38 protein-coding genes and 1 pseudogene are annotated in these 48,433 nt (G+C 71.0%); 18 read left to right on the forward strand and 21 right to left on the reverse strand.

Going from position 1 to position 48,433, the window contains the following annotated elements:
- Positions 1-362: 362 nt before the first annotated feature.
- Complete coding sequence (locus ABT004_RS10305; RefSeq protein ID WP_351333741.1) at positions 363-740, forward strand: hypothetical protein; 378 nt, start codon at positions 363-365, stop codon at positions 738-740.
- Positions 741-804: 64 nt separating this feature from the next.
- Here the strand turns inward: ABT004_RS10305 and ABT004_RS10310 are convergent, their stop codons facing one another.
- The 4 genes from ABT004_RS10310 to ABT004_RS10325 all read right to left on the reverse strand — a co-directional run bounded on the left by ABT004_RS10310 (position 805) and on the right by ABT004_RS10325 (position 3,424).
- Positions 805-1,179, reverse strand: coding sequence for a hypothetical protein (locus ABT004_RS10310; protein WP_351333744.1), 375 nt, complete (start codon positions 1,177-1,179; stop codon positions 805-807).
- A 263-nt stretch (positions 1,180-1,442) separates the two neighbouring features.
- Positions 1,443-1,799: a hypothetical protein gene (locus tag ABT004_RS10315; RefSeq protein ID WP_351333747.1), complete on the reverse strand. Its 357-nt coding sequence runs from the start codon at positions 1,797-1,799 to the stop codon at positions 1,443-1,445.
- Positions 1,800-1,854: 55 nt separating this feature from the next.
- A complete protein-coding gene (locus ABT004_RS10320) occupies positions 1,855-2,988 on the reverse strand; it encodes a WXG100-like domain-containing protein (RefSeq protein WP_351333749.1) in 1,134 nt (377 codons plus the stop codon).
- Between the two features lie 94 nt (positions 2,989-3,082).
- Positions 3,083-3,424 carry a hypothetical protein gene (locus tag ABT004_RS10325; protein ID WP_351333751.1) on the reverse strand — a complete coding sequence of 114 codons (342 nt, stop codon included), beginning with the start codon at positions 3,422-3,424 and terminating at the stop codon, positions 3,083-3,085.
- Positions 3,425-3,613: 189 nt separating this feature from the next.
- Here ABT004_RS10325 and ABT004_RS10330 point away from each other — a divergent pair, with 189 nt between their 5' ends.
- Positions 3,614-4,354: a hypothetical protein gene (locus ABT004_RS10330; protein WP_351333753.1), complete on the forward strand. Its 741-nt coding sequence runs from the start codon at positions 3,614-3,616 to the stop codon at positions 4,352-4,354.
- A 113-nt stretch (positions 4,355-4,467) separates the two neighbouring features.
- Positions 4,468-5,211, forward strand: a complete 744-nt coding sequence (locus tag ABT004_RS10335) for a sporulation protein (protein WP_351333756.1) — start codon at positions 4,468-4,470, stop codon at positions 5,209-5,211.
- A gap of 102 nt (positions 5,212-5,313) precedes the next feature.
- Here ABT004_RS10335 and ABT004_RS10340 read toward each other — a convergent pair whose 3' ends face one another.
- The 3 genes from ABT004_RS10340 to eccE form a co-directional block, all read right to left on the reverse strand.
- Positions 5,314-7,818 carry an AAA family ATPase gene (locus ABT004_RS10340; protein ID WP_351333758.1) on the reverse strand — a complete coding sequence of 835 codons (2,505 nt, stop codon included), beginning with the start codon at positions 7,816-7,818 and terminating at the stop codon, positions 5,314-5,316.
- Positions 7,819-8,125: 307 nt separating this feature from the next.
- Entirely contained in the window at positions 8,126-9,724 is a 1,599-nt protein-coding gene (locus tag ABT004_RS10345; protein WP_351333760.1) for a hypothetical protein, read from the reverse strand.
- Positions 9,724-11,112 (reverse strand): type VII secretion protein EccE, encoded by a 1,389-nt coding sequence (gene eccE, locus ABT004_RS10350; protein WP_351333762.1) that lies wholly within the window; start codon positions 11,110-11,112, stop codon positions 9,724-9,726. The genes ABT004_RS10345 and eccE overlap by 1 nt, the downstream gene beginning before the upstream one ends.
- Before the next feature lie 255 nt (positions 11,113-11,367).
- Here eccE and eccB point away from each other — a divergent pair, with 255 nt between their 5' ends.
- From eccB to ABT004_RS10375, 5 genes are all read left to right on the forward strand, one after another.
- Complete coding sequence (eccB, locus tag ABT004_RS10355) at positions 11,368-12,864, forward strand: type VII secretion protein EccB (RefSeq protein WP_351333765.1); 1,497 nt, start codon at positions 11,368-11,370, stop codon at positions 12,862-12,864.
- Positions 12,865-12,920: 56 nt separating this feature from the next.
- The gene (mycP, locus tag ABT004_RS10360) at positions 12,921-14,183 is read left to right on the forward strand and encodes a type VII secretion-associated serine protease mycosin (RefSeq protein WP_351333767.1); all 1,263 of its coding nucleotides are present in this window, start codon (positions 12,921-12,923) and stop codon (positions 14,181-14,183) included.
- Between the two features lie 129 nt (positions 14,184-14,312).
- Positions 14,313-14,681, forward strand: coding sequence for a DUF2563 family protein (locus tag ABT004_RS10365; RefSeq protein ID WP_351333770.1), 369 nt, complete (start codon positions 14,313-14,315; stop codon positions 14,679-14,681).
- Positions 14,682-14,695: 14 nt separating this feature from the next.
- Positions 14,696-16,294, forward strand: coding sequence for a WXG100 family type VII secretion target (locus ABT004_RS10370; protein WP_351333772.1), 1,599 nt, complete (start codon positions 14,696-14,698; stop codon positions 16,292-16,294).
- An 86-nt stretch (positions 16,295-16,380) separates the two neighbouring features.
- Positions 16,381-17,760 (forward strand): S8 family serine peptidase, encoded by a 1,380-nt coding sequence (locus ABT004_RS10375; protein ID WP_351333775.1) that lies wholly within the window; start codon positions 16,381-16,383, stop codon positions 17,758-17,760.
- Positions 17,761-17,859: 99 nt separating this feature from the next.
- Here ABT004_RS10375 and ABT004_RS10380 read toward each other — a convergent pair whose 3' ends face one another.
- Positions 17,860-18,522, reverse strand: coding sequence for a hypothetical protein (locus tag ABT004_RS10380; RefSeq protein WP_351333778.1), 663 nt, complete (start codon positions 18,520-18,522; stop codon positions 17,860-17,862).
- 431 nt (positions 18,523-18,953) lie between these two features.
- On the opposite strand from ABT004_RS10380, the gene ABT004_RS10385 reads away from it, so the two are divergent.
- Positions 18,954-19,253 (forward strand): DUF397 domain-containing protein, encoded by a 300-nt coding sequence (locus tag ABT004_RS10385; protein ID WP_351333781.1) that lies wholly within the window; start codon positions 18,954-18,956, stop codon positions 19,251-19,253.
- On the opposite strand, the gene ABT004_RS10390 is transcribed toward ABT004_RS10385, so the two are convergent.
- Genes ABT004_RS10390 through ABT004_RS10400 form a run of 3 tightly spaced genes read right to left on the reverse strand, consistent with a single transcriptional unit; the run spans position 19,250 to position 24,517 of the window.
- Positions 19,250-20,143 carry a protein kinase family protein gene (locus tag ABT004_RS10390; protein ID WP_351333784.1) on the reverse strand — a complete coding sequence of 298 codons (894 nt, stop codon included), beginning with the start codon at positions 20,141-20,143 and terminating at the stop codon, positions 19,250-19,252. The two genes, ABT004_RS10385 and ABT004_RS10390, sit on opposite strands and share 4 nt — an antisense overlap.
- A 21-nt stretch (positions 20,144-20,164) precedes the next feature.
- The gene (locus ABT004_RS10395) at positions 20,165-22,261 is read right to left on the reverse strand and encodes a protein kinase domain-containing protein (protein ID WP_351333785.1); all 2,097 of its coding nucleotides are present in this window, start codon (positions 22,259-22,261) and stop codon (positions 20,165-20,167) included.
- 54 nt (positions 22,262-22,315) lie between these two features.
- Positions 22,316-24,517 carry a serine/threonine-protein kinase gene (locus tag ABT004_RS10400; RefSeq protein WP_351333788.1) on the reverse strand — a complete coding sequence of 734 codons (2,202 nt, stop codon included), beginning with the start codon at positions 24,515-24,517 and terminating at the stop codon, positions 22,316-22,318.
- Positions 24,518-24,813: 296 nt separating this feature from the next.
- On the opposite strand from ABT004_RS10400, the pseudogene ABT004_RS36375 reads away from it, so the two are divergent.
- The 6 genes and pseudogenes from ABT004_RS36375 to ABT004_RS10440 form a co-directional block, all read left to right on the forward strand.
- Positions 24,814-27,228, forward strand: a pseudogene (locus tag ABT004_RS36375) (SCO5717 family growth-regulating ATPase); the annotation flags it as partial.
- A gap of 285 nt (positions 27,229-27,513) precedes the next feature.
- Complete coding sequence (locus ABT004_RS10420) at positions 27,514-29,403, forward strand: ABC transporter substrate-binding protein (RefSeq protein ID WP_351333791.1); 1,890 nt, start codon at positions 27,514-27,516, stop codon at positions 29,401-29,403.
- 38 nt (positions 29,404-29,441) lie between these two features.
- The gene (locus ABT004_RS10425; protein ID WP_351333793.1) at positions 29,442-30,530 is read left to right on the forward strand and encodes an ABC transporter permease; all 1,089 of its coding nucleotides are present in this window, start codon (positions 29,442-29,444) and stop codon (positions 30,528-30,530) included.
- Positions 30,527-31,471 carry an ABC transporter permease gene (locus ABT004_RS10430; protein ID WP_351333796.1) on the forward strand — a complete coding sequence of 315 codons (945 nt, stop codon included), beginning with the start codon at positions 30,527-30,529 and terminating at the stop codon, positions 31,469-31,471. The genes ABT004_RS10425 and ABT004_RS10430 overlap by 4 nt, the downstream gene beginning before the upstream one ends.
- The gene (locus ABT004_RS10435; protein ID WP_351333799.1) at positions 31,468-32,463 is read left to right on the forward strand and encodes an ABC transporter ATP-binding protein; all 996 of its coding nucleotides are present in this window, start codon (positions 31,468-31,470) and stop codon (positions 32,461-32,463) included. The genes ABT004_RS10430 and ABT004_RS10435 overlap by 4 nt, the downstream gene beginning before the upstream one ends.
- Complete coding sequence (locus ABT004_RS10440) at positions 32,460-33,494, forward strand: oligopeptide/dipeptide ABC transporter ATP-binding protein (RefSeq protein ID WP_351333802.1); 1,035 nt, start codon at positions 32,460-32,462, stop codon at positions 33,492-33,494. The genes ABT004_RS10435 and ABT004_RS10440 overlap by 4 nt, the downstream gene beginning before the upstream one ends.
- Positions 33,495-33,575: 81 nt before the next feature.
- On the opposite strand, the gene ABT004_RS10445 is transcribed toward ABT004_RS10440, so the two are convergent.
- From ABT004_RS10445 to rimP, 10 genes are all read right to left on the reverse strand, one after another.
- Entirely contained in the window at positions 33,576-34,046 is a 471-nt protein-coding gene (locus ABT004_RS10445) for a carboxymuconolactone decarboxylase family protein (RefSeq protein ID WP_351333804.1), read from the reverse strand.
- 104 nt (positions 34,047-34,150) lie between these two features.
- Positions 34,151-35,101 (reverse strand): bifunctional riboflavin kinase/FAD synthetase, encoded by a 951-nt coding sequence (locus tag ABT004_RS10450; protein WP_351333807.1) that lies wholly within the window; start codon positions 35,099-35,101, stop codon positions 34,151-34,153.
- 120 nt (positions 35,102-35,221) lie between these two features.
- Positions 35,222-38,875 carry a trypsin-like peptidase domain-containing protein gene (locus ABT004_RS10455; RefSeq protein ID WP_351333809.1) on the reverse strand — a complete coding sequence of 1,218 codons (3,654 nt, stop codon included), beginning with the start codon at positions 38,873-38,875 and terminating at the stop codon, positions 35,222-35,224.
- Between the two features lie 240 nt (positions 38,876-39,115).
- Positions 39,116-40,021 (reverse strand): tRNA pseudouridine(55) synthase TruB, encoded by a 906-nt coding sequence (gene truB, locus ABT004_RS10460; RefSeq protein ID WP_351333811.1) that lies wholly within the window; start codon positions 40,019-40,021, stop codon positions 39,116-39,118.
- Positions 40,022-40,023: 2 nt separating this feature from the next.
- Positions 40,024-40,494 carry a 30S ribosome-binding factor RbfA gene (gene rbfA, locus ABT004_RS10465; protein ID WP_351333813.1) on the reverse strand — a complete coding sequence of 157 codons (471 nt, stop codon included), beginning with the start codon at positions 40,492-40,494 and terminating at the stop codon, positions 40,024-40,026.
- Between the two features lie 48 nt (positions 40,495-40,542).
- Positions 40,543-40,836: a DUF503 domain-containing protein gene (locus ABT004_RS10470; protein WP_351333816.1), complete on the reverse strand. Its 294-nt coding sequence runs from the start codon at positions 40,834-40,836 to the stop codon at positions 40,543-40,545.
- Positions 40,837-40,975: 139 nt separating this feature from the next.
- Positions 40,976-44,107 (reverse strand): translation initiation factor IF-2, encoded by a 3,132-nt coding sequence (gene infB / locus ABT004_RS10475; RefSeq protein ID WP_351333819.1) that lies wholly within the window; start codon positions 44,105-44,107, stop codon positions 40,976-40,978.
- A 146-nt stretch (positions 44,108-44,253) separates the two neighbouring features.
- Positions 44,254-44,532 carry a YlxR family protein gene (locus tag ABT004_RS10480; protein WP_266714798.1) on the reverse strand — a complete coding sequence of 93 codons (279 nt, stop codon included), beginning with the start codon at positions 44,530-44,532 and terminating at the stop codon, positions 44,254-44,256.
- Positions 44,533-44,633: 101 nt separating this feature from the next.
- Complete coding sequence (nusA, locus tag ABT004_RS10485) at positions 44,634-45,644, reverse strand: transcription termination factor NusA (protein ID WP_351333822.1); 1,011 nt, start codon at positions 45,642-45,644, stop codon at positions 44,634-44,636.
- Between the two features lie 2 nt (positions 45,645-45,646).
- On the reverse strand, positions 45,647-46,186 hold the full coding sequence (rimP, locus tag ABT004_RS10490) for a ribosome maturation factor RimP (protein ID WP_351333825.1): 540 nt from the start codon (positions 46,184-46,186) through the stop codon (positions 45,647-45,649).
- Between the two features lie 226 nt (positions 46,187-46,412).
- Here rimP and ABT004_RS10495 point away from each other — a divergent pair, with 226 nt between their 5' ends.
- Genes ABT004_RS10495 through ABT004_RS10505 form a run of 3 tightly spaced genes read left to right on the forward strand, consistent with a single transcriptional unit; the run spans position 46,413 to position 48,348 of the window.
- On the forward strand, positions 46,413-46,928 hold the full coding sequence (locus ABT004_RS10495) for a hypothetical protein (protein WP_351333828.1): 516 nt from the start codon (positions 46,413-46,415) through the stop codon (positions 46,926-46,928).
- Positions 46,925-47,404, forward strand: a complete 480-nt coding sequence (locus ABT004_RS10500; protein WP_351333830.1) for a ferritin-like domain-containing protein — start codon at positions 46,925-46,927, stop codon at positions 47,402-47,404. Before ABT004_RS10495 ends, ABT004_RS10500 begins: the two co-directional genes overlap by 4 nt.
- A gap of 41 nt (positions 47,405-47,445) precedes the next feature.
- Positions 47,446-48,348: an aminoglycoside phosphotransferase family protein gene (locus ABT004_RS10505; RefSeq protein WP_351333835.1), complete on the forward strand. Its 903-nt coding sequence runs from the start codon at positions 47,446-47,448 to the stop codon at positions 48,346-48,348.
- Positions 48,349-48,433: the final 85 nt, after the last annotated feature.

Here is a 48,433-nt window from a genome sequence, read left to right on the forward strand (position 1 = left end):
CTAACGGACCGGGCCGCCGGAGCCCGCGACCCCACCCCCACCCCACACCCCCACCGAAGGTCGGTAGTCGCGTGAGTCAGCCTGTGCAGGCGCAGCCGAGGACCCGCTTGCGGGATCGCGGCGTTCTCGGATTCATGTTCATTGCGATCTTCGTGGTGATGGCGGCCTGGTTCTCGCTCCAGGCCGTCTACTCCAGCGGAAATATCGGAACTAGCGGGACTTTCAAGGCGATTTCGTGCAAAGAGTCCTTCGGCAGGGCTCCCGGGGGCTCCCACAGAAACGGCTCCTCGCACGATCCGCAGGTGACGTGCAAAGGCGCGTTCCGTCCCGACGGGGGCGGCGCGGCCGCCGCATCCGTCCGTATGACACTGCTTCCCGGGGACGCCCCGGTCCCGGACGGCGACGACTACATCCGACGGCTGATGGACTCCGGAGGTAAGGGCACTGAGCTGCACACCGCCCGCCTGAACCCCGACTCGGTGATCGGAAACTTCCTCGGCGAGTTCAATACGTCGAATCCGGGGAAGACGGAGCGGTCCGCGCTCGCCGTGCTGTTCAGCCTCTTCTTCCTCGCGGCCGGGATCTTCTGCCTCCGGGCGGACTGGCCGCGAGGCGGCGGCGGGAGCGTCCCACTCAAGGTCGCCTGGAGTCAGAGCATCGGCCCGGGGACGCGCGGCACCGTGATCACGGTCGCCTCCATGGCGGTCGTCGGCATCATCCTGACGAAGATCTTCATCTGACCGGTCACGCACGTGGGCCCCGAGTCGAGTACGACTCGGGGCCCACGGCGTTGCCGGGCGTGCGTTACGCCAGGAACGTCAGCAGCGGTCCCGTCACCAGCAGCACAAGACCCAGGACGCAGAAGCCGACGATCGACCACAGGATCAGGGCTCGGGAGCGCACGATCTGCCACGCCTCCCCGAAGGAGACGCGACCCCACCGGGACCAGCTGCCGGACATCCGCGGCGGGCGCGGCGTGTATCCGGTCGCCAGGAAGAAGGTGCCTACGCCGACCATCAATGCGGCAGCACCGAACGCCATCGATGCCCCATCGAGCATCCCCGTGGTGACCTCGCCCGGGTTGTCGTACGAGTAGCCGCCGTCCGGCGCCCGGTACACGGCCGCGAGGCCGCCCTTGAACTGCTCGGTGGGCGCCACGAAGAGGGCGTCGTCGAACATCCGATGGTCCCCGGCGTCCTCTCGGAACGCGCCGGTAGTCGTCCCCGGCGGGCGCACACGCGGCGAACCCGAACAGTCCGGGCGTGCCGGCGCCGTCCTGGGGAGTGACGTGCCGGCCGACCCAACCGCCCGCGGAGATCAGGATCTTGATGGCGAACACGACGAGCACGGCGCCGATGATCCAGCCCGTACCGCGCCGCGGTACACGAACGAGCGACGGGTCCGATGGCGCTGCCATGCCTCGCTGTTGGTGGCCATGGACACTAGCGGACCCTGCCGTCGCGCCCGGGAGCGTTCTTCGGATCCTCGTCCGGGTCGTACTCCCGGACCTTCTGCCGCTCCTGCGGCGACATGTTCCGCCACTGCTCCCGCATGCCGGACAGCCCCTCACCCAGGGCACGGTGACCGGACTGCGAGTCCAGTACGTCCGTCAACTCCATACGTCCACCGAGGAGTTGACGCGCGAGATCCTGCAACGCGGGCGGAGCGCCCTTCATGTCGCGGACCTTGCGCAGGGACGCCGTCAGGTGCTCGTTCTGCTCTTCGGTGAGGTTCTTGTCCTCGATGGGGTACTCGCGCTCACCGAGGGCGTCGTAACCATTGCGCTTGTCAGCGGTCATGGGATGGGTCTCCTTCGGCTGGAACGGTGACGGGCGGGCGAACAGGTGTGAGCGGTCAGCCGAACGCGGCGCGCACGTCCGCATCGGCCTGCGAGCCACCGGAGGCGCCACCGCCTTCCGAGGAGCCGGTGTCTCCAGCGGCTCCGCCCGACTCTGCGGAAGGGGACTCACCCGAGCCGCCGTTACCGGACGAGCCCGTCGGCTCCGAACCACCGCTGCCGCCCGACGAGCCGTTCTCGGAAGTGCCGCCACCGCCCTGGTCCGTGCTGGGCGTGGAATCTCCGGTACCCCCGGACGTCCCTGACGACGCCGACGGCTTCTCCGTACCGTTGTTGAAGAGCTCGCCCGCCCCCTGCACGGCAGTCCGCAACCCGCCCGGGTCGCCTGAATCCGCGGCCGCCAAGCCTTGGACGACCTTTCCGCCGGCCTTGGCCTCGAAGTCGTAACCGGTGCCCTCGTCGTTCACCTCGACCTCGCCGGCCACCTTGCCCATGGCCGGATTGACGACCGAGGCACCGAATCCCAGAGCAGACTCCGCCAGGCTGCCCTGCGCACCGAACCCCACCTTGATGCTCTGCGTCGCCGCCTCCGAGGCGACGGACTTCAGGGTGTCCTTGGCCAGGTCCTCAAGGATGGTCTTCGCCTCCTTGACGACCCGCTCCTTGAGGGCGTCCTGGATCGCCTGCCAGACCTTCTGCGCCGCCTCCTTGAGCAGGCGCGCCACGAGCTGCCTGATCATGACGACCCGGGCCGCGAACGCCGCCTCGGAAGCCCCGAGGGTCTCGATCGCGGCCGCCTGCGCGACGGCGAACTCGATGGCCAGATCGATGAGTTGGACGATGATGGCGATCTTCATCTCGGCCACGATGGCCGCACATGCGGTGAGCGCCCCGGCGAGCGCCCCCGAGGACACACTGATCACATCGAGGTAACCGACCCCGAGCGCAGCGTTGGCGAACTTTCCCCACTCCTCGGAAAACCCCTCGACTGCTTCACCCGAGAAATTCTCGGCCGGCCGAGCGGCCATGCCGCCCTGCGACTGCGCGTCGGCCGCGGCCTGTCCGAGCTGGAGCCACTCGTTGGCTGCCTCGACCATCTTGATCTCGTTCAGGTTCGGCCAGTCGAACCCGAGAAGGTCCAGGACGAAGTCCAGTTCAGGCGGCAGTACGGTGATCTCGTCCAAAGCCACGTGCTTGCTCCTCAGCAGTACATCAACGACAGCGGTACATCTACGAAGGCGTGCAGGTGTGCACTCGACCTTCCATCGCGGGTGCCGTCAGCGACTAGGACCCGCGGTTCTGAGACGCCTGCATCAGCGTCCGGAAGTGGTCCTGCTCCGTCGTGTCGTACTGCTCGGCCATGGAATCGAGCTTCTCCCCGACGCCCTTCAGGCCCTCCGTGAGGTGCTCCAAAGAGTCGCGGATACCCGCGCTGATCGGCTTGTAGAAGTCGAGGATCGCAGTGGCGATCCCTGCATCGTCATCGCCGAAGCCCTCTTCGTGGTCCTCGATCGCGTCGCCCGACTTCTTCGCCGCCGAACCGAACGCCTCAGCGAGCCGCGCGAATTCTTGCCCCATCGACTTCAGGACATCCGGATCGATATCGAATCCACTGCCGCCCGCCATGAGCCTTCCCCCTGCCGATCACATACCAGTCCCGGCTCCACTGAGCCGGTGTCGTACTGTAGTCGACCGAATTCACAAGAGCGCACAATGCACCCTCTCTTCACGTACCTGCCGTACTGCCTCCACGGGAGCCCGCTACGGTGCGAAACCTCCCTTACCCACCGCCCAGGGCCCAACAGGACTTTCCACATGACTTCCGCTGCCTTCCCCTCCCCTCCCTCGCCCTCCGATCCTGCGACCGAAGCAGGCAAGGCCACCCCTGTTCCTCCTTCACCGATCGGGCGGTGGTTCGGTGTCGCGCTGTTGATCGCCGCACTCGCTGTCGTGTGGTACGGCTTCTCCACTGCCGCGATGTCGACCGGCGTCGTCGGCACACGCGGCGACCTGTCGCTCAGCCAATGCGACACGACGTACGGCTCGGGCGGCTCAACGCGCTCGCACAGCAGCCGTCCGAGCCACCGGGTCACGGAGCTCAGCTGCACCGGGACGTTCCGCTCCTCGGACGGTGACGTCGTGGACAGGTCGGCGCGGCTCGTGCTGGATGGAGACTCGGGAAGCGGTGACGGCGAGGCCATCGACAAGATCCGGGAGCAGAACTACGACCAGGGATACAAAAAGGGCTACGAGGTCCCGGTCAACCAATCGTCGGACGGCAGCCTGTACGTCACGAGTTGGCTGTCCGTCGCGAACTGCCTCTGCCTCGGCTTCCTCGCCTTGATCTTCCTCGGCTACAGCTTCACGTGCATCGCCGCCGGGCACTTCCCGAAGAAGGGCATCGGCCCCTCGTACTCCGAGGGCACCGCCACTCTGCCCAAGTGGCTGTCCACCACGGAGTCCTGGCTGTGGGTGATCGGCGGCATCGGTCTCGTGCTCGCCGTCGTCTTTCGCGTACTGCTCATGTTCGGCGGCTTCGCGAGCCTGTTCTTCTGAGGCTTCTGATCCAGTTCTGACGCTCTCCCTCACGTTAGGGTGCCCCGGCGGGCCCGGGGCGGGCACCTGGAAGGCCCAGGCGAGGGATCCGGTGGCCCGGGGAGTGGGTATTCATGGCTTTTCGGAAGTTCCTCAGTTCGCTCGGTGTCGGTGCGCCCGAGGTCGAGACCACGCTCAGTGCGAGCGCCGTACGGCCGGGGGATCAACTGCACTGCAATGTGCGGCTGCAGGGCGGGTCCGTGGACATCGAGGTGGAGCGGGTCCGGATCGAGATCGTCACCCGGTTCGAGGACCGGGAGGAGACCGAGGTCCTGTGGAGCAACCCGGGTGTCGTCAGGTCGCTGGTGCTCGGTGAGAAGTTCGAGCTCAAGGCCGGGGAGACGAAGGACGGGCAGGTCTCGTTCGAGGTGCCGTGGGAGACCCCGTTGACGCACGTACTCGGCGGGCGGCCGCTCAAGGGGGCGCGGGTCGCGGTGCGTACGGAGTTGACCGTCGACAATGCCGTGGACCGCGGTGACTTCGACGAGATCCAGGTGCACGCACTGCCGGCGCAGGACGCGCTGCTACAGGCGTACGCCAACCTCGGTTTCCGCTTCGACGAGGCGGAGGTGAAGAAGGGGACCCCGAGCGGCGGCCGGAACTCGCAGACCGATTACTGGCAGGAGATCGAGATGTGGTTCCCGTCGGACTACCGGCGTCCGGGCGGGCAGTTGGAGACGGTGTTCGTGGCGCGCCACGACTCGCTCGACCTGATCACCGGCCCGCACGGGCCGTACCCCTTCTCGTACAGCAACATCGACCTGCCCGCGTGGACGGCCTGGCTCGACCAGCATCTGCGGGCGACCTTCCAGCGATAACGCGTCATCCGAGTACGAGCACTCATACGCACTCATACGAGGGAGGGGGCCGCGTCCGTATCGGACGTGGCCCCCTCCCTCGTATGAGTTGCTCGTACTCGCCTACTGCGGCGGCTGCTGCTGCGTCCAACCGGACGGCAGGCCGCCGCCACCCGGCTGCTGCGGCGGCTGCTGTTGCTGCGGCGCCTGGGGCGGCTGCTGTTGCTGTTGCTGTTGCTGCGGGTAGCCGTAGCCCTGCTGGCCCGGCGGCTGCTGCCCGTAACCCTGCTGCTGCGGCGGGAAGCCGGCCGGGGGCATGCCCGGCTGCTGGCCGCCGTACATGCCGCCCGCCTGCATCTGGGCCTCGGCGCGCTGCGCGAAGTCCTCGGCGATCAGCGACGCGATCTCGAAGTACGCCTCACGCGTCTTCGGACGCATCATGTCGAGGTCGACCTCGGCGCCCGCCGCCAGGTGCTCGTCGAACGGGACGACGACCACGCCGCGGCAGCGCGTCTCGAAGTGGCTGACGATGTCGTCCACCTTGATCATCTTGCCGGTCTCGCGGACACCGGAGATGACCGTGAGGGAACGCTGGACGAGGTCCGCGTAGCCGTGCGCCGACAGCCAGTCGAGGGTGGTGCTGGCGCTGCTCGCGCCGTCCACCGACGGCGTCGAGATGATGACCAACTGGTCGGCCAGGTCCAGGACTCCGCGCATCGCCGAGTAGAGGAGACCGGTACCCGAGTCGGTGAGGATGATCGGGTACTGCTTGCCGAGGACGTCGAGCGCGGAACGGTAGTCGGCGTCGTTGAAGGACGTCGAGACGGCCGGGTCCACGTCGTTGGCGATGATCTCCAGGCCGGAGGGGGCCTGCGAGGTGAACCGGCGGATGTCCATGTACGAGTGCAGGTGCGGGATGTTCTGCACCAGGTCGCGGATGGTCGCGCCGGTCTCACGGCGCACGCGGCGGCCGAGCGTGCCGGCGTCCGGGTTGGCGTCGATCGCCAGGATCTTGTCCTGGCGTTCCGAGGCGAGGGTCGCGCCGATCGACATCGTCGTGGTCGTCTTGCCGACGCCGCCCTTGAGGCTGATCACGGCGATCCGGTAGCAGGACATGACCGGCGTGCGCATCATCTGGAGCTTGCGCTGCCGCTCGGCCTCCGCCGCCTTGGCGCCCAGCTTGAACTTGCTGGGGCCCTTGTTGTTGTTCTTGCGCTTCGGCTGGTTGCGCAGGAGGCGGTCCGAGCTGAGCTCGACCTGCGCGTTGTAGCCGAGGGGCGCACCCGGCGCCGAACGCTGCTGGCCGGCGCCCGGGTCCCAGCCCGCGCGCGGGTCGACGGCCGGCTGCGGGTACGCGTTCGGGGCGGGGGCCCCGGGAGCGGCCTGCTGACCTGGGGGCGGCTGCTGACCGGGAGCCGGTTGCCCCGGAGCCGGTTGACCCTGCTGAGGCGGCTGGCCGTACGGGGTCTGCGGTGCGGGCGGTGCCGCCTGGCCCGGCTCCTGACCGGGGGCGGGCTGCGGCTGCGGCTGGCCCGGCTGCTGCGGCGGGTAGCCGTAACCGGGGGCCGGGGGCTGCGGGTAGCCGTAACCGGGGGCGGGCGGCTGCGGGGCGGGCTGGCCGGGAGCCGGCTGCTGCGGCGCAGGCTGCCCGTAGGGACCCGGCTGCTGCGGGGCGGCGGGCTGGCCGTAGGGGCCCGGCTGTTGAGGAGCGGGCTGGCCGTACGGGCCCGGCTGCTGCGGCGGCATCGGCTGACCCGGCTGACCGGGAGCGGGCTGCGCCTGGGGCTGGGGTTGCGCCGGAGGCTGCGGCTGGGGCTGGGGTTGCGCCGGAGGCTGCGGCTGGCCCGGCTGCTGCTGCGGCGGGTAGCCGTAACCCGGAGCCGGGGGCTGCGGGTAGCCGTAACCGGGGGCGGGCGGCTGCGGGGCGGGCTGGCCGGGAGCCGGCTGCTGCTGCGGCGCGGGCTGCGGGTAGCCGTACCCACCGGCGGCCGGGGCCGGCTGACCGGGAGCGGGCTGCTGCTGCTGCGGCGGGTAGCCGTAACCAGCGGCGGGCGGCTGCGGCGCCGCCGGAGCGGCACCAGCCGCGGCCGAACCGGCCGCGGCAGCCGCCTGGTTCACATCGGGAGCGTCCCCGGACGTCGTGGCCTCGGCCGCCGCCGTCCCGGATTCCGCTCCGTCAGCGGCGTCGTCGTCATCGTCATCGTCGTCGTCCCCCCACAGGCCACCCGTGGGATCGACGGCCCCGGAGCGGCGGCTCGACGCGGCGGGATCGGCGGCGGCAGCGGGCGGGGCGGCAGGAGGAGCAGCCGGCGGCGCGGCGGGAGCGGCCGGTGCCGCCTCCCCCGCGCCCGTACTCGTACCCCCGAACGTCGGGAACCCGGGCGCGGCCGGCGGCGGCGCGGACCCCTCGGACGAGGGAACCGGCGCGGGCGGCGGCGGAGTCGCGCTCCCCCCTGCCGTGTCGGACGAGGGGGTCGCAGGCGTGCCGGACGGCGGCGTAGTACTCGATTCGCTTGGCTGCGCGTACCAGGACGGCGCGTCGAAATCGAGCCGGAACTCTCCCGTCAGCTCCGTCTCGATCGAACCGTCGCCGGGTTCCGGGTTCCGCTGGTCCCGGTCACTGGTCACTGTGCCTCCTGGTCTCTGCTGTGCACCTGAACGACCGGATCCGGCGGGACCTGGTGGGTCGCTCGTCGTCGCCCCCGACCGTCGCGGCGGCCCCGCGTCACTTGCGTCTCAGCCGTTCGTCCGGACAGCGTAAACGGTTCGGGGCGGCCCCCGTAAAGGCGGTACGTGTCACGTACCCGTCGGTACACGTCACGTACCCGCTCTCCACGGGGCCACCCCACGCCTCTTCGGGACCACCCGCCGCACGCCGGAACCCGCCGGGTGTCGATCCACCCGGCGGGCCGACAGGCGGACAGGCCGCCGCGCGTCAGTCCATCCGGCGCGGGCCGCCGAGCAGCCCGGTCTCCGGTTCCGTCGGCTGCACCATCACGAACTGGCGCTTGTCGCCCGCGATCCACAGCATCGTCGCGTCGCTGAGCGTCGGCAGCGTCTGGGTGAGCTGCTCGGGAAGGCGCAGCACCCGGCCGATGACCTCGGCCTCCTGCGGGGAGAGGTTCTGCAGTCCGATGACGTCGGCGCGGGCGAGCAGCCGCGGCGCGCGCGGGCCGAGGAACGGCACGACGGTGAGCGTCGACTGCCAGGGCGTCGGCGCGATCTGGGAGCGTCCGGGCTGCGCGCCCAGGTCCCGTACGACGAGGACCGGGCTCGCCACCGACGCGCCCTGCGCGGCCATCTGGCGCGGCTCGTACACGGAGACGCACTGCAGTCCGCCGCCCGCGGCCTGCGCCATCGGCGCCCACGCGGCGGGCCGCACGGACTCGACGGCGATCCGGGCGCCGATGGCCGCGGTGCGCAGCGCGATGATCTGCGCGGTCCACATCGAGCCGACGACGAGGATCTCGCGCGGCTTGGGCCGCAGCATGTCGAGGACGGCGGGGCTGCCCTGCGGGTCGACGCCGATGACGACACCGTCGTCTCCGACGCTCACGCCGAGCGAGCCGAGCGACTTCTTCGACATGACGTGCCGACGGCGGCGCGGGCCGCGAAGCCCGTAGCCGGGGCTGGTGAAATCCTCCTCGAACTCCGCGAAGTCGTCCTCGTTCGCCGGGTCGTCGGGGAGGGCCCGGTGCGTGGGCCGGCCGGAGCCGACCTCCGGCGCGGGCGCGTACGTCATGGTGGTGCCGGTGGCCACGGGGGCCGCCTGCTGCGGCACCTGGGCGATGCCGCCGACGACACCCTGGGACGGGTCCTGCGGCTGCGCGTACTGCGGCTGGGCGACCGCCTGCTGCTGGGCCGCCCGCTGCTGCGCCATCTGCTGCTGCCGCTGCTGGTCCTCCCACTCGCGGCGGCGCGCCTCGGCCTCCTCGGCGCGGCGCTGCTCCTCCTGGTAGCGGGCGCGCAACTGCCGCTGCTCTTCGGCGTGTTGGGACGCCGTGGCCTGCTGCTGGGCGGCGGCCTGCTGCTGCTGTTGCTGTTGCGGGTAGCCGTAGCCGCTCTGGTCCGGGGTCGGGTGTTGCTGTTGCTGCTGCGGATACCCGTAGCCGCCTGCCTCGGGCGTCGGCTGCTGCTGCGGGTAGCCGTAGCCACCCGCTTCGGGCGTCGGCTGCTGCTGCGGGTAGCCGTAGCCACCCGCTTCGGGCGTCGGCTGCTGCTGCGGGTAGCCGTAGCCACCCGCCTCCGGCGCCGGCTGCTGCTGGGCGGCGGCCTGCTGCGCCTCCCACTGCCTGCGCCGCTCCGCCGCCTCCGCGGCCCGTTGCTGCTCGGCGTGCTGTTCGGGCGTCAACTGCTGCTGTTGTTGCGGGTAGCCGTAGCCACCCGCCTCCGGCGCCGGCTGCTGCTGGGCGGCGGCCTGCTGCGCCTCCCACTGCCTGCGTCGCTCCGCCGCCTCCGCGGCGCGGCGCTCCTGCTCGGCGTGCTGTTCGGGCGTCATCTGCTCGCGGGGGTCCTGGTTGCCGGGGGTACTCATCAGCGCGTGCCTCCGAGGGGAAGGGTGGCGAGGAGGCCGGGCAGCTGTTCCCGGTCGAGACGGACGAGGCCGGCCTTGAGGCCGGAGGCGGCGCGCTCGAGTTCGCGCTTTGCCTGACCGAGTTCGTTCTCGCTGCGCGCCGAGAGGCGCACGTGCCCGCTCACCGCGACGTCCTCGCGGCCCGCGCGTGCGAGGGCGATGCTGAACGTCGTCGCGAGCGTACGGGTCGTGGACAGGCCGGACGCGAGCGCGCCGAGCGGCGTGCCACCGCGGCCGAGCTGCGGCCACGTACCGATCCAGTACGAGGCGTGCCAGCGGTCGTCGCACCGCCAGGCGCGCACGCTCTCCTCGGTACGCGGACCCGAACGGCCTTGCTGCGACTGGGCGTTGAGGTTGGCACGCGGGTTGACGCAGGTCGCGACGGAGAGCGCGGAGAGGACGGCGTTCTCGTCGAGGACCTCGGCGACGAAGCCCCGCCCGTTGAGGCGGCTGATCAGCTGGTCGGCGGCGCGCAGCAGGGCACGCTGGGCGCCGCGCAGGTCGCCGCCGCGCGCCTCCACGGCCTCCGGGCACAGCTCGGGGTCGAGCTTGAGCGCGACCCATGTCATCCGCACCGCGGGCGTTCCGGCCTGCGCCTGGAGCGCGGCGTACGCCTGCGCGGCGAGGGCCTGCGGCGGCAGGTGCGGGGCGGGCGCGGGCTGGGTGTACTGCACCAACTGCACCGATTCGAGGTGGATGTCCTCGACGTCCAGGGCGTCGGCGAGCAGCTCGACGGGCAGCGGTCGCGCGTCACCCTGCGGGCGCAGCGGGCCGGGCGCGGAGTCCACCTGAACGAGTGCCGTCAGGAACGAGCCATCGCCGACGAAGCCGACGAGCCGCCGGTCCCGGGCCTCGTACTCGAACGTGCGCAGGCTCGGGTCCGCCTCGAGGAGCGGCGCGAAGCCGCTGTCGATGTCGGCGGGCGGCGGCCCGCTGAAGGCGCGGCGGCGGCGCTTGAGGGCGCGGCCGATCGCCATCCACTCGGGAAGCGGGTGGCGGCGGCGCCGGCCGAGCTGGAGGAAGACGAGCAGTCCGCCGATGATGGCGGCGGGCAGCATGAGCACCGCCTTGATCGCGGCGGCCGCGACGACGAGCGCCAGCGCGATCTCGATGATGATCAAGTGGTGCGTGCTGATCGGCCCGAAGCTGCCGATCTTGCGAGGCAGCTTCGGCCTGGCCGGTCCCGCGGCCTGCTGCTGTACGGGCGGCGGGGCGACCTGCCCGGTACGCCCACCTCGTCCGCCCTGCCCGCCGGTGGGGCGGCCGCCGGAACGGCCCCCTCCGCGGCGCCCGTTCGGGGCTGGTCGCCCCTGATTGCCACGCTGTCGGGTCCTGCTGGCGCTGGACATCCCCCGCCCCGCTCCTTCGCTCGCTGCTGTACTGAATCGTGATGGCCGGCTGGGTTGAATCGGTCGGAATCGGACCGCCCGGGGCCATCGGGACCCAACGTCGGCTGGCGCGTGGAAAAACCGTACCCGTACGCTACGGCCCGATCACCACACGGCATAGTAGAGGCCCGTGCGGCGCACGCGCCGGGGGTGGTCGGGAAGTGGACCCAGCAATAGTCCAGCACGGTCCAGCGAGAACGGGGAGAATACGTAACGATGGCATCACGCCGCGACGAACTGAATGCCTACAATTTCGCACGCAAGCGGACCGTTGCCGCTTTTCTCAAGCCGCTCCCCAATGGCTCGGTCGACAGCGCACCGAGGCCGCTCAAGCGTGTGGTGCCCAGCATCGCCATGGCGGTGGTGGTCCTGGCGGGCTTCGGGGCGTGCGGAATGATGAGCCCGGTTGCCCCGAAGGGCTGGGACACCCCCGAGGCGGGGATCATCGTCACGGATCCGTCGGCGACGCGGTACGTGGTGCTCAAGTCGGGCGACAAGGACAAGAGCGGCAAGGACGTCCCCGTCCTGCACCCGGTGCTCAACCTCGCATCGGCGAAACTTCTGTTGGACCCGAAAAACAGCGGTGACGGTTCCGTGAAGACCGTCAAGGAAAAGTTCCTCGACGAATCGGATATCGCCCAGGGTTCGATGGTCGGAATTCCGTACGCCCCCGACCGAATGCCGAGCGACAAGGACGCGGGAGCGGCCAAGGTGTGGGCGCTCTGCCAGCAGGCGAGCGGCGGCACGGATGCGACGTCGGTGCAGCAGACCGTCTTCGTGCTCGACAAGAAGGACGCGCAGAAGGTCACGGCGAAGTCCTCGGGCAAGCTGGCGGGCGACCAGGCCCTGTACGTTCAGGACAAGAGCGGCACGCCGTATCTGGTGAGCAGCAAGGGTGTCGCGTACAAGCTCGCGGGGAGCTCCGCCCTCAGCCTCGACCAGCTCGTCCGCACGCTCTTCGGCGATCACGCCCAGCCGCGCACCGTCACGGACGACTGGCTCGGCACGCTCACCCAGAGCCCGGAGCCGATCTCGGTGCCGTCCGTGCCGGGCGCCGGCGGCCCCTCCAGCGCGAGCGGCGTACCGTCCAAGTACCGCACCACAGGCACACTCCTGCAGACCAACGGCGGCCAGCACTACCTGGTCGAGCAGAACCGGGTCATCTCCATCACCGACTTCCAGACGGCTCTGCTCAGGGAAACGCTCGGCGGCAACGCTCGGATCGCCACGATCACGCAGGGCGAACTGACCCTGGGCCAGGGAAGCCTGACGGGTGGTGACACCTGGCCCACCCAGGCCGTCTCCCTCGCCAACGGCGGGTCGAAGGACACCTCCTGCTCCGTCTACCACGGCGGCAAGTCGACCGACCTGACCACCTGGGCAGGCTCGTCCCTGCCCATCGGCTCGATCGCGTCGAGCGCGTCCTCGTACGTCAGTCCGGGCAGCGGCCTGCTCTACCAGGAGCAGGAGGGCAAGTCGTCCAGCGGCTTCAACTACCTGGCCACCGACACGGGCCTGCGCTACTACCTCCCTGTCAACAACGACTCGGGCAAGGACACTTCGGGCTCCGAGAAGCAGGAGGTCAGCCAGGCGAAGATCCGCCTCGGCTACGAGAAGACGCCCAAGGTGTCGGTCCCCACCCAGTGGTCCAAGCTCCTGCCGTCCGGCCCCGACCTGACGACCAATGCCGCCAAGCAGACGCAGAACTCCTGACGCGGAACTCCTGACGCCGAATCCCTGGCGCAGAACTCATAGGGGGAACAGAGACCGTGGCACCCACCATGGCACCCATCGTCGCCGCCCACCGTGTCGCCGCCCGACGCACGGCCGCGGCGCTCGCGACGACGGCCGTACTCGCCTGCCTGACCGCGACGCCCGCCGTCGCCGACGACGGCACCCAACTGGCCTCCACCGACTGCCAGTTCGGCGGCAACGTCATCAAGGGCACGCCGTGGTCGTTGCAGCGCGTCATCCCGGAGCAGCTGTGGGAGGGCAAGTCCCTCAAGGGTGACGGCGTGACCGTGGCCGTCATCGACACGGGCGTCGACACGAAGAACGCGCAGCTGACGGGGAAGGTCCTCGGCGGCAAGTCGTTCGCGAAGGGCTCCAAGCCCACGACCGACGGTGTCGGCCACGGCACGAAGGTGGCCGGCATCATCGCGGCCTCGCCGATCGACGGCTCGGGTTTCCACGGTCTCGCCCCCCACGCCAAGATCCTGCCCCTCCAGACGAGTACGGCGGAGGAGGGCGGCAACCTGGCGACCATGATCGACGCCATCAACGCCGCGGTCTCGGCCGGCGTCGACGTCATCAACATCTCGCAGGGCACCACGGCGAACGTGTCCAAGCTCGCCCCCTTGCAGGCCGCGGTGAACAGGGCCGAGGCCAAGGGCATCCTCATCGTCGCCTCGGCCGGCAACAGCGGCTCGTCGGGCAACGACTCCGACACCTACCCGGCGGCCCTCGACAACCCCAACGTGCTGTCCGTCGCCGCCTCCGACCGCAACAACGAACGCGCCCCGTTCTCCACGCCGAACGAGCACGTGGACATCGCGGCCCCCGGCGTCGACATGGTCTCGACCGTGCCCCAGGGCGGCCAATGCGTCGACCAGGGAACGTCGTTCGCCGCCCCGTACGCGGCCGGGGTGGCCGCCCTCCTCAAGCAGAAGCACTCCGGGTGGTCCCCCGAGCAGATCATCTGGCACCTCGAGGACACGGCGTCCCGCTCGCACGCGTACCGCGACAACAACATCGGCTGGGGCGTCATCGACCCCGTGGCCGCCGTCAAGGACGCGACCGCGCCCACGGAGCAGATCACCAACGAGGACCTCCAGGGAGCGGCGGGCGCGAACGCGGGCAGCGGCGAGAAGATCACCGCCGCGAAGCTGACCCTGGGCGAAACCCCGGCGGAGCGCGATTCCCGCTACGGGACGTACCTGGTAATCGGCGGCGGCCTCGCCTTCGCCATCATCGCGGCGGGCGCGATGGCGCGGCGGGACTGGTTGCGGCGGCGGGGCGAGGACGTTCTGTGAGGGAACCTGTGTTGAACTTGTGAGTTCGGCGCGTCTCAGGCGATTCTTGAGGTAGTCACTGCGCGTCCAACTGCACGCGGCACAACAGAACTTCAGAGTTACAGAAGAAAACGGGGAAGGCGGCCTGCGATGGCTGACGGGTACGAGGTCGATCTCGATGCCCTTGACCAGGTGGTCAAGGAACTGAACCAGGTCCTGAAAGACATGGGCGGGCCCAAGCGGAAAGCGGCGTACTCGACGTATGTCCCGAAGGACGCGCTGGGGGACTTCGACGAGGCGCGGAAGCTGGCGAACGCGCACGACGCGATGAAGACCCGCATCGAAGACGACATGATCGCCAAGATCGAGAAGCTGATCGACAAGTTCGGGCAGAAGACGCGTAAGGCCCACGGTAAGTATCAGGACGCTGAAGCCGACAACTCAGTCAAGGCCCAGGGCACGTACCAGGACGCCGAGGCCGACACGGGCGGCTCGAACGTCGCCAACCGGAACGCCTGAAGGGGGACAGCAAGATGGTGGCAAACGCACCAACGGGCGGCCGGGGTGAGGGCGCCTCGGGCAGGGGCTTCGACACCCCGTTCAATACGAAGGACCTTGACAGCCTGAAGAACATGGTGGCCAACACCAACCCTGGGCTCCTCAGGGAAGTTTCGCAGGCCTGGAAGGAAGTCCACGAAGAGCTTGTCGGCCCGGACGGGGACGGCGGCGTACTGGCGCAGTTCAACAAGGCCGTGCAGAAGGTCCTCGAGAGCTGGAAGGGCGGCTCCGCCGACAAGTTCGCGGAGGAGGCTGGCAAGATCAGCCAGGAGATCGCCAACGGTGGCAGCTCCGCGAAGCTCACGTCGGACGGCATGTTCGACTCGGCGGACAAACTTGACGAGGTCAAGACCGCGCTTGACGACATCGACGTCAGCTGGTGGGACGAGGCGTGCGACTCCGTCAGCGACTACTTCAGCACCATGGATGCCGCGGATTTTGCCGCAGTGCTGGCTGCTCCTTCCACCTTCGGCGCCTCTGCGGCGGTCTCGCAGTACAGGCACATGCAGGCGGCCGATGCTGCCCAGAGCAGCATCGACGGGGACATCGCTAGCGGAATGGAGACCCAGCAAGTCATTAAGACGTGGGGCGACAGCATGGGCGCCAAGCGGGAAGCGTCACTGCAGGCTGCCACGCATCTGGAGGGGTTGGCAGCCTCCTACTCGTCGACGTCGGACCAGTTCGATAACGCGACCCCCGGAAACAACACCTTCAAGCCCCACACCCCCGACACCGGTGGCGGCCCCGGCAACGTGAACGTCCCCGGCTCCGGCGGCGCCAACCCGAATATTCCGGGCGGCTCCGGTATCGGTACAGGCCCGGCGGGCAAGGGTATTCCACACTTCGACAGCAACGGCCTGAAGTCGCCGACCGCATCGGGCGGCGGCATTCCGGATGCGTCCCAGATCGGTACGGGTCTCGAGAGCGCCGCCCCCAGCATCGGTACCGGCCCGGGCTCCGGCCCCGGGGCAGGTGGCGGTCTCGGGGCCGGTGGCGGCATCGGCGGCGGCGCAGGAGCCGGTGCGGGCGGCGGTATCGGCGGTGGTATGGCCGGCGGCCTCGCCGGTGGTATGGCCGGCGGTGCGGCTGCTCTGGGGCGTGGAGCCGGTGGCGGCGCGGCCGGACGTACAGGTTCGGGAGCAGTTGGCCGAGGAACGGGCGCGGGTACCGGCCGAGGAACGGGCACAGGCGCCGGCCGCGGCATGGGCGGCATGGGCGGTGGCGCCCATGGTGCAGGCGGAGCCGCCGGCAAGGGCGGCGCGGGCAGGATGGGCGCTGCCGCACGCGCGAAGGGTGGAGTCGTCGGCGGAGCGAAGGGCAAGACCGGCGGGGCGTTCACCCCTGGCGGTACGGGGCTGCGCAACCGCGGATCCGGCACGGGTGGCACAGGCGCCGGCGGCAAGGGCCAGAACGGCCGCAGCGGCTTCGGCCCCGCTGGAGCCGCCGGCGGACGTGGCGCCGGAAAGCAGCGCGGCGAAGGCGGTAACAACAGTCGTCTCCCTGACTACCTCACCGAGGACAAGGAGACCTGGACACCCAAGGACCGCAAAGCCAACCCGCCCGTCATCGAGTAACCAGATACCGTTCGTGGGGCCCACGACCACCCGGTCGCGGGCCCCACTTACGACAGCACGGAACCAACCCAGAAAGGTGTCAGAGCATGCGCTTCGCGCACAGGACGCTCCGCGCGATCGGTGGTGCGGCCATGGTGGGAGCCCTCGTGCTCGGCACCGCATCCACCGCTTCGGCGGACACCACCAGAAACAGCCAGTGGCAGAACAAGGCGTTCGACATCAACGCCATCCACAAGGTCGCCACGGGCAAGGGCGTCACCGTCGCGGTACTCGACGACGGAGTGGACGGAACACACTCCGACCTCACGGGCAATGTGCTTCCAGGCAAGCGCTGTTCGGACAGCAAACCTGCCAACGAGGAGAAGCTGGACGATCACGGCTCGGGCATGGCCTCTCTGATTGCGGGCCACGGCCACGGGACTGGGAACAGCGCAGGCGTGCTGGGACTGGCACCAGACGCCAAGATCCTTCCCGTTGACATCTGGGCGACCGAGGGTGGCGCTATCGACAGATCGCGGAAGGCCGCCTGCGAGTGGGACGAGGCGATCCGCTACGCCGTCGATCAAGGCGCCGATGTCATCAGCATCTCTGTCTCTCAGGGCTACACAGACGAGACGAACAAGGCGGCCATCGCCTACGCCTTGGCCCACAACGTCGTAGTTGTCCAGGCATCAGGCAACGACGGCACCGAAGAGAAGCACGGCCTCGGATCCGTCCCCGGCGTCACCCAAGTCGGCGGTTCCGTCCAGAACGGCACCCCTTGGGAGGACGAGAACTACTCCAAGCAACTCATGTTCACCGCCCCGGCCAAGGACATCATCGTCGCCACCAGCCAAGGCGGCTACGAGACCGAGGACGGGCAGTTCATCAAGGGCGACTACGTCACCGGCGATGGCACCTCCATGTCCGCCGCCATCGCCTCCGGCACCTTCGCCCTCCTCAAGCAGAAGTACCCGGACTACACCCCCGGTCAACTGGTCAACCGCGTCATCAAGTCGACGTACATCGCCAAGGGCGTCGACAAGTCGAAGCTGCCCGACGCGTACCACGGTTACGGCGACCTGAGCCCGCTCAAGGCGCTCACCGCGAACATCCCCAAGGGGGGTGCGAACGGTCCGTGGGATCTGTCCGCGCTTCCGAAGGCCTCGGGTGACTCGGGCGACAAGGCCGGTACGTCCCCCTCCCCCGCCACCGGAAATGCCTCCGACTCCTCGGACAGCGGCAGCTCGAACACGCTGCTCTACGTCGGCATCGGCATCGCCGCGCTCGTCATCATCGTGGTGATCGTCGTCATCGTGGTCGTCTCCCGCAACAAGAACAACCGTGGCGGACCTGGCGGACCCGGTGCCCCCGGCACCATGCCCCCGCCCGCCTACCACCAGGGCGGCTACCCGCCCCAGGCCCCGCAACAGCCCGGCCCCTACGGCCAGCAGCAGCAACCGCCGTGGGGTCCTCCGCGCCAGTAGGTGGTCGGCCGACCGGACGCTGAGCAGTACCCGCGACGAATGAGGCCCGTGACCATTCACCTGGTCACGGGCCTCACGCCTGCGCGTGCGTCCGCGTGCCTAGTTCTCAACGCGCATTTCACTGCGAACGTGCCCCGTGAGCTCCGCCGCCTCCTCGGTCGTCAGGCCGAACGTGCCGTCGTACGGAGTGACCACCCCGACCGTCGCGTAGTCGGCCCAGCCGCACACTGTCGTCTCCGTGGCCGGGTTGTCGTCGTCCCAGTTGTCCACCCTGAGGTCCGCGCACCTCATCACCGCGTCGCCGCCGAGCGAGTCCGCCTCCGTGTCCTCCTCCACGCCCAGCGACGAGACGACGTGTCCGGGGGCCTTGTCCGTGGCCTCGGTGAGCTTGTCCCCCACGAGTTCGAAGTAGTAGGCCAGGGCCAGTTCGGGGTTGTCGAACCTGCCGTAGCCACCCGTGATCGAGAACCTCTTGCTGTTCCCCGCACGCTGCAACGCGTCCTGGGCCACGCCCGTGTCGGAGGTGTCGACGTTGTCGACGAGCTCGTCGGAGTAACTGACGGCGATCTCCGTCGGTTTCTCCATCTCGTGCCACTCGAGCTTCTTGGGATCCTCCGTCGCGAGGTCGGGATCCGCCGGGTCGCCGGCGCGGTAGTACGTGGCGAACGACATCGTCGACGGTGCGGTCAGCTTGTGCGGGCCGTCGTCGTCCGGGCCCTGCGCGTCGCGGATCCAGAACATGCCGAAGCCGACCAACGTCATCAGCGCCGCCCCACACGCGACGAACGCCAAGGTCTTCCCCAGGCCGCCACGGCGTGGTGGCGGGGGATATCCACCCTGCTGCTGCGGGAACCCGTAACCGCCGTACTGCGGCTGCGCTGGTTGCCCATACGGCTGGCCCGGTTGCCCATACGGCGGCGGCGGGCCCTGTTGTCCGTACGGTCCCGGCTGCGCGCCGTACGGTCCCGGCTGTTGGGGTTGGCCGGCGTACGGGCCCGGATGGTTGCTGCTCACTGCTGGAGTCCTCCCCGTGCTGATGCGTCAGGACATCCTCCCGGACGCACCGGACCCATACGTCCATCGGACCGCTTCCTCCACCAAAGAGTCCCGTTTCATCGGGTCACGGTGGTCGCCGGTCAACCCCCACTAAACTGACGGTGATTGTCACAGGACGACGAAGGGGCTGATGCGGCGTGGGGACTTCAGGCGAGACGCCGGAGGAGATCGAGGCCCGTAAGGAGCGCGAGAAGAACGAGTTGTACGCGCTCGACATCTCCGGCGTCGAGTGGGAGAGCGCGCCCGGTACCGAGCAGGACGAGGAGCGCGTCGAGATCGCGAAGCTGCCGGACGGCGCCGTGGCGATGCGTTCGTCGCTGGAGCCGGAGACGGTGCTGCGGTACACCGAGGCGGAGTGGACGGCGTTCGTACTCGGCGCCAGGGACGGGGAGTTCGACCTGGAGCCGTCCCCCCGCAATGGCGGCCCGGAAGCTTAGTAGCCGTACGTGCCCGGCGTCGTCGGCAGGTCCGCGTCCAGTACCGACGCCGCCTGGTGCGCCAGTGCCGCGACGAGGCGGGCCGGCAGCCAGCCGGGGGTCAGCAGGCCCGAGGCGTGGTTCGTGGCGCCGAAGCCGGCAGGCTGCCGCGCGGCAGCCGTGCCCGCGCTCAACTCGGCTACCACATCCGCCAGTTGTGGTCTCTGCGCCGGGTCCCGGGACAGGCACCGGCTCACCAGCGGGCGCAGCGGCGCCGGGAGTTCCTCCCGTTCGGGCACCGTGTGGCCCGTCGCGGCGTACGCGAGGGTCGCGCCCAACGCGTAGACGTCGCCGAGGGGGCGGGGGTGTCCACCCGCCGCCTGCTCCGGGGCGAGGGCCGTGGCGTCGACGCCCGGCAGGTCGCGACGTACCGCTCCGTCGGGTGCCGCCGCCCGTACCGCGCCGAAGCAGTCGAGGCGCGGGCCGTCGAAGGAGAGCAGGACGGCCGCCGGGGAGAGGCCCGCGTGGACGAGGCTCTGGCCGTGGATGACGGACAACGTCTCGGCGAGCGCGACACCGAGGGCGCGGACGGTGTGCTCCGGCAGCGGGCCGCCGTGGAGGGCGAGCGCGGTGGGCAGTGGCAGTACGGGGGTGTACGGGCGCGCGTGCCAGGGCGCTCCGCCGGGCGGCGCCAGTTCGACGGTCGGGAGCGTCCAACTGCCCAACAAGTAGCGCGCGGCGTCCGCTTCGGCCATGAAGCGGTTCGGGTCGACGCCGGGGGCGGGGGCGCTGAGGAGGACGGTGCGGTCACCGCCGGGGGTGCGGGCGATGTGGCGGACGACGGCGTGGTCGGTGGGGTCGATGGAGGTGAGCAGGAGGTAGGGGCCCACCTGCTGCGCGGCGCTCTGCATGTGTCGTCGGTCCCTTCGGCCTCAGAAGGTGCTCAGCGCGTGCACGGCGCTGTCCATCAGCAGGAAGACCCGGTTGCCCGCGGCGGCGAGCTGTGTGTAGTGAGGCCGCGGGTAGCGCGTCGTCCAAGGGTTCTTGCCGTCCTTCCGCGGGATGCCCTTCAGTTGGAGTTCGCCGATTCCGTCGCCGTCGTCGACCGACCAGATCGAGGTGCCCTGCGCCAGCACACGGCTGGTCGTGGACGGGCCGACCGCGAACCACTCCTGGTTGCCGTCGGCCCGCTTGTGGCAGCGGGTGACGTCGACGGCGTTGGCGTACACGTGGTTTCCCCGTACCTCGGGCGGGCCCCACTTGCTGTAGACGGAGTCGGCGCCGCCCAGCGGGAACGTGCTCCACTCCCGGTTTCCGTCGCGGAGCCGGTAGGCCTCCAGCGTCTTGCCGTTGAGGTAGACCATGCCGTCGGCGATGGCGGGGCGGACGACCGATTCGGACTCCTCGGGCTGCGTCCAGGCCTTGCGGCCGTCGCTGGTGCGCACCGCGAGCACGGTGCCGTCGGTGGACGGGACGACGAGGACGCCTCCGCCGACGGCGGCCGGGCCGTGCAGCTTCTTGCGGAACTTCGCGGGCACGGTGACCGTCCACCGCACCTCGGCGTCCTCGCTGTTGACGCAGCGCAGCCGGTCGTCCTTCGTGATCATGTAGACCGCGTCGGGGCCGGCGGCGAGCAGCGTCTCGGCCTCCGCCTGCTCGCACGTCCATTTCGCGGCGCCGGTGGAGGGCACGAAGGTGTGCAGCGTCCCGTGTTCGTCCGCGCCCACGACGAGCCGGTCGGCCAGCGATACGTAGCCGGACCTGGCCCGCAGGCCGTCGGCGGACCATCGCCGCTTGCCGGCCTTGACGCCGTACGCGCCGATGCCGCCGGAGCCGAGCGCGAAGACCAACACGTCGCGTACGGGCAGGAGTTCGGGTGTGGTGGCGTCGGCGGTGGTGACGGACCACAGTTTCATGGGGCCGCCGTTCTCGGCGTAGTCCTCGGCGGGCTTGGACTTCAGTGCCTGTACGGGAGTCCTGGCCGCGGCCGGGATGTCGAACAGGGCGCTGTCGGGGCGCGAGCCGTACCACCACGCGGCCGTGCCACCGCCGGCCGCGGCGACGGTGCCGCCGACGGCGAGCGTCGTCAGCAGGCGTCTTCGCGACATGGCGGGCTTCTGCGGCGGCTGCGTTCCGCCCACGATGGTGGTCGCCAGGTGCCGGGCCCCGGTCTCCCGCTCGGTGATCGCTTCGGCGATGGAGCCGCGCCGCCAGGCCTTCTCCGCTCCCTTGGGCGGGCGCATCGCCTCGGCGATCTGGGCGGGCGTGGGGCGGTGGGCGGGGTCCTTGGCGAGGCAGGGTGCGATCAGTGCCAGCAACTCCGGGTTGATTCCCTGGAGTTGGGGCTCGCCGTGCACCACTTCGTACTGCACGGCTGCCACGTGTCCGCCGTCGAACGCGCGCCGTCCGCTGGCCGCGTACACGAGCACCGCGCCCAGCGAGAAGACGTCGGCGGCCGGTGTGACGCGGTGGCCGAGCACCTGCTCGGGGGCCCCGTATCCGGGGGTGACCGGTACCTCCCCGGTCGTGGTGAGGGTCAGTCCGTGCTCGGGGCGGGCGATGCCGAAGTCGATGACGCGCGGGCCCGTCGACGTCAGCACGATGTTCGGCGGCTTGAGGTCGCGGTGGATGAAGCCCGCCGCCTGGATGTCGGCGAGGGTGTGCGCGAGGGAGGCGGCGAGGGCGCGCAGGGCGGGTTCGGGCAGCGGCCCGTGCGCCTCGACGGCCTGGTCGAGGGTGAGGCCCGCCAGGAACTCGGTGGCCATCCACGGGCGGCCGCCCTCGGTCCACGCGCCGAGGACGTTCGCAACTCCCTTGCTGCGCACGGCCTGTGCGGCCTGCGCCTCGCGCACGAAGCGCTGGGCGAGGTTCGTGTCGTGGGCGAGTTCGGGCTTGAGCACCTTGACCGCGGCGAGCGTCCCGGCGCCGTCCTGACCGACGTACACCTTGCCCATGCCGCCTTCGCCGAGCACGCCGAGGACGCGGTAGGGACCGAGGCGGAGGGGGTCGCCGATGCCGAGGGGTTTCATGTGGGGCCTTCTGCCGGGGGGCGGTCGCGGAACGTATGTACAGGTATGTGGGGGTCACTTCATGGGGTACGCGGCGAGCTTCGCGGTGTCGCTCATCGCGAAGATCCGCGTGCGCTCCGGGTTCGCGTAGAAGCGGTCGCCGTCCGTCTTGTACGTCCAGGAGATCTCGTGGCTGTCGAGGTCGACGGCGCGCAACTGGGCGCCGTTGCGGTAGTACGCGCACTGTTTGCCGACGAGCGGCCGCCAGGCCCTGGACTGCTCGTCGGCGCTGCCGTCCTTCTCCGTCCACAGCCGCTCGCCGCTGCCCGCCTTGTACGCGGCGAGCCCGACGCCCTCACCCACGGCGTACACGACACCGCCGTTCAGCGTCGGCGGCCCGAACGCGCGGCTTTCGGGTGTCTGCCACTGCGCCTTGCCGTCCTTGAGGCGCACCGCGCGGAGCCGGGTGCCGCCGATGTAGAGGTGCGTGTCGTCGGCCGCCATCGCGGCCCACAGCGTGGCGACGTCTTCGACGAGGTACGGGACGTTCCACAGGATGCCGCCGGTCTTCAAGTCCCGTACGACGATGTGGGGTTCGTCCTCCTTCAGCTGCTGGTACGTGACGAGGCGCCCGCCGGCCACCGTCGCGCCGAGGAAGTACATCGACTGGTCGAGCTCGTCCCGGCTGGGCAGCGGCCGCGACCACAGGGCCTTTCCGGTCCGGCAGTCGACGGCGCGCAGCGTCCACTTCTGCGCGGGTGCGTAGCCGATCTTGTCTCCCTTGCCCTTGCCCACAGCCACGTAGGCGATGTCGTCGGCGACGCAGAGGAGTTGGTTGCCCTCCAGGTGGTCGGTGGTGTCGGCGAGGCGGGCGAGGGTATTGACCTTCTTGCCGGTGCGCGGGGCGATCGTTTCGAGGGTGACGGGCCCGCCGGCCTTGTCGTCCTCGGCCACGTTGTAGGTCAGGTGGTAGAGCTTGCCGTCCGCTGCGGTCCACTGCCATCCGCTGCTGATGTGGTCGTCCCACTTCTTCGCGCCGTCGGACACGGCGAAGCCGCGGGCGTACCCGCGCATGGCGATGGCCACCCCGTCGACGATGGCCGGGATCATCGACTTTCCGCCGTCGACGACGCTGGTCTCGAAGTAGCCCTCGTCCTTCCAGAGGGGGTCGAGGTCGCGCCGGCCCCGGGTGTCTGGGGCCTTGGGGTCCGCGGTCTTCTTCTCCTGTGAGGAACGGCCGGTCCACCACCAGGCGCCGCCTGCCGCGACCGCGCCGACGCCGAGGACACCCCCGGCGGCGAGGAAGCGGCGCCGCGACACGGGGCTGCTCCCGGTGGCGTCCACGGCGGTGGTCTGCGGGAGCGTGTGGGTCAGGGGTGCGGGCAGCCGCTGCGGGACGGTCTGCCATACGTCGGTGGCCCGGCGCCCGATGTCACCGAGCAGCGCGGCGGACAGGTGGTCGGCGAACTCCCCTGCCCCGGTGTGCAGTTGGGCCGACAGTTCGTGCGTGGCGGGGCGCCGCGCCGGGTCCTTGTCGAGGCACCGCGCCAGTACGGGGGCGAGCACGGCGGACACCCCCGTGAGGTCCGGCTCGCCGTACCGGACCCGGTACAGCAGGTCGGCGGCCTGCCCGTTCCCGAACGCGCCGCTGCCGCGGGCCGCGAACACCAGCACCCCGGCGAGCGCGAACACGTCGCCGGCCGGGCCGTGTTCCTGGCCGGTGGCCTGCTCCGGCGACATGAACGCGGGCGTGCCCACGGCGGATCCGACGCGGGTCAGGCGGTCGTCACCGATGGCCCGCGCGATACCGAAGTCGATGACCTTCGGACCGTATGCCGTGAGAAGGATGTTGGACGGCTTGAGGTCGCGGTGCACGACGTCGCTGCGGTGCAGCTGCCCAAGTGCTCCGCACAGGGCGGCTCCCAGCGCGCGTACGGTCGCCTCGGGCATCGGCCCGCCCGCCTCTACCGCTTCGTCGAGCGGTGGACCAAGTACGTATTCGGTGGCCAGCCACGGCGTCTCGGCGAGCGGGTCCGCGTCCACGACCTTCGCCCCGAACCGTCCGCCGATGACGCGGGCGGCGTCGATCTCGAGCCGGAACCGGGTCCGAGCGGCGTGGTCGGCGGCGAGCCGGGCGTGCATCGTCTTCAGGGCGACGGTTCGCCCGCCGGCGGTCCGCGCGACGTACACCGTGCCCATCCCGCCGCTGCCGAGGCGTCCGACGAGGCGGAACGGGCCGAGGTGTACGGGGTCGTCGTGGGTGAGCGCGGTAGGCATGAGGTGAGTTCTCGTCGTGGTCGGGTGCGGGGCGGTCAGTTGGGGTGCGCTGCGCGCACGGGCGGGGCGCCGCCCCTGATCCGATTCCGCACGCCACGTCCTCCCCGCCGCCGTCCGAGCCACGACCTCCCCGATCACGGCGCGGCGAGTCTAGTCGACGGGGTGTGGGCGGGCCTGCCGTGCGGGCGGTTTTGGTGATTAGGCTGGGCCGGGACGTGCCCTGTGCTCCCGCTGAATCCGTGCGCGTCCGGAGAGCGGGGAGGCACGCCGGGTGCTCGACCACACCAGGAGGCATTGTGAGCAGCGATCGGGACGATGTCCGCGGGGGCGGCGGGTCACCTGCCGGTGAACCGTCCGGCGCGGGGTCCGGTGCCGGGCAGACGGGCGAGTTCACGATCGACTACGCGCCTCCGCCCTGGTACGAGCAGGCGAGCGGTGACCTGCGGGACGGCGGGCCGCACAACGGTGACCTGGACAGCGGGTCCACGCTGCGTTTCTCCGCGCCCTCGCTGAAGCGGAACTTCGAGGAACTCGCCGCGCTCGGGGAGCCGCCCGCGCCCCCGGAGAACCCCGAGGAGCGGGCCCGCGCGTGGGTCGACGCCCACCGCGTACACGTCGACATCGACACGGGAAGCGCCCGCGCGACGCCGCCCGAAGCCACCCCACCGGACACCGACTTCCCCCTCGCAGCACCGGCCACCACCGCGACGCCCCCGCACGAGACGACGACGCCCGCTACGGTGACCACCCCCGGCCCCCCGGACGCCCCGGCGGCACCACAGCCCACCCCGGCGAACCCGCCCCACGGCAATCCGGCACCACAGCCCGCCCCGGCGGAACCGGCCCACGGCAACACCCTCAGCCCTCCGGCTGCACCAGCCACCCCAGCCCCCACCGAGCCCCCGGCCGAGCCGACGGCGCCCACCCCCTGGCCCGCCCCCAACACCCCAGCGGCTGCCGCCCCCACGCCACCACAGGCGGCTCCGGCACCCCCGGCCCCCAGTGACACTCCGGCCACCTCGGCCCCCGGCGACACCCCGGACATCCCCGCCGCCCCGGCCCCCGAAGCACCACAAGCTGCACCGGTACCGCCAAACCCCGGCGTCACTCCGGCTGTTGCCGGCACCCCCGCCACCCCGGCCCCCGGCTACGCACCCCACGCCCCCGCAGGCTGGGCTCCACCGCCCCCTCCGGCAGGTGGAGTTCCCCCGTTGCCGCCGTCGTTCCAGCCCGCCGCGCCGCCCACGGCCCCGCAGGAGTGTGACCCCGCGCCCGGCCAACCGCCCGTGGCCGCCCCGTACACCCCGCCCGCCGCGGTTCCACCACAGGCCCCGGGCGCTTACGGCTTCCCGCAGCCACCCGGCCAACCGGCACCCCCGGCTACAGGCCAACCCATGCCGCCACAGGGTGAATACAGCCCTCCGCAGCCCCATCCCCACAGCCAGGCCGCCCCACCGGCTCCCCCCGCCACCGGCCAACCCACGCCACCACACGGTGAATACGTCCCTCCGCAGCCTCACCACCCCCACAGCCAGCCCGCTCCACCCACACCAAACGCACAACCCTCCTACGGCTTCCCGCAGCCTCCGGCCCAACCACAGCCACCGACCCACCCCGGCCAGCCGCTGCCCGCCCTCCAACCACAGGGCCACCCTCAGCCGCTCCCCCAACCGGCACTCGCGCCCAACGCCCAGCCCCCACAGGCCTACCCCAGCCCCGCCCCCGCCTGGCAGCAATCCGCACCACCCGGCCTGCACCACCAACCCTCGCCCCCGCACGCCCCCGGCGACAACGCCCCCCTCGGCTACACCGCCGCCGTCGAGTTGTCCGCCGAGCGGCTCGTCAACAGCAAGCGGCAGAAGCAGCGGAGCAAGGCGCCCGGCGCGGGTGGCGGACGGTTCAAGTTCGGGGGGAGGAAGGAAGAGGAGGAGCGGCAGCGGAAGCTGGACCTCATCCGCACCCCGGTCTCGTCCTGCTACCGGATCGCCGTGATCAGCCTCAAGGGCGGCGTCGGCAAGACGACCACGACGACGGCCCTCGGCTCGACCCTCGCCTCGCAGCGCCAGGACAAGATCCTCGCGATCGACGCCAACCCGGACGCCGGCACCCTCGGCCGCCGCGTACGCCGCGAAACCGGCGCCACCATCCGCGACCTGGTGCAGAACATCCCGCACCTGCACTCGTACGCCGACATCCGGCAGTACACCTCCCAGACCCCCTCCGGCCTGGAGATCATCGCCAACGACGTGGACCCAGCCGTCTCGTCGACGTTCGACGACGCCGACTACCGCCGCGCGATCGACGTACTCGGCCGGCACTACCCGGTCGTCCTGACCGACTCCGGAACCGGCCTGCTGTACTCCGCGATGCGCGGAGTCCTCGACCTGGCCGACCAGTTGATCATCATCTCGACCCCGTCCGTGGACGGCGCGAGCAGCGCCAGCACCACCCTCGACTGGCTCTCCGCGCACGGCTACACCGAACTCGTCCGGCACTCCCTCACCGTTATCTCCGGTGTCCGCGACACCGGCAAGATGATCAAGGTGGACGACATCGTCGGCCACTTCGAGACCCGCTGCCGCGGCGTGATCGTCATCCCCTTCGACGAGCACCTGGCGGCCGGCGCGGAGGTCGACCTCGACATGATGCGCCCCAAGGTGCGGGAGGCGTACTTCGACCTGTCCGCGATGGTCGCCGAGGGCTTCGGCCGCACCCCGCCGCCGCCTCCGCCGCAGCGGTAGCCCTCCAGCTGCACCCATCCGGGTGCCATCCCCTGGCCTGCAAAGCATCAGAGGTCTCGACCAATGTGCGTGAAATGCAGGTCAACTCGTTATTTCCGCAGGCCACATGGGGTTCACCCGCCGTTGACGTTCCTCAACTGCCGCTGATAAACCAACACTTCAGTCGACCTGAAAACTCACGAAGTCCCAGATCCAGCCCAGCTGTGCGAGCGATGCGCGAGGTCACCGCCGATGGACACACCAGCTCAGCAAGACATGGACCACAGAACGGCCCGCCCCCAGCGGCGCGGAGTGCTGATACTCCTCGCGGCCGGCGCCGCGGCGTTCACCCTGACGGCAGGCCTCGCCACGCCACTCAACCCGGCGCCGCAACAGGCCAACGCCATGCCCCAGGCCGCCGCCAAGGCCAACGCCGACAGCGGCAAGAAGAAGACCCTCACCGTGGCCGTCGCGCAGAGCGTCGACTCGCTGAGCCCGTTCCTGGCGACGCGCCTGGTCAGTACGAGCATCCTCCGCCTGATGTACGAGTACCCGACCAACTACGACCCGAAGGACAACCACGTCATCCAGGGTTTCGCCACCAAGTGGAAGCCCTCGGCCGACAAGCTGACGTGGACGTACACCATCCGCTCCGATTCGAAGTGGTCGGACGGCAAGCAGGCCACCGCGCACGACGCCGCCTTCACCTTCAACAAGATGATGACGGACGACGCGGCGGCGACCGCCAACGGCTCGTTCGTCGGCAACTTCAAGAAGGTCACGGCGCCCAGCGACACCAAGCTCGTCGTCGAGCTGAAGAAGCCGCAGGCGACGATGACGTCCCTCGACATCCCGATCGTGCCCGAGCACATCTGGAAGGACGTCAAGGACTACTCGAAGTTCAACAACGACGACAAGTTCCCGATCGTCGGGAACGGTCCGTACATCGTGACCGGCTACAAGACCGACCAGTACGTGAAGCTGAAGCGCAACCCGGAGTTCTGGCGCAAGACGAAGACGCCGCAGTTCGACAACATCGTCTTCAAGGCATACAAGGACCAGGACGCCGCGGTCGCCGCCCTGCGCAAGGGCGAGGTCTCCTTCGTGGCCGGCTCCCCCGCCCTGACGCCCGCCCAGGCGGCGTCCCTCAAGGGCGAGAAGAACATCAAGGTCAACGAGGGGCCCGGCCGCCGCTTCTACGCGATCGCGGTGAACCCCGGCTGGAAGACCAAGGGCGGCAAGAAGTTCGGCGACGGCAACCCGGCCCTGCTCGACGAGAAGGTGCGCCAGGCGCTGTTCAAGGCCGTCGACACGAAGGCGATCGTCGACAAGGTCTTCCAGGGCCACGCCGTGCGCGGCCAGGGCTACATCCCGCCGCGCTTCCAGGACTACTACTGGCAGCCCTCGGGTGATCAGCAGCTGGGCTACGACCCGCAGGCCGCGGGCAAGATGCTCGACGACGCGGGCTACAAGATGAAGGACGGCAAGCGCGTCGGCAAGGACGGCAAGCCGATCAACCTGCGGATGCTGTGCCACGCCACCGACCCCAACGACAAGGCGGTCGGCAAGTACCTCAAGGAGTGGTGGGGCAAGATCGGCATCGGCCTCAAGCTCAACTGCGTCGACGACGTCTCCGTGCCCTGGTACGCCGGTGAGTACGACCTCGCCTTCGACGGCTGGTCGGTCAACCCGGACCCGGACTTCGTCCTCGGCATCCACACCTGCGCCGCCCTGCCGAGCAAGCCGAAGGAGGTCGCGCAGACCGACAACGGCATCTGCGACAAGACCTACGACAAGCTCTACAACCAGCAGCTCGCCGAGTACGACCCGGCCAAGCGCGCGGACACCGTGAAGAAGATGGAGTCCTGGCTCTACGACTCCGGCTACATGAACGTCATGGCGTACCCGAACGCGGTCGAGGCCTACCGCACCGACGAGATCAAGTCCATCCAGACGATGCCCACCGCGGCCGGCAACATCTACGGCCAGGACGGGTATTGGAGCTGGTGGTCGGCCGAACCCGCTTCCGCGTCCGACAGTGAGGACAGTGATTCGTCCAGCTCCACCGGCATCGTGATCGGCATCGTGATCGCGGCGCTCCTCGTCATCGGCGGCGGAGTGTTCGTGGCCAGGCGGCGCCGGACCACGGCGGACGAGCGCGAGTAAGCGAAGCGCGGCTACGCGAGTAAGAAGACATGTGAACCATGACAGCTGACAGCACTCCGGCGCTCGCGCGGTCCGCGGATGCGCAACCCGACGGCGACCCGGCTTCGGCCGGGCCGCCGTCGGCCGCCCGCGGCCCCCGGGCCCGCAACACCAAGGCGTACGTCCAGTACGCGCTCACGAAGATCGGCGGCGCGATCGTCTCGCTCTTCGCCGTCCTCGTCACGAGCTTCTTCCTGTTCCGGCTCATCCCCTCCGACCCGGTCAAGCAGATGACCGGCGGCCGCAAGGTCTCATCGGAGCAACTGCAGAACCTGCGCCACCAGTACGGCCTCGACCAGCCGATGTGGAAGCAGTTCACGTCGTACATCGGGGACGCGCTCTCCGGTGACTTCGGGATCTCGTTCCAGTTCCACACCCCGGTCATGGACAAGATCCTCGACGCGCTCCCGGCGACGCTGCTGCTCACGGGCACGGCGTACGTGCTGTACTCGGCGCTCGGCATCTGGCTCGGCACGCGTACGGCGTGGCGCAACGGGTCGCGCAGCGACCGCTTCAACACGGCCTTCGCGCTGACCCTGTACTCGGTCCCGGCGTTCTGGCTCGGCCTGCTCCTCATCATCGTCTTCGCCGTCGGCATCGGGCCGATCCCCGGCATGTTCCCGACGGGCGGCCTCGAATCGGGCGGCGAGACCGGGATCGCGTACGTCCTCGACGTCGCGCACCATCTGATCCTGCCGGTGATCACCCTGGTCGCGGTCGGCTACGCGCAGACGCTCCTCGTCATGCGCTCCTCGCTGCTCGACGAGATGGGCAGCGACTATCTGACGACCGCGCGCGCCAAGGGCCTCAGGGACGACCTGGTGCGCCGCAGGCACGCGGTGCCGAACGCGATGCTGCCGACGTTCACGCTGATGTTCGTGAACCTGGGGCATGTCGTCGCGGGGCAGATTCTCGTCGAGACGGTCTTCTCGTGGCCGGGTCTCGGCGGGCTGTTCTACTCGGCGCTCTCCGTACCCGATCTGCCGCTCGTCCAGGGCCTGTTCTTCGTCTTCGCCACCGCGGTGATCCTCGCGAACACCCTCGCCGACATCCTCTATCCGCTGCTCGACCCGAGGGTGGGCCGATGACGACGACCGACACAGACACCGGGACCACGCCCGCGAAGACACCGAAGGCGCCCAGCGCCCGCTCCCTCGCGCGCGCCCGCAAACGCCAGTCCCTGGCCCGCTTCTGGAAGTCCTACCGCGCGCACCGCAGCGGCCTGTGGGGCCTCGGACTGCTGATCCTGATCGCGCTGATCGCGGTCCTCGCGCCGGTCCTGGTCGGCTCGGACGCGCAGAGCGTCACCGACGCGCCCGGCGGCCCGCTGGAGGGGCCGAGCGGCGAATTCCCGCTGGGCACCGACCAGTTCGGCCGCAGCGTGCTCGCCCTCCTGGTGTACGGGGCGCGCATCTCGCTCACCGTGGGCCTGCTCGCGGCGTTCCTGTGCGTGGCCATCGGCACCGTCATCGGCATCGTCGCGGGCCACTTCCGCGGCTGGTACTCGACGGTCCTGATGCGCGTCACCGACTGGTTCCTGGTCATGCCGACGCTGGTCCTGGCCATCGCGCTCGCGACCGTCATGGACCGCTCTATGTGGACGGTGATCATCGCGATCGGCGTGACGACCTGGCCGACGACCGCGCGCCTGGTGCGCGCCCAGACCCTCTCGGTCGAGGCGCGCCCGTACATCGAGCGGGCGCGCGCGCTCGGCGGCAGCCACAGCCACGTCATGACCCGGCACGTGCTGCCGAACGTGATGCCGCTGGTCCTCGCCCAGACCACGATGATCATTTCCTCGGCGATCCTGACCGAGGCGACCCTCGCGTTCCTCGGCCTGTCCGACCCGACGGTCACCTCCTGGGGCGGCATGCTCCAGGACGCGCGCGAGGCGGGCGCGGTCAGCGCGGGCGACTGGTGGTACCTGGCACCGCCCGGCATCGCCATCGCCATCGTCGCGCTGTCCTTCACCCTGTGCGGCCGCGCGGTCGAATCCGTCCTCAACCCGAAGCTGGGGGTGCGCTCATGACGCTTCTTGAGGTACGGGACCTGACGGTGACGTACGCCGGCGGGGCGCAGGCCGTCCGCGGCGTGAACCTCACCGTCGAGGCCGGGCAGAAGCTCGGCATCGCGGGCGAGTCCGGCTGCGGGAAGTCCACACTGGCGCTCGCGCTCCTGCGGCTGCTCCCCAAGGACGCCAAGGTCACCGGCGAGATCCTGCTGAACGGCGAGGACGTCCTCGCCATGAAGTGGGGCCGGGTGCGGGCCGTCCGCTGGGCGGGCGCCTCGATCGTCTTCCAGGGCGCGATGCACTCGCTCAACGCCGTGCACCGCGTCGGTGACCAGATCGCCGAACCGATCCTCCTGCACAAGAAGGCGACGCAGGAGGGCGCGAAGAAGAAGGTCGGCGAACTGCTCGAACACGTGGGCCTCCCGGCGGCGCGCGCGAACGCCTACCCGCACGAGCTCTCCGGCGGCCAGCGCCAGCGCGTCATGATCGCGATGGCCCTCGCCTGCGATCCCGAACTGATCATCGCCGACGAGCCGACGACGGCCCTGGACGTGATGATCCAGGCCCAGATCCTGCGCCTGATCGAGCAGTTGGTGGCGGAGGAGAACCTCGGCCTCGTCATGATCAGCCACGACCTGGCGGTCCTCTCCGACACCTGCGACCGGCTCGCGGTGATGTACGCGGGCCGCGTCGTCGAGGAGGGCCCCGCCCTCCAGGTCTACGAGGACGCCGTGCACCCCTACGCGAAGGCGCTGTCGGGAGCGTTCCCGACGATCGGCGACCCGGCGTCCCGGTTCGCGCCGCGCGGCCTGCCCGGTGACCCGCCGGACCCGTCGGCGCTGCCGTCCGGCTGCACGTTCCACCCGCGCTGCCCGGTGGCGCTCGACGTGTGCGCGAGCGAGGACCAGGAGCTGCGGGTGGCGGGCCCGGAACGGCGTGCGGCGTGCGTGCACGTGGGCTCAAGTGACGCCTTGGGCACGGAAGTCGAAGCAAGGAGCACCACGGCATGACAGAAACGCTGCAGACGCCCGAGGTGTCGAAGGACGCGCGGCCGCTGCTCAGCGCCGATCGGCTGCACGTCACGTTCCCCGGCCGGCGCGGCGCCGCCGAGGCGCGGGCCGTGGACGGCGTCGACCTGGACATCGCGCCGGGCGAGATCGTGGCGCTCGTCGGCGAGTCCGGCTGCGGCAAGACGAGCCTGGCGCGCACCCTGCTCGGCCTGGAGAGGCCGACGTCCGGCAGGGTCACGTTCGCGGGCGAGCCGCTGGGTTACGCCTCGAAGGCCCTCAAGTCGTACCGCAAGCGCGTCCAGTTGGTCCTCCAGGACCCGAGCGGCTCCCTGAACCCGCGACACACGGTGTACGACGCGGTCGCCGAGGGCCTGCGCATCCACGGGTACGCGGGCGACGAACGCGAGGCGGTCGCCAGTGCGCTGTCGCGCGCGGGGCTTCGCCCTCCGGAGCGCTTCTTCCTGCGCTACCCGCACGAGCTGTCGGGTGGCCAGCGCCAGCGCGTGGTCATCGCGGGCGCGCTGGTCCTCGACCCTGAGCTGATCGTCGCGGACGAGCCGGTGGCGTCCCTGGACGCTTCCGTACGGGGTGAGATCCTCGCCCTGCTGCTGCGCCTGCGGGACGAGTTGGGCCTGTCCGCGCTCGTGGTCACGCACGACCTCGGCCTCGCGTGGAACATCGCGGACCGGGTGGCGGTGATGTACCTGGGCCGCATCGTGGAGACGGGCCGGGTGGAGGACGTGCTGACCTCGCCTCAACACCCGTACACGCAGGCCCTGTTGTCGGTTCTCCCGGAGGCACCGGGCGAACCGGTGGTCCTGACGGGCGAGCCTCCGGACCCGTCCCGCATCCCGGGCGGCTGCCGCTTCCACGCGCGCTGCCAGGTCCTGGTGGACGGCCGGGCGGAGGCGGCGGGGGTCGCCGACGCGTGCCGGACGGTGGACCTTCCGGTGCTCACGGGGGCGACCACGTCGCAGGTGGCGTGCCATTGGGCGACGGCCGGGACGGCGGACTCCGACCGCGACCGCTGAGTGAGGTGCCTGCTCGGAAAAGTGTCGCAGTTATACGTACAACTGCGACACTTTTCCGAGCACAGCACCTCCCCCGACCACTCAGCCGAACATGCCCGGCACGTAGTCGCCCGCCGGCTGCTGGGTCATCACGTTGAACCGGTTGAAGGTGTTGATCATGGCGATGCAGCCGACCAGCGCGCCGAGCTGCGCCTCGTCGTAGTGCTTGGCGGCCTTCTCCCACACCTCGTCGGAGACGCCGGCGCTGTCCGCGATGCGGGTGCCCGCCTCGGCCAGCTCCAGGGCCGCCTTCTCGGCCTCGGTGAAGACCTTGGCCTCGCGCCAGGCGGCGACCAGGGCGAGCCGGACCGCCGTCTCACCGGCCTCGGCGGCGTCCTTGACGTGCATGTCCAGACAGCCCGAGCAGCCGTTGATCTGACTGGCCCTGATCATGACCAGGTTCAGCGTCGGCGTCGGCACGCCGGAACCCTCGGCGGCCCTGCCCGCCGCGATGACATGCTTGAGCATCTTGCCGAGGACCGGATTCTTGAAGAGGTCGAGTCGCGGTTCCATGAGGGGCTCCTTCGCACTCCGTCATAAGTGGTGACACCACTACGACGGAGCGCCCCGCCCCGATGTGACACACCCGGACGTGACCTGGGTCACGTCGGTGCGGTTCAGGCCCTGGTCGCCTCGATGAGCTCACGCGCCTGCTTCACGTCGTCCGCGATCGCGGCAACCAGCTCGTCGAGCGACTCGAACTTGGCCATCCCGCGCACGAACGCCACGAACTCCACGGCGACGTGCAGACCGTAGAGATCGAGCCCGACCCGGTCGATGGCGTACGCCTCGACCGTGCGCTCCGTCCCGTCGAACTGCGGGTTCGTGCCTACGGAGATCGCCGCGGGCATCGCCTCTTCGTTCACGTACAGCCACCCCGCGTAGACCCCGTCGGCCGGGATCGCGGTGTGCGGAAGCGTCTCGACGTTGGCGGTCGGGAAGCCGAGCTCGCGCCCGCGCTGCGCACCGCGCACGACGACGCCCTCGACGCGGTGCGGACGGCCGAGGATCTCGGCGGCGCCCAGCACGTCGCCCTCGGCGACGAGCCGCCGGGTCAGCGTGGACGAGAACGGCTGACCGTCACCGGCCGAGCCGCTGACGTACAGATCCACGACCTCGACCGCGAAGTCGTACGTCGGTCCCTGCTCGGCCAGGAAGTCGACATTGCCCGCGGCCTTGTGCCCGAAGCGGAAGTTGGGGCCCTCGACGACCACCCGCGCGTGCAGCTTGTCGACGAGCACCTTCGCCACGAATTCGGCGGGCGACAGCTTCGAGAACTCGGTGGTGAACGGGAGGATCAGCACCGCGTCCACGCCGAGCTCGGCCATCAGTTCGGCGCGCCGGTGGTGCGGGGCGAGCAGCGGCGGGTGCGAGCCCGGGCGCACGACCTCGCTGGGGTGCGGGTCGAAGGTGACCACGACCGCCGGGATGCCGAGCTCACGCGCCCGCTCCACGGCCCGCCCGATGATCAACTGGTGCCCGCGATGCACCCCGTCGTAGGAGCCGATGGTGACGACGCTGCGCCCCCAGTCCTGGGGGATGTCCTCCAAGCCACGCCAGCGCTGCACGGTGATTGCCCCTCGCAAACCTGAGTCCGACCGTTTCGACCGTTGCGTCTCTCTACCGGATACGCAGGTCTAAGAGTGCCATGCCGCCCGCCCGCGCTTCGCATCGGGCGGGCCGCGACGCTATGCGGGTACCCGCACCCCTGCGAGGCGCTCGATCATGCGCCGGGAGCTCGGGCCGAGGAGCTCCGCCCACTCGCGGGGCGCCTCCGCCAGCCACCCCGCCACCAGGCCCGCGAACCCCGGCACGGACCGCGCGAGCTCCACGAGCAGCCGGTCGAACCCGGACGGCCCTTCCGGCGTACGCACCCGCAGCATGCCCGTGCGGTGCACCAGGTCCCGCGTCCTGGCCTGCCCGCGCCGCGCCGCGTCCCGCGCGGCGGCGCACAGCAGCGCGTCGAGCACGGCGGGGTCCCGCTCGTCCTCCAGCAGTACGTCGAGCAGCTCGGCCCGCAGCGCGCGCGACGCGGTCGTTCCGGGCGCGGCGAGCACCCGCGCCAGGGCGCCGCGCACGACCGGGGGCCGCTCCGACACCAGGCCCACGACCAGCGGGTACATCACGGCCCGCGCACCGTCCTCGTGCTCGAGGCACCGGTCGACGAACGCCGCCACGTGCCCGGCCGCGGCGTCCGGCCAGTCCTCGGCGAGCTCTCGCACGAGCGCGGCGGCTCGCCGGGCGTGCGCGGGTTCGGTCAGCTCGGCGAGAGTGCGCAGGATGTCCCCGAGGCCGGGTCCCGGCTCCCGCAGCCGCGCCTGGAACGCCGTGAACACGGGTTCCGGGTGGGTGGCCACGGCCGGGGCGAGCGCGTCGGCGGACACCTGCGCGTCGCCCGCGGTGAATCGCTCAAGCGCCCGCGCCAGGTACGCGGGCCGGGAGTCCGGATCCCGTACGAGGAGGGCGAGCGCGGCGCCGTGCAGCGCCGGCTCGGAGGGCCGCTCCAGCAGCGCGAACGCGGTGTACCGCAGCAGCTCCCGGTCGGCCGCGTCATAGATCCGCGGGGCGATCCGCGCGGCGTACGCGGCGGCGGCGACGCGCCGGTCGGGACGCTCGTCGTGGGCCCAGCGGTCGACGGCCCGGCACAAGGCGGACGGTTCCTCGTCGGCCAGGGTGGCGAGCAGCTCGTCGGCGCGCGGATGGGCGCGGTTGACGAGGGCCTCGACCAGGCCGTCGAGGTCGCGGTGGCGGTGGGTGTGCAGCAGGGCCTGGGCGGCGTCGGCGACGGTGGCGTCGGGCAGGGCGGGCAGCGGCCGCTCGTCGTCGAACCAGCGCGTCAGCCGCTGCTGTACGCGGCGCGGCTCGGCGGCGAGTGCGTCCGCGACGGCGTCCAGGCACCGGTCGCCGGCCTCTGCGCCGTCCTGCACGACGGCCCGCCGCAGCAGTTCGAACCGGGTGTCGTCGTCCACGGAGATCCGCGTCCAGAACTCTCCGCCGAAGCGGGCTCGCTCCGCGATCACCTGGAGCACGTCCCGGTACAGGTGCGCGTCCGGAACCCGCACGAGCACGCTCCGCACCAGCTCGACCCCCCACCACTCGGCCTCCAACACCTCGGGGCTCCGCCCCGAACCCCGCGCCTCAAACGCCGGCGGGGCTGAAAGGCCGGGGCTCCGCCCCGTACCCCGCTGCTCAATCGCCGCAGGGGCTTGATGGTGCCGTGCCGCCTTGGGCAATCTGCCGCCTTGGGCGGCAGGGTGGGCAAGGCGGCCCCCGGTGCGGCCCGCAGCCGCGTCAGGCGCACACCCCGCCGCAGCCAGATGCCCCCCGGCGCAGCCCGCACCCATGTCAGGCCCCGACCCCCTCGCAGCCACCCGCTCCCCCGCACCCGCGTCAGCCACCCGCAAGGCCCACGGCAGCAACTCCCGCAACCGAAGCTCCAGTTCGGCGCTACCCATGTTCCGCTCGATCAAGAGCAAAGCGCGCACCACCGGCCCCGCCCGATGCCGCGGCACAGGAAACCCGTCCCCCCGCCGCCGGAACACCAGCGCCTCCAACGCCCCGTCCACATCCAGATGCATCCCCTGGATCCAGTCCGCGACCTCCTCGTGCGCGAACCGGAACCCGTCCCCCGCCGGCACCAGCACCCCCTCGGTCAGCACCGCCGACGCCCACCCGGACACCCCGTCCCGCGCCGCCCCCCACGGAAACAGCTCCTCGAACGACTCCCGGTCCAACTCCCCCTGCCCCGGCCCAAGACTCCGCCGCGCGGCCTCGTGCACCTGCCCCGCCACCCGCGCCGCCAGCCTGCGCACCCCACTCCCCCGTACTCCGGAGGGCGCGGCCAGCCGGACCGCCACGCGCAGGCACATGAGGTCCAGGTACGCCGCGAAGATCTCGTCCCGGTCGGGACACCCGGCCACACTCCCTGGCAGCGCCGCCCGCACCTCGCTCAGCAGCCGCAACGACAGCGGATGCCCGGCCTCCCGCTCCGCGAGCGCCCCCTCCGGCACGCCGAGCCGCTCCCGCGCCAGCCGCGCCGCCTCCCCCACGAGGTCCCCGATCCGTACACAGGGAGGCAGCGCCCCGGCCTCCGGCCCGTACAGCACGTCCGCGCCGAACAGCGCGCCCGCCTGCTCCCAGTACTCGGCACGGCACGCCACCACCAACCGCACCCCGCACGCCGCGAGCCACCGCTCGGTCCCCCGCGACCAGGCGCTCAGGCGGTGCGCGAGCACGGGCGGCATCTCCTCGGGCCCGTCGAGCAACAGCACGAGCGGCCGCCCGGTCTCCCGGGCGACCTCGGCGATCCGCTCGGCGGAGATGTCCCCGACGTCCCCGGTGACCACGCCCCCCGCGACCGCCTCCTCCCGCGACGCCGCCACGATCCGGCCCGCGCGCGCGAGCGCCCGCCCCACCGCCTGCGCCACCGACGCGTCGTCCTCGCTCAGGTCCGCGCCCCGCAGCCACACCGTGGGAGCGGCGCCGTCCCCCTCGGCACGCCGCTCGGCGAACGCGGCGAGTTCCGTGGTCCGCCCGCTCCCCGGGTCCCCGACGAGGGCCAGCACCCGCGCGTCCCCGGCAGCCCCCGCCGTGAAAGCGTCCAACTCCCGGACCACATCCGGCCGTTCGACCGGCTCGGGACCGCCCGTCCCCGGCCCGTCGCTGCCCACCGAGATCCCGGCCAGCTGCAACGCCCCACCGAGATTCAGATCGTCCCCGTACGCGGGCACGGCCGCGGCATTGCGCGCGAGCAATTCGGCGAGCGGCCCCCGCCCACCCGCACTCGCGGCGGTCATCCGCAGCGGCACCGCGAACCCCGCCGCCCGATGCCCGTGCCCGGCCCGCAGCGCCGTACCGAGCACCGCGACGACGGCACCCGTACGCGCGTCGAGCACAGGACCGCCCGCGGCCCCGCCCCCCACACGCAGCGCATCCGCCCCGTCCGTACCGACGGCAAGCTCCAGGACGCCGTCCAACAGGTGACTGCGGCCCCCGGCCACGTACGCGACCGGCGAGCGCCCGAGGACACGCGCCTCGCGCCAGCCGCCCGCGGGGATCCTGACGTACGCCCCGGCCGTCGGCGGTCCAGAGGCCGCCACCGGCAGCGGTACCGCGCCGAGCCCCTCTGTGCGCAGCAACGCCAGGTTCGCTTCGGGCAGTTCGACGATCGATGCGGGCTCCACCACACACGTCACGCCACCCGGCCCGTGCACCAGCAGGCGCCCGAGCCCGCTCACCACCTCGTGGCCGGTCACGACCGTCCCCCGGTCGTCCGCCGCGAAGCCCGCGCCGCGCGGCCGCCCGGCCAGATCGCTGATCCGTACCAGCGGCGGGTCCACCATGACGCGACCCTCCCGCCGTTCTCCTCCACACCCCGTGCATCGACGGTAGGCGCGCAATGATCAGCAGAACAGCGTCAACGGCGAACGCGCCCCCTTGCGCTCCCCCCATTCACTCCGAGCGCCCGCCCGAAGGGGTGAAGTGATCGGGCGTGCTGGATACACCCTTGAGAGGGGGAGGTGGAGCGGCGGCCACCCAAGGACCGGAACCCGCCGCTCCACCGCAATCGGTCGGGGCGGAGCTCAGGCGAACACGGCCAGGCTCTTCGCCTTCCCCCTGGACTCCTCGATCAGGGTGAGGAACTGCCCACCGGGCCCGAACACGGCGACGGGACCCGCGCCCGCGTACTCCTCGGGCACGTCCAGGCGTACGCCGTTGAGCAGCAGCTTCCCGCGGCGCTCGTCGACGTCCCAGCGCGGGAACGCGGCGGCGGCCGCCTCGGCCACCGGCATCACGGTCAGCGACTCCTGGAGCTGGTCCAGGGTGCGCGCCGAGTCGAGCTTGTACGGGCCGACGCGGGTGCGCCGCAGCGCCGTCAGATGCCCGCCGACGCCCAGCCCGGCGCCCAGGTCACGGGCGAGCGCCCTGATGTAGGTACCGGACGAGCAGACGACGGACACGACCAGGTCGAGGACCGGTGTGCCGTCCTCGGCGACCGCGTCCCGGACGTCGTACACGGCAAAGGACGAGAGCTTGACCGGGCGCGCCGGGATCTCGAACTCCTCGCCCTCGCGGGCCCGCTTGTAGCTGCGGACGCCGTTGATCTTGATGGCGCTGACCTTCGACGGCACCTGCATGATGTCGCCGGTCAGCTCGGCGATGCCCGCGTCGATGGCCTCGCGCCCGACCCCGGACGCGTCGGTGGACGAGATGAGCTCGCCCTCCGCGTCGTCCGTGAGCGTGTTCTGCCCGAGCCTGATCGTGCCCAGGTACTCCTTCTCGGTCAGCGCGAGGTGGCCGAGGAGCTTGGTGGCGCGCTCGACGCCGAGCACCAGCACGCCCGTCGCCATCGGGTCGAGGGTGCCCGCGTGGCCGACCTTGCGGGTCTTGGCGATCCCGCGCATCTTGGCCACGACGTCGTGCGAAGTGAAGCCCGACGGCTTGTCGACGATGACAAGCCCGTCGGGCGGAGGGGTGCGGTCGGACATGCTCAGGCTTCGCCGTCCTTCTCGGGAGCGTCAGCCGCGTCCTCTTCGGCATCTTCCGGCTTCTTGTACGGGTCCGCGCCGCCGGCGAAGTCGGCGCCCGCGGAGGCCTCCCGTACTTCGGCGTCGGACTGCCGGGCCCGGTCGAGGAGGTCCTCGATGGTGCGGGCGTTCTCCGGCAGGGCGTCCGCGACGAAGGCCAGAGTCGGCGTGAACTTCACGCCTGCCGCCTGACCGACCGCCGAGCGCAGGATGCCCTTGGCGCTCTCCAGGCCGGCGGCCGCCTCGGCACGCTCCTCGTCGCCCCCGTACACCGTGTAGAACACGGTCGCTTCGCGGAGGTCGCCCGTCACGCGGGTGTCGGTGATGGTGATGTGGGTGCCGAGCCGCGGGTCCTTGATCCCGCGCTGCAGCTTCTTCGCCACCACCTCTCGGATGAGGTCCGCCAGCCTCTTGGCGCGCGCGTTGTCGGCCACTGGTCCGTCTCCTTTTAAGTGCTTACGTGCTGGTTGCTTCAGTCTGCGTCAGTCGTCGTCGCTGTGGAGCCTGCGGCGAACCGAGAGCAGTTCCACCTCGGGCCGCCCGGCGACGAGTCGCTCGCAGCGGTCCAGTACGTCGGACAGGTGGCCGGTGTCCCCGGAGACCACCGCGAGCCCGATCTCGGCCCTGCGGTGGAGGTTCTGGTTGCCCGTCTCCGCGACGCTCACCGCGTACTTGCGGTGCAGCTCGGCCACGATCGGACGGACGAGGGAGCGTTTCTCCTTCAGCGAGTGGACGTCGCCGAGGAGCAGATCGAAGGACAGAGTCCCCACATACATGTGTGTGTCCGGATGTCCCGCCGGTTCGGGTTCGTATGGGCGACCGCTTCCGGCCACCGATACGGGAACGGTACACGCAACGGCCGGGGCCGATCGACGGAAATAAGTCCCGTCGACCGGCCCCAGTCGCGTATCAAGCTCAGACGCGCGGCTTCTCGCGCATCTCGTACGTCGCGATGACGTCGTCGACCTTGATGTCGTTGAAGTTGCCGAGGTTGATACCGCCCTCGAACCCTTCGCGGATCTCGGTGACGTCGTCCTTGAAGCGACGCAGGCCCACGATGTTGAGGCTCTCCGCGATGACCTTGTTGTCGCGGAGGAGGCGCGCCTTCGTGTTGCGCTTGACCTCGCCGGAGCGGATGAGAACACCCGCGATGTTGCCCAGCTTGGACGACTTGAAGACCTCGCGGATCTCCGCCGTACCGAGCTCGACCTCTTCGTACTCCGGCTTGAGCATGCCCTTGAGGGCCGCCTCGATCTCCTCGATGGCCTGGTAGATCACCGAGTAGTACCGGACGTCGACACCCTCGCGCTCGGCCATCTGCGCGGCACGACCGGCCGCACGGACGTTGAAGCCGATGACGATGGCGTCCGAGCCCATGGCCAGGTCGATGTCCGACTCCGTGACCGCACCGACGCCGCGGTGCAGGACGCGGATGTCGACCTCTTCGCCGACGTCCAGCTGGAGCAGGGAGGACTCGAGGGCCTCGACGGAACCAGAAGCGTCACCCTTGATGATGAGGTTGAGCTGCTGGACCTCGCCGGCCTTGAGCACCTTGTCCAGGTCCTCGAGCGAGACACGGCGCACGCGCTTGGCGAACGCGGCGTTGCGCTCACGGGCGGCACGCTTCTCGGCGATCTGACGGGCCGTACGGTCCTCGTCGACCACCAGGAAGTTGTCGCCCGCGCCCGGGACGTTGGTGAGACCGAGCACGAGGACCGGAGTCGAGGGACCCGCCTCCTGCACGTGCTCGCCCTTGTCGTCGAGCAGGGCACGGACACGGCCGTAGGCGTCGCCCGCGACCAGCGTGTCGCCGACACGGAGCGTGCCTCGCTGGACGAGGACGGTCGCGACGGCACCGCGGCCCTTGTCGAGGTGGGCCTCGATCGCAATACCCTGCGCGTCCTGCTCGGGGTTGGCCCGCAGGTCGAGCGAGGCGTCCGCGGTCAGGACCACGGCCTCGAGGAGGCTGTCGATGTTCTCGCCCTGCTTGGCCGAGATGTCGACGAACATGGTCTCGCCGCCGTACTCCTCGGCGACCAGGCCGTACTCGGTCAGCTGACCGCGCACCTTGGTCGGGTCGGCACCCTCGACGTCGATCTTGTTGACCGCGACGACGATCGGGACCTCGGCGGCCTTGGCGTGGTTCAGCGCCTCGATCGTCTGCGGCATGACGCCGTCGTTCGCCGCGACCACGAGGATCGCGATGTCGGTCGACTTCGCACCACGGGCACGCATGGCGGTGAACGCCTCGTGGCCCGGGGTGTCGATGAAGGTGATGGCGCGCTCGCTGCCATTGACCTCGGTCGCGACCTGGTAGGCACCGATGTGCTGCGTGATGCCGCCGGCCTCGCCCGCGATGACGTTGGTCTTGCGGATCGCGTCGAGCAGTCGCGTCTTACCGTGGTCGACGTGACCCATGACGGTCACGACCGGCGGACGCGCCATGAGGGCCTCTTCGCCGCCCTCGTCCTCACCGAACTCGATGTCGAAGGACTCGAGCAGCTCGCGGTCCTCCTCCTCGGGGGAGACGATCTCGACCGCGTAGTTCATCTCGTCGCCGAGAAGCTGCAGCGTCTCGTCGGAGACCGACTGCGTGGCCGTGACCATCTCGCCGATGTTCAGCATGACCGCGACGAGCGACGCCGGGTTGGCGTTGATCTTCTCGGCGAAGTCGGTGAGCGAAGCACCACGCGACAGGCGAACAACCGCGCCATTGCCGCGAGGCAGCATCACGCCGCCGACCGACGGGGCCTGCATGGCCTCGTACTCCTGGCGCCTCTGCCGCTTCGACTTGCGACCGCGACGCGCGGGACCGCCGGGACGACCGAAGGCGCCCTGCGTGCCACCACGGGCACCCGGACCACCGGGACGGCCACCGAAACCGGGACGGCCACCGAAGCCGCCGGGACGACCGCCGCCGCCACCACCGGGACCACCGGGACGACCGGCGAAGCCGCCGCCACCGCCACCGGGACCACCGGGACGACCGGCGAAGCCGGGACGACCGCCACCGCCGCCACCGGGACGACCGCCACCGCCACCGGGGCCACCGCGACCGCCACCGCCACCCGGACCCGGCCGCGGGCCCGCTGCGGGACGCTGCGGCATCATGCCGGGGTTCGGACGGTTGCCGCCGCCACCGCCGGGACGCGGACCGGCCGCGCCGGCGCCGCCTGCCTGCGGACGGGGCATGTTGCCCGGGCTCGGACGGTTTCCGCCCTGACCCTGCGGACGGGGGCCACCCTGGCCGCCACCCTGCGGGCGCGGACCGCCCGGGGCACCCTGGCCGCCGGGACGCGGGGCGCCGCCGGGACGGGGCGCCTGCGGGCGCGCCATGCCGGTGGAGCCACCAGAGGTGAAGGGGTTGTTGCCCGGACGCGGGCCCGACGGACGGGCGCCACCGGGACGCTGGCCCTGGCCACCGGGACGCGGGGCGCCCTGACGGTCGCCACGGTCACCGCGCTGGCCACCCTGGCCCTGGCCACGGTCCTGACCGGGGGCCGGACGGCCCCCGGGCTTCGGGGCGCCGGGACGCGGAGCGGACTGGCCGGCGGGCTTCGGGGCCGCGGGGGCCTCCGAGGCGGCGGGGGCCTGGAACTCCGGCGTGCTGGGTGCCGGGGAAGCGGGCTTCGGGGCCGGCTTCGGGGCGGGCGTCGGCCGCGGACCCGGGGTCGCCGGAGCGGCCGGGGCAGCGGACTTCTCCGCGACGGGGGTTTCCGCAGCGGGCTTCTCCGCGACGGGGGTCTCCGCGGCGGGCTTCGGCGCAGCCGGGCCCGGACGCGGGGCGGCAGGCCTGGCGGCCTGCGCGGGAGAGGGGGTGGGACGCGGCGCCGCGGGCTTCGCGGGGGCGTCCTTCTTGGCGGCGGGCTTCTTGGCCGCGCCGTTGGTGCCCTGATTCAGGGCGTCAGTCAACTTGCGTACTACCGGCGCCTCGATGGTCGAGGACGCCGAACGTACGAATTCACCGAGTTCTTGGAGCTTGGCCATGACGACCTTGCTCTCTACGCCGAACTCCTTGGCGAGCTCGTATACCCGGACCTTAGCCACTTCGCTCCTTTTAGGTCCGGGTTACGCCGGACCGTCGCTACTTCATGGGCGTACTCATCGCGTGCTCATCGAGTGCTCATCGCAATCTCGACCTACTTCCAACTCGCGGAATACCAGGGCCGCACGGGGGTCCCGTACGGCGCTTCTTACGGTGTTGCCTGCTCGACGCGGTGGCGCAGGGCCGCCGTGTCGAACGGTCCAGGGGCCCGATAAGCCCTCTGGAACGCCCGGCGGCGGACCGCCAGGTCGAGACAGGCCAGGGCGGGATGCACGTAAGCACCCCGGCCGGGCAGCGTACCGCGATCATCGGGGACGCACTGTCCCTCGATCACCACGATCCGCAGCAGTTCGCTCTTGGCCGCTCGCTCCCGGCATCCCACGCAGGTTCGCTCAGGGCATGCGCGGGCATGCGTCCGACCAGACACGGTTAAGTCTACCTCCCCGTACCGACCTCACCCCTTTGGGGTAAAGGTCGAACGGTTGGCTCGTCACATACTGTCGTGATCCAAGCGCCGAGCGCTCGGAATTATTCCCCTTCGGGAGCACCCTCGGGAGAGCCGCCCTGCTCGGTGTCCGGGCGGATGTCGATGCGCCAGCCGGTGAGCCGGGCCGCGAGCCGGGCGTTCTGCCCCTCCTTGCCGATGGCAAGGGAGAGCTGGTAGTCGGGCACCGTCACGCGGGCCGAGCGGGCCGCGAGGTCCACGATCTCGACCTTGGAGACGCGGGCCGGGGACAGCGCGCTGGCGACCATGTCGGCCGGGTCGTCGGACCAGTCGACGATGTCGATCTTCTCGCCGTTGAGCTCGCCCATGACATTGCGCACACGCCCGCCCATCGGGCCGATGCAGGCGCCCTTGGCGTTGAGCCCGCTCCGGGTGGAGCGCACGGCGATCTTCGTGCGGTGGCCGGCCTCGCGCGCGATGGCGCAGATCTCGACGCTGCCGTCGGCGATCTCCGGCACCTCGAGCGCGAAGAGCTTCTTCACGAGGTTCGGGTGCGTACGGGACAGGGTCACGGAGGGGCCGCGGACGCCCTTGGCGACGCGCACGACGTACGAGCGCAGGCGCAGGCCGTGCGGGTACTCCTCGCCGGGTACCTGCTCCTGCACCGGCAGGATGGCTTCCAGCTTGCCGATGTCGACCAGCACGTTCTTCGGGTCGCGGCCCTGCTGGACCTGGCCCATCACGATGTCGCCCTCGCGGCCCGCGTACTCGCCGAGCGTCGCGTCGTCCTCGGCGTCGCGCAGCCGCTGCAGGATGACCTGCTTCGCGGTCGTGGCGGCGATCCGGCCGAAGTCGGAGGGGGTGTCGTCGAACTCCTTGGCCTCCTGGCCCTCTTCGAGGTCCGCCGGGTCCTCCGTCGCCCACACCGTCACATGGCCGCTGTCGCGGTCCAGCTTCACGCGGGCGCGACGGAAACTGCCGTCGGTGCGGTGGTAGGCGATGAGGAGGGCCGACTCGATCGCTTCGACCAGCAGATCGAAGGAGATCTCCTTCTCACGGACCAGCCCCCGCAGGGCACTCATGTCGATGTCCATGGCTACGCCTCCTCTTCTTGTTCTTGAGCGTCGTTGTCGTCGCTGTCGTCGTTCTTGTTCTTGCGGTTGAACTCGACCTGGACCCGCGCCTTGGCGAGGTCGGCGAAGTCGAGCCTTCGGGAGGTGGGCTTGCGCCCCTTCACTCCCGGTACTTCCAGGTCCAGGCCGTCGTCGTCGACCTTGAGGATGCGCGCGACCAGCTCGGACTCGTCGTTCAGTTGGAACTTCACGAGGCGGTCCGTCGCGCGGATGTAGTGGCGGTGCTCGGTGAGGGGGCGCTCGGCGCCGGGCGTACCGACCTCGAGCTCGTACTCGCCCTCGCCCATGGCCGCACTGCTACCGGGCTCGTCGAGCTTCGCCGAGAGCGCGCGGCTCACATCGGCGATCGCATCAAGGTCGGCGCCCTCGTCGGAGTCGACGACGACGCGCAGCACACGCTTGCGTCCGACCGAGGCCACTTCGATCTCTTCGAGTTCGAGCCCCTGCGAGGTGACGAGCGGTTCCAGTAGTTCCCGCAGCCTCTCGTTCTGGGTGGTGCTCATCCGGGTGACTCCTCGGCCGCGTGTGCTGTTGTGGTTACTGACTTTCCTTGCGCGTCAGGTCAAAGGGTATCCGGTCCAGGGGGGTGTTGCCGTCCACCCGTGCAACGGCGGCGGTACGGTGATCACGACCGCTCCCCCTCGATCGAACCTGATCAGTTCCGATCAAGGCGCCGCCCGCCGAAAGCCCTCTCCCCTCCCGCCTCTTCGCCTCCTGAGGACGCCTGCCGTGCCGCTGCCCCCTCTCGCCCGCTCCGGGCCACGACGTAGGACTCTGCTCGCCTCGCTGGCCGGGGCCGCGCTGCTGACCGGCTGCTCGGACGCCGAAGGCGGCGCCGACGGTGGCAGCGGGGCGCCCGCCGCCGCGCAGGAGAAGCGGCTGCGGACGCGGGCGGCGCAGGAGAGCACGGACCTCCTCGGCCAGTACGACCGGGCGGTGTCGGCCCGTCCGGCGCTCGCGGAGCGGCTGAACCCGCTGCGGGCCGAGGTCGAGCGGCACGTGAAGGCGTTCGGCGGGGCGCGCCGGGCGTCGGGCGCCGGAGCACCCCCGGGCAACAAGTCGGCCGCGGCGCCGACCTCCGAGAAGGACATCCTCAAGGCGCTCTCGGTGGCCGAGCAGCGACTCTCGGACCGCCGGATGTCCGCGCTCGTGGACGCTCCGGGCGAGCTGGCGCGGCTGTTCGCGTCGGTGGCGGCGGCCGGGGCCGGGCACGCGTATCTGCTGTCGGAGGACGGACAGGAATGAGCGAGAACGAACTGCTCGCGGCGGTGCAGGCGGCGCTGCGGGCCGAGCACGCGGCGGTGTACGGCTACGGGGTCGTCGGCGGCCGGGTCGGCGAGGACCGCAGGGGCCGGGCCCGGGACGCGTACGACGCGCACCGCGCCCGCCGTGACGAACTGCGGCGCACAGTGCGCGACTTGGGCGGAAATCCCGAGGAGTCCGCGGGGGCGTACGCGCTGCCGTTCCCGGTACCCGACGCGTCGGCGGCGGCCCGGCTCGCCGCGGACATCGAGAGCAGGGTCGCCGGCGTCTACTCGGATCTCGTACGGGCGGCGAGCGGCGAGCGGCGCCGGAGCGCGGCCGACGCACTCCGTGAGGCGGCGGTCCGTGCCGTGCGCTGGGGCGGCGGCAGCGTAGCCTTCCCTGGGCTCTCCGAACGGGCCGCGGCGCCGACCGCATCGTCGTCGGCCCCGTCCTCTTCTGAGGACCCCAGCACGTAGGCAGATCTGGAAGGAAATCCCCGCGCATGGCATCCGCGCCCCTGGCATTCGAACCGCCTCCGCGTCTCGTGAACGCGCTCGGCGAGGTGCGTGACGACGGGGCGTCGGCGTGGCTCGACCGGGTCGGCGCGCTGCTCGACGGGGCGGCGGCACGGCGCGATGTGACGGTGCAGCGGGTGCATGTGCCCGGGGGCCGCAGCAGCCTGGTCGCCCACGTGCGCAGGGCGGACGGCTCACCGGCGATCCTGAAACTGGCGCCCGAGCGGTTCCGCCCGGAGGCGGAGCGGGCGGCGCTGACGCACTGGGACGGCTTCGGCGCGGTGCGGCTGCTCGACCCGGGCGTGAACGACGGCGCGCTCCTCCTGGAACGCCTCCACCCGGAGGTCTCCGTCCGTACGCTGCCGGAGGCGAAGGCGCTCCTGGAGGCGGCGGGCACACTGCGCCGCCTGTGGGTGGACCCGCCCGAGGGGCGCAACTGCGAGACCGTTCCGGAGCGCACGGGGCGTCAGGCGGTCGGGATGCGGGCGACGGTGGAGGCGTTCCCCGACGTGGCGCCGCTGATCGACGCGGCCCTCGGGACGCGGGACGAGCTGGTGGACTCGGCTCCCGAACTCCGTTTGCTGCACGGTACGTTCCGGCAGTCCAAGGTGCTGTCCGGGGAGCGGATGCCGTGGCTGGCGGTCGGGCCCGACCCGGTCGTCGGCGAGACCGCGTTCGACCTGGCGCGGCTTGTGCGTGACCGGGTGGAGGACCTCATCGGGTCGCCGTCGGGGCCCGCGATCACGCGGCGGCGGGTGAAGCGGCTCGCGGAGTCGCTGGAGGTGGATCCGGAGCGGTTGCGGGGGTGGACGTTGTTCCGGGCGGTGGAGTCGGGTGCGCGGGCACTGCGCGTGGGGCGGCACCAGGACGGCGAGAACCTGTTGGAGTTCGCGGGCTGGTTGTGAGGCGGGCCCCCCGCCCCCACGCCACGGGGCTCCGCCCCGGACCCCGCGCCTCAATCGCCGGCGGGGCCCGGGCAAATCAAGCCCC

This window comes from Streptomyces sp. NPDC002790, from assembly GCF_040295505.1.
Taxonomy (GTDB): Bacteria; Actinomycetota; Actinomycetes; order Streptomycetales; family Streptomycetaceae; genus Streptomyces.

Coding starts and splice junctions, on each gene's coding strand:
- ABT004_RS10305 (WP_351333741.1), top strand. CDS start 363: ATGACACTGCTTCCCGGGGACGCCCCGGTCCCGGACGGCGACGACTAC.
- ABT004_RS10310 (WP_351333744.1), bottom strand. CDS start 1,179: ATGTTCGACGACGCCCTCTTCGTGGCGCCCACCGAGCAGTTCAAGGGC.
- ABT004_RS10315 (WP_351333747.1), bottom strand. CDS start 1,799: ATGACCGCTGACAAGCGCAATGGTTACGACGCCCTCGGTGAGCGCGAG.
- ABT004_RS10325 (WP_351333751.1), bottom strand. CDS start 3,424: ATGGCGGGCGGCAGTGGATTCGATATCGATCCGGATGTCCTGAAGTCG.
- ABT004_RS10330 (WP_351333753.1), top strand. CDS start 3,614: ATGACTTCCGCTGCCTTCCCCTCCCCTCCCTCGCCCTCCGATCCTGCG.
- ABT004_RS10335 (WP_351333756.1), top strand. CDS start 4,468: ATGGCTTTTCGGAAGTTCCTCAGTTCGCTCGGTGTCGGTGCGCCCGAG.
- ABT004_RS10345 (WP_351333760.1), bottom strand. CDS start 9,724: ATGAGTACCCCCGGCAACCAGGACCCCCGCGAGCAGATGACGCCCGAA.
- eccE (WP_351333762.1), bottom strand. CDS start 11,112: ATGTCCAGCGCCAGCAGGACCCGACAGCGTGGCAATCAGGGGCGACCA.
- eccB (WP_351333765.1), top strand. CDS start 11,368: ATGGCATCACGCCGCGACGAACTGAATGCCTACAATTTCGCACGCAAG.
- ABT004_RS10365 (WP_351333770.1), top strand. CDS start 14,313: ATGGCTGACGGGTACGAGGTCGATCTCGATGCCCTTGACCAGGTGGTC.
- ABT004_RS10370 (WP_351333772.1), top strand. CDS start 14,696: ATGGTGGCAAACGCACCAACGGGCGGCCGGGGTGAGGGCGCCTCGGGC.
- ABT004_RS10375 (WP_351333775.1), top strand. CDS start 16,381: ATGCGCTTCGCGCACAGGACGCTCCGCGCGATCGGTGGTGCGGCCATG.
- ABT004_RS10380 (WP_351333778.1), bottom strand. CDS start 18,522: ATGACGTTGGTCGGCTTCGGCATGTTCTGGATCCGCGACGCGCAGGGC.
- ABT004_RS10390 (WP_351333784.1), bottom strand. CDS start 20,143: ATGCAGAGCGCCGCGCAGCAGGTGGGCCCCTACCTCCTGCTCACCTCC.
- ABT004_RS10395 (WP_351333785.1), bottom strand. CDS start 22,261: ATGAAACCCCTCGGCATCGGCGACCCCCTCCGCCTCGGTCCCTACCGC.
- ABT004_RS10400 (WP_351333788.1), bottom strand. CDS start 24,517: ATGCCTACCGCGCTCACCCACGACGACCCCGTACACCTCGGCCCGTTC.
- ABT004_RS10420 (WP_351333791.1), top strand. CDS start 27,514: ATGGACCACAGAACGGCCCGCCCCCAGCGGCGCGGAGTGCTGATACTC.
- ABT004_RS10425 (WP_351333793.1), top strand. CDS start 29,442: ATGACAGCTGACAGCACTCCGGCGCTCGCGCGGTCCGCGGATGCGCAA.
- ABT004_RS10430 (WP_351333796.1), top strand. CDS start 30,527: ATGACGACGACCGACACAGACACCGGGACCACGCCCGCGAAGACACCG.
- ABT004_RS10435 (WP_351333799.1), top strand. CDS start 31,468: ATGACGCTTCTTGAGGTACGGGACCTGACGGTGACGTACGCCGGCGGG.
- ABT004_RS10440 (WP_351333802.1), top strand. CDS start 32,460: ATGACAGAAACGCTGCAGACGCCCGAGGTGTCGAAGGACGCGCGGCCG.
- ABT004_RS10445 (WP_351333804.1), bottom strand. CDS start 34,046: ATGGAACCGCGACTCGACCTCTTCAAGAATCCGGTCCTCGGCAAGATG.
- ABT004_RS10455 (WP_351333809.1), bottom strand. CDS start 38,875: ATGGTGGACCCGCCGCTGGTACGGATCAGCGATCTGGCCGGGCGGCCG.
- truB (WP_351333811.1), bottom strand. CDS start 40,021: ATGTCCGACCGCACCCCTCCGCCCGACGGGCTTGTCATCGTCGACAAG.
- ABT004_RS10470 (WP_351333816.1), bottom strand. CDS start 40,836: ATGTATGTGGGGACTCTGTCCTTCGATCTGCTCCTCGGCGACGTCCAC.
- nusA (WP_351333822.1), bottom strand. CDS start 45,644: ATGGACATCGACATGAGTGCCCTGCGGGGGCTGGTCCGTGAGAAGGAG.
- rimP (WP_351333825.1), bottom strand. CDS start 46,186: ATGAGCACCACCCAGAACGAGAGGCTGCGGGAACTACTGGAACCGCTC.
- ABT004_RS10500 (WP_351333830.1), top strand. CDS start 46,925: ATGAGCGAGAACGAACTGCTCGCGGCGGTGCAGGCGGCGCTGCGGGCC.